Genomic DNA, 57,671 nt, shown 5'->3' with positions numbered 1-57,671 from the left:
CAACTGGACCGTGGTCAGCGCGCTGCTGCTGCTCGTGCCGGCCGTCCTGCTGGCGGTGGCCGTCGGCGACCCCGGCACCCCGTACTGGGCATTCCTGCTCATCGCCGCCACGGCCGGGCTCGGCGGCGGCAACTTCGCCTCCAGCATGGCCAACATCACCTACTTCTACCCCGAGCGCCGGCAGGGCTGGGCGCTCGGCCTGAACGCGGCGGGCGGCAACATCGGCGTCAGCTCCGTGCAACTGGCCATGCCGCTGGTGATCACCGGTTTCGGCCTGGCGGCGGCCGGGCTGTTCTGGGTGCCGTTCATCGTGGTCGCGGCGGTGGGCGCGTTCTTCTTCATGGACAACCTCACCTCGGCCAAGGCCGACCCGTGCGCGCAGCTGAAGATCGCGGGCAGGGCGCAGACCTGGATCATGTCGCTGCTCTACATCGGCACCTTCGGATCCTTCATCGGCTACACCACGGCCTTCCCGCTGCTCATCAAGAGCCAGTTCCCCGAGCACGCCTCCACCGTCTCGTGGGCCTTCCTCGGGGCGCTCGTCGGCTCGCTGATCAGGCCGCTCGGCGGGCTCCTGTCCGACCGCCTCGGCGGGTCGAAGGTGACGCTGGCGAACTTCGCCGCCATGGGGGGCGCGGTCGCGCTGGTCGGCGTCGGCGTCGGCGCCCACCACTTCGCGACCTTCTTCGCCGCCTACCTTCTGCTGGTGGCGCTCACGGGCGTCGGCAACGGCTCGACGTACCGGATGATCCCCGCGATCTTCATGGCGAGGGCGCTCAGGGACGTCCCGCCGGGCGACGAGAAGGCCCGCGCGGCGGCCGTGGCGGCGGGCAAGCGCGACAGCTCCGCCGCCATCGGGATCATCTCGGCCGTCGGCGCGTTCGGCGGCTTCTTCATCAACCGCGGTTTCGGCACCTCGATCGCCGCGACCGGCGGCGCGGGCGCGGCCCTGGTGGCGTTCGCCGGCTTCTACGCCGTCTGCGCGGGGCTGACCTGGTTCTGCTACCTGCGCCCGGCCGGCGCGCGGCCCGCCGCGGGGGTGGCCGAGGCCCGTGTCTGAGCCCCGGATTCCGGCCCGGCCGGGATGTAGCACAGAGGTAACAGGAGGGACCCAACGGTGAAACGGCTTGAAAGCACCATCGGATCCATGCCGATCTCACTTGCCCCGCAGGCGTCTGTGATGTCGCCCGCGCACGTGGGAGCGGCCACGCACTGCCCGTACTGCGCGCTGCAGTGCGGGATGTACGTCACGCGGGAGCCGGGGGCGGGCGACGGCACGGGAGTGGGCGCGGGAGTGGGCGCGGTGACCGTGGCGCCCCGGCAGGACGTCCCGGCCAACGAGGGCGCCCTGTGCCAGAAGGGCTGGACCGCCGCCGAACTGCTCACCGGCGGCGCGCGCCTCCTCACCCCGCTGGCCCGCGAGCGCCGCGACGGCCCCCTGGTGCCCGTGACCTGGGACGAAGCCCTGGACCGCGTCGCGGCCGGCGTCCGCGCCATCCAGGAGCGGCACGGCGCCGACGCGGTCGCGGTGTTCGGCGGCGGGGGCCTGACCAACGAGAAGGCCTACCAGCTCGGCAAGTTCGCCCGGGTCGCCCTGCGCACCAGCCAGATCGACTACAACGGCCGGTTCTGCATGTCCTCGGCCGCCGCCGCGGCGAACCGCGCGTTCGGCATGGACCGCGGCCTGCCGTTCCCGATCACCGACATCGCCGGCGCCGAGGCCGTGCTGCTCGCCGGCGGCAACCTCGCCGAGACCATGCCGCCGTTCATGCGGCACCTGCGCGGCGCCCTGATCGTGGCGGACCCGCGCGAGACCCGCACCGCGCGGCAGGCCGTGCTGCACCTGCGCCTCGCCCCCGGCACCGACCTGGCCCTGGCCCTCGGCCTGCTCCACATCGCGATCACCGAGGGGTACGCCGACGAGGAGTACATCGCCGCCCGCACCACCGGCTTCGAGGCGGTCCGGGCGTCGGTGGCGGCCTGGTGGCCAGAGCGGGCCGAACGCGTCACGGGGGTGCCCGTCGCGGACATGCGCGAGGCCGTCCGCCTGCTCGGCACCGCCCGCACGGCGATGATCCTCACCGCGCGCGGCGCCGAGCAGCACTCCAAGGGCGTCGACACCGTGACCGCGTTCATCGACCTCGCGCTCGCGCTCGGCCTGCCCGGCCGCGCGGGCTCGGGCTACGGCTGCGTCACCGGCCAGGGCAACGGCCAGGGCGGGCGCGAGCATGGGCAGAAGGCCGACCAGCTGCCCGGCTACCGCCGCATCGACGACCCGGCCGCCCGCGCGCACGTCGCGCGCGTGTGGGGCGTCGACCCCGCCGACCTCCCCGGCCCGGGCCGGTCGGCGTACGAGCTGCTGGACGCGCTCGGCACCCCCGGCGGCCCGAAGGGGCTGCTGGTGTTCGGATCCAACCCGGTCGTGTCGGCGCCGCGGTCCGGCCACGTCACCGGGCGGCTGGCCGCGCTGGACCTGCTCGTCGTCTCCGACATCGTGCTGTCGGAGACCGCCGCGATGGCCGACGTCGTGCTGCCCACGACCCAGTGGGCCGAGGAGCACGGCACGATGACCAACCTGGAGGGCAGGGTCCTGCTGCGCCGCCAGGCGCTCGCCCCGCCGGACGGGGTGCGCGGCGACCTCGCGATCCTCGCCGACCTGGCCGCGCGCCTCGGCCGTCCCGGCTTCTTCGGCGACCCGGGCGTGGTCTTCGACGAGCTGCGCCGCGCCAGCGCGGGAGGGATCGCCGACTACGCGGGCATCACCTACGAGCGCATCGCCGCCGAGACGGGCGTCTTCTGGCCCGCCCCCTCCGAGGACCACCCCGGCACGCCCCGCCCGTTCCTCGACCGGTTCCCCACGCCGGACGGGCGGGCGCGGTTCGTCCCGGTCGACCACCGGCCCCCCGCCGAGGAGGTCGACGACGACTACCCGTACTACCTGACCACCGGCCGCGTCCTCGCCCAGTACCAGAGCGGCGCGCAGACCCGGCGCGTGCGCGCGCTGAACGACGCCGCTCCCGAGCCGTACGCCGAGCTGCACCCCGGCCTGGCCGCCCGCCTGGGCGTCGCCGCCGGGGACACGGTACGGGTGGAGAGCCGCAGGGGCGCCACCGAGGTCGTGGCCCGGGTGAGCGCGGCGATCCGGCACGACACGATCTTCATGCCCTTCCACTGGGAGGGCGTCAACCGTCTCACCAACCCCATCCTGGACCCGGTCTCGCGCATGCCGGAGTTCAAGGTCTGCGCCGTGCGGGTGTACAAACCGGACGCCCCGGGCGGCTCCGCGGCCGAGCGGGGGCGGCGCCCGTGAGGCTCGTCGTCGTGGGGAACGGCATGGCGGGCTCGCGGCTCGCCTCCGAGGTCCGGGCCCGGGACCCCGAGAACAGGCACATCACGATCACGGTCATCGGCGCCGAGGCCCGCGGGCCCTACAACCGGGTGCTGCTGTCGAACGTGCTCGCCGGCACCGCGAGCCCCGAGCAGGTCCGCCTGCCCGCGCAGGCCGGGGACGGCGTGACCGTCCGGCTCGGCGTCACGGTCACCGCCATCGACCGCGAGGCCCGCGAGGTCCGCACGGCGGACGGGCGGCGCGAGCCCTACGACGTGCTGGCGCTCGCCACCGGCAGCGAGGCGGTCGTGCCGCCGATCCCCGGCGCGGGCCGGGCCATCGCGCTGCGCACCATGGACGACTGCGACAGGATCCTCGCCGCCGCCAGGACCGCGACCACCGCAGTGGTGGTCGGCGGCGGCCTGCTCGGCGTCGAGGCCGCCCGCGGCCTTTCCGGGCGCGGCCTGCGGGTCACCCTGCTGCATCACACCGGCCACCTGATGGACCGCCAGCTCGACGCCGGGGCGGGGGCGGTGCTCGGCGACGCGCTCGCCGGCCTCGGCGTCACGGTCAGGACCGGCGCGCGGGCCGCCGCGATCCGCGCCGGCGGCGTCGAGCTGTCCACCGGCGAGATCCTGCCCGCCGGCGTGGTCGTCCTGGCCTGCGGGGTGCGCCCGCTGACCGGGCTCGCCGAGGACGCCGGGCTGGAGGTCGGCCGGGGCGTCGTCGTGGACGACCGGCTGCGCACCTCCGACCCGGCCATCTACGCGATCGGCGAGTGCGCCCAGCACGACGGCACGGTGTACGGCCTGGTGGCGCCCGCCTGGGAGCAGGCCGCCGTGGTCGCCGACCTGATCACCGGGGCCTGCCCGTCCGCGCGCTACCGCGGGTCGCGGCTGGTCACCCGGCTCAAGGCCAGGAGCGTCGAGCTCGCGGCCATGGGCGAGACGCACCTGGCCGAGGACCCCGACAGCGCCGTGGAGGTCGTCACCTTTACCCACCGGGCCCGCGGCATCTACCGCAAGCTCGTCATCAGGGACGAACGCCTCGTCGGCGCGATCCTGCTCGGCGCGGCGCCCACCGTGGGGACGCTCACCCAGCTCTACGACCGGGGAGGCCCGCTTCCCGGCGACCCCGCGGGCCTGCTGTTCCCCGGCCTGGACGACGGCGCCGTGCCCGCCGACACGCCCGTGCGCATGCCGGACTCGGCGCGCGTGTGCGAATGCAACAACGTGACCAAGGGAAGGATCCGCGCCTGCTGGGAGGCGGGCGCGCGCGACCTGGCCGCCGTGACCGCCGCGACCAGGGCGACCACCGGCTGCGGGAGCTGCAAGGACGCGGTCGAAGGTCTCATCGGATGGCTGTGCGCGCAGGAAGAGGAGGTCCCGGCGTGAGAATCGTTGTGGCGGGATACGGGCCCACGGCCCACCGGCTCGTCGAGACGCTGGCGCGCGAGGGGTTCACCGGGACGATCACCGTGATCGGGGAGGAGCCGCGGCCCGCCTACGACCGGGTCGCCCTCACCTCGTACTTGAAGGGCACGAGCGCGGCCGAGCTGACCTTCCCGGCCCCCGGAGCCTCGGCGCGGGTGCTGCTGGGCGACCGCGTGATCTCCATCGACCGCGCCCGGCGCACGGTGACCACGCGGGACGGGCACGAGGAGCCGTACGACGCGCTGGTGCTCGCCACCGGCTCGGCGCCCTTCGTCCCCCCGGTGCCCGGCGCCGATCGCGCCTTCGTGTACCGCACCATCGAGGACCTGGACGCGATCCGCGCCGCCTCGTCCGGCGCGGCCACGGGCGTCGTGGTCGGCGGCGGCCTGCTCGGGCTGGAGGCGGCCGACGCGCTGCGCGGCCTCGGCCTGGCCACGCACGTCGTCGAGATGGGCGCCTGGCTCATGCCCCGCCAGGTCGACGAGGGCGGCGGCGCGGTGCTCCGGGGCCACGTCGAGCGGCTCGGCCTCACCGTGCACACCGGCACGGGCCTGGACCGGATCGAGGACGGCCGGGTGGTGCTCGCCGGCGGCACGGCCATCGACGCGGACGTCGTCGTGTTCTCCGCGGGCGTACGGCCGCGCGACGAGCTCGCCCGCCGGGCCGGGCTGCCGGTCGGCGAGCGCGGCGGCGTCGTTGTGGACGAGGGCATGCGCACCGCCGACCCCGCCGTCTACGCGGTGGGGGAGTGCGCCCTGGCAGGCGGCATGGTGTACGGCCTGATCGGGCCGTGCAACGCCATGGCCGAGGTCGCCGCCGACCGCATCCTCGGCGGCTCGGCCTCGTTCACCGGCGCCGAGGAGTCCACCAAGCTCAAGCTGCTCGGCGTGGACGTCGCCAGCTTCGGCCGGCTGTCGGGCGCGCTCGACGTGACCTACATGGACCCGGTCGGCGGCGTCTACAAGAAGCTGTTCGTCAGCGACGACGCCCGCACCCTGCTCGGCGGCATCTGCGTCGGCGACGCCGCGCCGTACACGCTGCTGCGGCCCCTGGTCGGCAGGGAGCTGACCGCCTCGCCGAGCGACCTGCTGTTCGCCAGCGCCGGCGGGCCCAGCGTGGACCTGCCGGACGACGCGCCGGTCTGCTCGTGCAACAACGTCTCGCGCGGCGAGGTCCGCGCGGCCATCGCCGAGCGCGGCGCGACCGACGTGCCCGCGCTCAAGAAGTGCACGCGGGCGGGCACGAGCTGCGGCAGTTGCGTCCCGGCGCTCGCGTCGATCCTCGCCGCCGAGGGCGTCGTCCAGGACAAGGCGCTGTGCGAGCACTTCTCCCACAGCAGGGCGGAGCTGTTCGACATCGTCCGCGTGCGCGGCATCACGACCTTCTCGCGGCTCATCGCCGAGCACGGCCGGGGGCGCGGCTGCGACATCTGCAAACCGGTCGTCGCCTCGATCCTCGCCTCGCTCGACGGCGGCCACGTGCTGGAGGGCGAGCGCGCCGCGCTGCAGGACACCAACGACCACTTCCTCGCCAACATCCAGAAGAACGGCACGTACTCGGTGGTGCCGCGCATCCCCGGCGGCGAGATCACCCCCGAGAAGCTCATCGTGATCGGCGAGGTCGCCCGCGACTTCGGCCTCTACACCAAGATCACCGGCGGGCAGCGGATCGACCTGTTCGGCGCGCGCGTCGAGGAGCTGCCCAAGATCTGGAAGCGGCTCGTCGACGCCGGGTTCGAGTCCGGCCACGCGTACGGCAAGGCCCTGCGCACGGTGAAGTCCTGCGTCGGGTCCGCCTGGTGCCGGTACGGCGTGCAGGACTCGGTCGGCATGGCCATCGCCCTGGAGCTGCGCTACCGCGGTCTGCGCTCGCCGCACAAGCTCAAGGCCGCCGTCTCCGGCTGCGCCCGCGAGTGCGCCGAGGCCCGCGGCAAGGACTTCGGCGTCATCGCGACCGAGTCCGGCTGGAACCTGTACGTCGGCGGCAACGGCGGCTTCACCCCCCGCCACGCCGAGCTGCTCGCGAGCGACCTGTCCGACGAGGAGCTGGTCCGCACGATCGACCGCTTCCTGATGTTCTACATCCGCACGGCCGACCGCCTGCAGCGCACGTCCGCCTGGATCGAGCGGATCGGCCTGGACCACCTGCGCGACGTCGTCGTCCGCGACTCGCTCGGCATCTGCGCCGACCTGGACGCGGCGATGGAACGGCACGTCGGCGGCTACTTCGACGAGTGGCGCGCCACCGTCGAGGACCCCGAGAAGCTGCGCAGGTTCGCCAGCTTCGTCAACGCCCCCGGCACCCCCGACCCCTCGATCGTCTTCGAGACCCGGCGCGACCAGATCTCGCCCGTCCTCGTGGAGGTGACCCGCCGATGACCCTGACCGGCCGGACGACGGACCCCGGCGACGACACCCGGACATGGGTGCCGATATGCGCCTACACCGACCTCATCCCCGAACGCGGCGCCGCCGCCCTGGTCGCGAGCGACCAGATCGCGGTGTTCCGCACCTTCGACGGCCGTGTCTACGCCGTCGGCAACCGCGACCCGTTCAGCCGCGCGTACGTCATGTCGCGCGGCATCGTCGGCACCCGGGGCGAGGAACCCGTGGTCGTCACACCCATGCACAAACAGGTCTTCTCCCTCGTCACCGGCGCATGCCTGGACGACCCGGAGACAGCGATACCGACATACCCCACCCGAGTCACCGACGGCACCCTGGAGGTGAGCGTGGAATGACAGCCGCGCTTCTGGACGATCCGCTGACCAGCCCCGAGACCGCGCCGGACGCGCTGGCGGGCTTCACCATCGGCGTGACCGCCACCCGCAGGCGCGAGGAGTTCGCCGCGCTCCTCGAACGCCGGGGCGCCCGCGTCGTCCGCGCCCCGGCGATCCGGCTCGTCCCGCTCGCCGAGGACGCCGGCCTGCTCGCGGCCACCCGCCAGTGCCTGGACGCGCCCGTCCACGACGTCGTGGTCACCACCGGCGTGGGCTTCCGCGGCTGGATGGCCGCCGCCGAGGGCTGGGGGCTGTGCACCGAGCTGGCCGCCCACCTGGCCTCCGCGCGCATCCTGCCCCGCGGGCCCAAGGCGCGCGGGGCCGTGCGCGCCGCCGGGCTGAGCGACCACTGGACCCCGGCCACCGAGTCCTGCGACGAGATCAAGCAGTACCTCCTCGCCCAGGACCTGCGCGGGCGCCGCATCGTCGTCCAGCTTCACGGCGAGCCGTTGATCGGCTTCATCGCCGCCCTGCGCGCCGCCGGGGCCACCGTCATCGAGGTCCCGGTCTACCGCTGGCTGCCCTACCGCGACCCCTCGCCGCTGCGCCGCCTGATCACCCAGGCGATCTCCGGCTCGGTGGACGCCGTCGCCTTCACCAGCGCCCCCGCCGTGCTCGCCATGCTCAACGCCGCGCGGGCCGAGCACCTGGAGGACTCGCTGATCGACGCCTTCCGCGGGTCGGTCGTGGCCGCCTGCGTGGGCCCGGTCACCGCCGCGCCGCTGGTGGCCAGGAACGTGCCGGTGATCCAGCCCGAACGCTCGCGGCTCGGCGCCCTCGCCCGCACCCTGGCACGGCACCTGCCCGAGCACGGCGTCACCCGGGTCACCGCCGGTTGCCACGAGCTGGAGATCCGCGGCCACGCCGTCGCCGTGGACGGCGACCTCAAGCCGCTGCCGCCCGCACCCATGGCCGTCCTCAAGCGCCTCGCCGAGCGGCCCGGGCACGTTGTCGCCCGCTCGGAGCTGCGGGTCGTGCTCCCCGGCGGCCCGGCACGGGAATCCGCCGAGCACGCCGTCGAGATGGCGGTCACCCGGCTGCGCCGCGCCCTCGGCCCGGCCGGCATCGTCGAGACCGTCGTCAAGCGCGGCTACCGCCTGGCCTGCGACCGGCTGGAGGTGCGGTGACCCCGCCGCCCGCGCTGGTGCTCGCGGCCCACGGCACGCGCAACGCCGAGGGCGAGGCCACGATCGCCGCCCTGGCCGCCCGCGTACGCCGGGCACGCCCCGGCCACCGCGTCGAGGCCGCCTACCTGGAGATCAGCTCGCCCCCGCTGGACGGGATCCTGGCCGGGCTGCCCGGACCGGCCGTCGTGGTCCCGCTGCTGCTCGCCGGCGGCTACCACGTCCACATCGACCTGCCCGCCGTCGTCGCCCGCGCCAAGCCCGGCGCGCTGGTCGCCGGCAGGCTCGGCCCCCACGCGCTCATCACGTCCGTGCTGGTGCGCCGCCTGGTCTCGGCGGGGCTGCGCTCCACCGACACGGTCGTCCTCGGCGCGGCCGGCTCCTCCGACCCCGGCGCCCTGGACGACGTCCGCGCCGCCGCCCGGCTGCTGTCGATGCGGCTGTCGCGGCCGGTCACCGCGGCGTTCGCCTCGGCGGGCCGCCCGGCCATCGGCGAGGCCCTGGACCGGCTGCGCTCGGGCCCGGCCCCCCGGGTGGCCCTGGCGTCCTACCTGCTCGCGCCCGGCCACTTCCAGGGCCGGCTGGAGGAGTCCGGGGCCGACCTGGTCTCCCGCCCGCTCGGCGCCGACGACGAACTGGCCGCCCTGGTGTGGCACCGCTTCGACGAGGCGACGGCCCGGTCGGCGTGGCAGGGGGCGGCGTGGCAGGGGGCGGCGTGGCGCGTGCCCGGCGCGGCCCGCGGGCTCAGGAGAGCGCCGGCGTCCGGGGGGTGATCGCCTCCAGCCGCAACTCGCGCACGATCTCGGCCGCGCAGTCGTCGCGGGACAGGCCCGCGCCGGCCCCGATGAACGTCTCGTAGTAGGCGTGCCGCAAACAGCCCGCCAGCAGCAACCGGGCGCTGGCCTCCGGCGTCACGTCGGGCGCGACCCGGCCGAGGCTCCGCTCCAGCGCGAGGTACTCGGCCAGCGGGGCGATCTCCGAGGCGGGGCCGAGATCGGTCTCGCGCAGCGCCTCGCGAAAGCGCACCGTGATCGACGGGGAGATGAACGCGGGCATCGCCGCGGACTGGACCTCGGCGTAGTAGTCGATGCCCGTGCGCGCCACCGGCAGCAGGTTGTCGTTGACCCGCCCCTTGCCGGCCTTGTGCATCAGCGCGTCGAGCGTGCGCAGCCAGACGGGCAGGCGGTCCTGCAGGAGGGCGAGGAACATGTCCACCGCCTGGGCGGGGGTCGCGCCGCGCATCTGCGGATACGCGTCGCCGTCCTCCGGGCGCGGCGCCTCGTCCCTGCCCTCCTGGTGCATGTACACGGCCATCTCGAGGACGCGTCGCCGCGTCTCCTGTGCTCTCTTGTGCGGATCTTGATATTGAGTCGTCGCCATGGGGATCCCAGGGTGCGCGGTCACATGTGTCGGTTCAGCACGCGGGTGGCGTGGTTCCGGGGGGTTCGCGGAGCGGTGTTCCTCTCCGTCGCCGAAGCGTGGCCGCGCGTGAGGGTGCCGCCCATACGTGCAGGTGCGGAACGGCGCAGCGGCCAATTATTACCCGTGATCCGCGAAGCGCGCGGCGAATATGCGAAACGTGGCTTTCCCGCGTGTCGCACGACGTGCCCGGGGTGCCGGCCGGACCGGCGCCCGTGACCTCAGGCGTCGCCGGCCGTCGCTAGCCGTCGCTGTCGTGGTCGCGCCGCCGCAGGTAGCGCTCGAACTCGGCGGCGATCGCGTCGCCGCTGGCCTCGGGAAGCTCGGCGGCGTCCTTGCGCTCCTCCAGCTCCCGGACGTACTCGGCGACCTCGGAGTCCTGCGCGGCCAGCTCGTCCACGCCGTGCTCCCACGCCCGCGCCTCGTCCGGCAGCTCGCCGAGCGGCATCGGGATGTCGAGCAGGTCCTCCATGCGGCTCAGCAGCGCGAGCGTGGCCTTCGGGTTCGGCGGCTGGGCGACGTAGTGCGGCACCGACGCCCACAGGGAGATCGTCTTGGTGCCCGCCGCGTTGAGGGAGTGCTGGAGCACGCCGACGATGCCCGTGGGCCCCTCGTAGCGCGTCAGCTCCAGGTTCAGGGAACGGGCCAGTCCCGGGTCGCTCACGCTGCCCATGACCGGCACCGGCCGGGTGTGCGGCGAGTCGTTCAGCAGGGCGCCCAGCAGCATCGCGGTCTCGACCCCGAGCTCCAGGCAGATGCCGACGATCTCGGAGCAGAACGTGCGCCAGCGCATGTTCGGCTCGATGCCGCGCAGCAGCACGACGTCGCGCTCGCTGCCCGGGGGCCGCGCGACCAGCAGGCGGGTGGTCGGCCACACGATCGAACGGCTGACGCCGTCGCGCATTTCGACCATCGGGCGGGTCACCTGGAAGTCGTAGTAGTCCTCCGGGTCGAGCTCGACGAGCAGGGTGGCCTTCCACTCCGCCTCCAGATGCGCCAGAGCGCCGCTCGACGCCTCGCCCGCGTCGTTCCAGCCCTCGAACGCGGCGATCAGCACCGGGTCGACGAGCTCGGGAAGTCCTTCGAGCTCGATCACACGCCGCCTCCTCCTGGCATGGCCAAGGGCGTTCACACGACGAAGCGCCCTCTCGACCGCCGGCGGCGGCCTTGTGCCTAACTAAGCCTATTCGTTGAGGGGCGGTCAGTGTCACCGAGAGGGGATAGCCGTGCGCGAGAGCGGTCCAACGGGACGGCCCCGTGCGATGTCGCTCCGTGTCGATTTCGGCCCGGCGGCTACGCTTGGGCCCATGAACCGTGAAGCCTCCTCGTTCAGGCGTCACCTGGGCGAGCGCGTCCTGGTGGCCGACGGCGCGATGGGCACGATGCTGCAATCGTACGACCCTTCGCTGGACGACTTCGACGGTCACGAAGGGTGCAACGAGGTCCTGAACGTCACCCGTCCCGACATCGTCCGGGCGGTGCACGAGGCGTACTTCGCGGTCGGCGTCGACTGCGTGGAGACCAACACCTTCGGCGCCAACCTGGCGGCTCTGGGGGAGTACGGCATCGGGGAGCGCGTCTTCGAGCTGTCCCGGGCGGGCGCCGCCCTGGCCCGCCAGGCGGCCGACCAGTGGTCGTCGGAGGATCGGCCGCGGTTCGTGCTGGGGTCGATGGGGCCGGGGACGAAGCTGCCGACTTTGGGTCATCTGCCGTACGGGGCATTGCGGGATGCCTATGAGCTGAACGCGGCGGGGTTGATCGCCGGTGGCGCCGATGCGTTGATCGTGGAGACGTGTCAGGACCTGTTGCAGGTGAAGGCGGCGGTGATCGGGGCACGTCGTGCGGTGGAGGCGGCGGGCCGTGATGTGCCGGTGATCGCGCAGGTGACGATCGAGACCAACGGCGCGATGTTGCTGGGGTCGGAGATCGGTGCGGCGCTGGCGGTGATCGAGCCGCTGGGTGTGGACGTGGTCGGGCTGAACTGCGCGACGGGTCCGGCGGAGATGAGTGAGCATCTGCGGTATCTGTCGCGGCATGCGCGGTTGCCGTTGTCGTGCATGCCCAACGCCGGTCTGCCCGAGCTCACCTCCGACGGCGCCCGCTACCCCCTGACCCCGCGGGAGCTCGCGGCGGCCCACGTGCAGTTCACCTCCGCGTACGGGCTGGGCCTGGTGGGCGGCTGCTGCGGCACCACCCCCGAGCACCTGCGCCAGGTCGTCGAGGCGGTGCGCGGGCAGGCCCCCGTCCCGCGGCGCCCGCGGCCCGAGCCCGGCGCGGCCTCGCTGTACCAGGCGGTCCCCTTCCGGCAGGACACCTCCTACCTGGCCATCGGTGAGCGGACCAACGCCAACGGCTCCAAGGCGTTCCGCGAGGCGATGCTGGCGCGGAACTGGGAGGAGTGCGTCGACATCGCCCGGGCGCAGGTGCGCGACGGGGCGCACATGCTGGACCTGTGCGTGGACTACGTCGGCCGTGACGGCGTGGCCGACATGAAGGAACTGGCCTTCCGGTTCGCCACCGCCTCCACCCTGCCGATCGTCCTGGACTCCACCGAGCCTGCCGTACTCCAGGCCGGTCTGGAAATGCTCGGCGGCCGCGCCGTGATCAACTCGGTGAACTACGAGGACGGCGACGGCCCGGACTCCCGCTTCACGAAGATCATGCGCCTGGTGAAGGAGCACGGCGCCGCGGTGGTGGCGCTGACCATCGACGAGGAGGGCCAGGCGCGCACGGCCGAGTGGAAAGTGCGCGTCGCCACGCGGTTGATCGAGGATCTGACGGTCAATTGGGGAATGGCCGTCGCTGACATCATCATCGATTGCCTCACCTTCCCGATCGCCACCGGCCAGGAGGAGACCCGCCGCGACGGCGTCGAGACCATCGAGGCCATCCGCGAGCTCAAGCGCCGCTACCCCGAGGTGCAGACGACCCTCGGCCTGTCCAACATCTCCTTCGGCCTCAACCCCGCGGCCCGCGTCGTCCTGAACTCGGTGTTCTTGAACGAGTGTGTGAACGCGGGGCTGGATTCGGCGATCGCGCACGCCTCGAAGATCGTGCCGATGGCGCGGATCCCCGATGATCAGCGGCAGGTCGCGCTGGACATGGTGTACGACCGGCGGCGGGAGGGCTATGACCCGCTGCAGCGGTTCATGCAGCTGTTCGAGGGGGTGGACGCCGGCGCGGTGCGGGCCGGGCGGGCGGCCGAGCTCGCGGCGATGCCGCTGGCCGAGCGGCTCAAGGCGCGCATCGTGGACGGCGAGCGCAAGGGCCTGGAAGCCGACCTGGACGTCGCTCTGGAGGAGCGGCCCGCGTTGGAGATCATCAACGAGGTGCTGCTGGAGGGCATGAAGACCGTCGGCGAGCTGTTCGGCTCGGGGCAGATGCAGTTGCCGTTCGTGTTGTCCTCGGCCGAGGTGATGAAGGCCGCGGTGGCCTACCTGGAACCGCACATGGACCGGGTGGAGGGCGAGACCAAGGGCCGTATCGTGCTGGCCACCGTCAAGGGGGACGTGCACGACATCGGCAAGAACCTGGTCGACATCATCTTGTCCAACAACGGCTACGAGGTCGTCAACCTGGGCATCAAACAGCCCGTTTCGGCGATCTTGGAGACGGCGGTGGAGAAGGACGCCGATGTGATCGGCATGTCCGGGCTGCTGGTCAAATCCACCGTGATCATGAAGGAGAACCTGCAGGAGATGAACGCCCGCGGCATCTCTCAGCGGTTCCCCGTCCTGCTCGGCGGCGCCGCCCTCACCCGGGCGTATGTGGAGCAGGACCTGGCCGAGACCTTCACCGGCGAGGTGCGCTACGCCCGCGACGCCTTCGAAGGGCTGCGGCTGATGGACGCGTTCATGGCGGTCAAACGCGGGGTGAAGGGTGCCCGGTTGCCGTCGTTGCGGGAGCGGCGGGTCAAGTCCGGTGCCACCCTGGCCCGCACCCCCGAGGCCGAGTTGCCGGCGCGTTCGGATGTGGCGGGCGACAATCCGGTCCCGGTGGCGCCGTTCGTGGGGGAGCGGGTGGTCAAGGGCATTCCGCTGGCCGATTACGCGGCGTTCTTGGACGAGCGGGCCACGTTCATGGGCCAGTGGGGGCTCAAGGCCGCCCGCGGCACCGGCGGGGCGTCGTATGAGGAGCTGGTGGAGACCGAGGGCCGGCCGCGGCTGCGGATGTGGCTGGAGCGGTTGCAGACCGAGAACCTGTTGCAGGCCGCGGTGGTCTACGGCTACTTCCCCTGCGTCTCCCACGGCGACGACCTGATCATCCTGGACGAGGCGGGCAAGGAGCGGACCCGGTTCTCCTTCCCCCGCCAGCGCCGCGACCGGCACCTGTGCCTGGCCGATTTCTTCCGTCCGGCCGGCTCAGGGGAGGTGGACGTGGTGGCCTTCCAGGTCGCCACCATGGGCTCGCGGATCTCCCAGGCCACCGCCGAGTTGTTCGCCAAGGACGCCTACCGTGACTACCTGGAGTTGCACGGGCTCTCGGTGCAGCTGACCGAGGCGCTGGCGGAGTACTGGCATGCCCGGGTCCGCTCCGAACTGGGCATCGGCGGGAACGAGAGCCTGGAGGACATGCTGAAGGTGAACGTCACCGGCTGCCGGTACTCCTTCGGCTATCCGGCGTGTCCGCATCTGGAGGATCAGCGGCAGGTGTTCGATTTGCTGGATCCGTCCCGGATCGGGGTGTCGCTGTCGGAGGAGTTCCAGTTGCATCCGGAGCAGGCGACCTCCGCGATGATCGTTCACCACCCCGAAGCCAAATACTTCAACGTCTGACGCCTGACGGCCAGACGGTACGGTCAGGGTGTCATTACGCACTTTCAGGGGGTTTTGAGTGGATGCGGTCTTCTTCGACATGGACGGGCTTCTCGTGGACACCGAGAAGCTCTGGTTCCAGGTCGAGTCGGATGTGATGAGACGTCTGGGGGCCGCGTGGTCGGACGCCGATCAGGAGAACCTGGTCGGCGGTTCCATGCCGGCGACGGTCGCGTACATGATCAAGGCCGGCGGCTCCGACCGGTCCCCCGCCGAGGTCGAGGCATGGCTGGTCGACGGTGTGCTCGCCCGGCTCGCCGACGGCTTCGAGACGATGCCCGGGGCCATGGAACTGCTGGGCGAGGTCCGCGCGACGGGCCTGCCCGTCGCCCTGGTCACCTCGTCCGCCCGGGTGATGGCCGACGCCATCCTCGACGGCATCGGCCGGCGCGACCACTTCGACGTCATCGTGACCGGCGACGACGTCCGGAACTACAAGCCCGACCCCGAGCCGTACCTCATGGCCGCGCGCCTGACGGGCGTGGACCCGGCGAAGTGCGTCGCCCTTGAGGACTCCCCGAACGGCGTCGCCGCCGCCACCGCCGCGGGCTGCGCGGTCGTGGCCGTCCCCAGCATCCTCCCCATCGCCCCGGCCCCGAGGCGTCTCGTGGCCGAGTCCCTCAAGCAGGTCGACGTCGCGGCCCTCCGCGCCCTCTCCATCTCCTGAACCCCTTCCCGGTGGCTCCGCGCCTTGGACGACGGTCCACCCTGAGGCGGGTCTCATGAGGATCATCCTCCCTTAGGGGACGTCCCCTCCTTGGGAAGGAGGGGACGGGCGCGTACCAGGTGCCAGGATGGAACGGAAAGCCATGACAAGGGGGCGAAGCCGTTATGTCGTTCGACCAGATCGCCTGGTTGCCGTTGTGCGGGGGCCTGACCGCCGTGGGCCTGGTGCTGAGCTTCCTGGCGTTCCGCAGGCGAGGCGCGGGCGCCGGGCTGCGCGCCGCCGCGTGGTCGCTGATCCCGGTCGCCGCCTACCTGACCGGAGCGCTGCCCGCACTCTGGACGATGGGCACCGCCGCCGTCGGCTTCGTCACCGGCCTGGTGTTCTCGCCGAAGGTCTGGGCGGGCGTCGCCGTGGCCGGCCTGGCCGCCCTGCTCTTCCTGGTCTCGGGCGTCCTGCGCGGCAGGACCCTCGGCGAGTCCCGCACCCGCCGCCGCGCCAAGCAGGACCCGGCCGCTCAGCCGTCCGCGGGGCCGTCGCCGACCCTCCCGTCCGTCACGGCCCCCACCCAGCCGAACCGCCCGCCACTCCCCAAGCGTCAGCCCACCACGGCCGCCGCTCCCGATGACGGCCTCGGCGACATCGAGGAGATCCTCAAGCGCCGCGGCATCAGCTAGCGACGAGCGTGAAGCACGCCCGGCGGTGAGGGGGACACATCGGTCGGGGCGTGGCCGGGCGAAGGTCGAGGTGGCCTCCGTGCGGTGGGCGGCGCCAGGGCCCTCCACCGCACGGATGTGGCGGTCGCGCGTCCGGCCACGGGCTCGCGTAGGGCTGACAGGCGCCGGTGGCGAGCGTCGCGCGCGGGCGGGGGCACGTACGGCATGCCCTCGTCCGGCGTCGACGCCTCAGGACATACCCGGATCTTCGCCCGCGCACCCGTGAGTATGGGGCCATCGCGGGAGCCGGTACGTTGATCATCGGGTTCCCCGGCACCGGTGCTCGCGTCCCGCGCGGCGGGGTCGCGGTGGGTAAGGAATTCGGCGGGTGATCAGGTCACATTGCCATAACGGCGTGGCGATGGCCGTGTGGCTTCCGAGGAACGCGTAGCGTCCTCGGTATGGTCGGCCACCCTCGACCGGGTCCCTGTTTCGCGGGGCGTCGCGCCCCGCGGGCGGCGGCCTCCGGGGGCCGCGAGCGCGTGCGCCACGGCGCATCCGCGCGGCGTGTCACGGATCCGAGACACAATGCGGACAGGCCCCGAACAATCGGTCCAAGATCGATACGAATGAATTTCGCATGAATCACAGTTGAGCCACATAGCGTGCGCAGGTACTGGTCAGTGCAGCTCAGCACGTAGATTCTGCGTCCGGGGCCGTATACGCGGTCTCCCATGCAACATGGGGCGATGCCCGCCCGCCACCTCCGGCCGGGCGGCGCGCCAGACGGACTACGTCGTCTGGGATCCAGGGGGCCGACACTTATGACCGCACCGCTCGACGTCTCGGGCTCGGAGCTCGAAGCCGCGCCGGAAGCCGTGCTGGACGGGCAGGCCAGGGCGATCCAGGGCAGGTCGCTCGGCCAGATCGCGTGGACGCGCCTCAAGCGCGACAAGGTCGCCCTCACCGGCGCCGGGGTCGTGATCTTCCTGATCCTCGTCGCGATCTTCGCTCCGCTGATCGTCGGCTTGATCGGCCATCCCCCCAACGAATTCAACCAGGACCTCATCAGCTCCGAGACGCTGGCCCCGAAGGACGGCACCGGCATCGGCTGGGACCACCTGTTCGGCGTCGAGCCGCTCAACGGGCGCGACATCTTCAGCCGCGTCGTGTACGGCGCCCGCATCTCGCTGCTGATCGCCTTCCTGGCGACGCTGCTGTCTGTGGTGATCGGGACGCTGCTCGGCGTCATGGCCGGGTACTTCGGCGGCTGGGTCGACTCGGTCATCAGCAAGACCATGGACGTCTTCCTGGCCTTCCCGATCCTGGTCTTCGCGATGGCGCTGTCCGGCATCGTGCAGCAGGGCAGCGACAGCGCGTTCGGCCTGACCGGCGACACGCTCAGCGTCACCCTGCTGATCTTCATCATCGGTTTCTTCAACTGGCCCTACATCGGGCGCATCATGCGCGGCCAGACGCTGTCGCTGCGCGAGCGGGAGTTCGTGGACGCGGCGCGAAGCCTGGGCGCGCGCGGGCCGTACATCATATTCCGCGAGATGCTGCCCAACCTGGTCGCGCCGATCCTGGTCTACGCGACCCTCCTCATCCCGACGAACATCCTCTTCGAGGCGGCGCTGTCGTTCCTCGGAGTCGGGGTGCGCCCGCCCACCGCGACCTGGGGTGGCATGTTGTCGGACGGGGTGCGGTTCTACACGATTCCGCACTTCATGTTCTTCCCCGGTATGGCGATCTTCATCACCGTGCTGGCCTTCAACCTGTTCGGTGACGGACTCCGCGACGCCCTCGACCCAAGGGCCCGATGAGCTCGATCCGGTTCCCCCGTTAGTTCCCTGGCCTCGACAACAAGGGGTTGTGTAGATGAAGAGAAAGACCACGCTGGGGGTGACCGCCCTGAGTGCGGTTCTCGCCCTGGGGCTGGCCGCCTGTGGCGGCGGCACCGCCACGTCGCCGAGCTCCTCCGGCTCGGCGCCGGCCTCGAGCGGAGGTGGCGACGCACCCAAGGCCGAGTTCAACGCGGCCCTGGACAAGGTGTTCAACCCTTCCGACAAGAAGGGCGGCATCCTGAAGTTCGCCAACGCGGGTGACTGGGACTCCCTGGACCCGGCGGACACGTACTACGGCTACTCGTGGAACTTCGTCCGGCTCTACGGCCGGTCCCTCGTGATGTTCAAGCCGGCGCCGGGCAAGGAGGGCAACCAGCTCATCCCCGACCTCGCCGAGAGCCTGGGCGTCCCGAGCGACGGGGCGAAGACCTGGACGTACAAGCTGAAGCAGGGGGTGAAGTTCGAGGACGGCACCCCGATCACGTCCAAGGACGTGAAGTACGGCGTGCTGCGGTCGCTGGACAAGGAGGTGTTCCCCGACGGGTACACCTACTTCAACGAAACCCTCGACCTGCCGAAGGACTACAAGGGCCCCTACAAGTCCAAGGGCGTCAACACCGACAGCGCGATCGAGACCCCGGACGACCAGACGATCGTCTTCCACCTGAAGCAGCCCTACAGCGGCTTCGACTACTTCGCCCAGCTCCCGGCGACGATCCCGGTGCCCGAGGCCAAGGACACTGGCGCCAAGTACCGCGAGCACGTGATCTCCTCCGGGCCGTACAAGTTCGACAAGAACGAGATCGGCAAGGGCTTCAACCTGGTCCGCAACGACAACTGGGACCCGGCGACCGACCCGAACCGCAAGGCGCTGCCCGAGGGCTACGAGGTCTCGACGAACGTCAACGCCGACGACATCGACAACCGGATCCTCGCCGGTGACCTGCACGTCGACATCGCGGGCACGGGCGCCCAGCCGGCGACCCTCGGCCGGGTGCTGACCGACCCGAACCTCAAGGCCGGCACCGACAACCCGACGCTGACCCGCCTCTGGTACACCTCGATCAACGGCAACGTGAAGCCGCTGGACAACATCGACTGCCGCAAGGCCGTCGAGTACGCCGCGGACAAGGTCGCCTACCAGACCGCCTACGGAGGCGAGTTCTCCGGCGGGCAGATCGCGACCAGCCTGATGCCGCCGCTGATCCCCGGCCACAAGGACATCAACCTGTACCCGGCCGGCCCGGACAACCACGGTGACGTCGCCAAGGCCAAGGAGCACCTGACGGCCTGCGGCCAGCCGAACGGCTTCTCGACCAACATCTCCTACCGGGCCGAGCGTCCCAAGGAGAAGGCGACCGCCGAGGCGCTGCAGCAGTCCCTGGCCAAGGTCGGCATCAAGCTGACGCTGAAGCCGTTCCCGCAGGCGGACTACTTCGCGCTGTACGCCGGCAAGCCCGGGTACGCCAAGTCCAACGGCATCGGCCTCGCCGTCAACGGCTGGGGCGCCGACTGGCCGGACGGATACGGCTTCCTCAGCCAGATGGCGGACAGCCGCGTGATCCGCGAGACCGGTGGCTCCTCCAACGTCAGCGTCCGCGACCCCGAGGTCGACAAGATGTTCGACCAGGCGGCGCAGGAGACCGACATCGCCAAGCGCGAGGCGATCTGGGGACAGATCGACCAGAAGGTCATGGAGGACGCCTTCATCCTTCCGGGACTGTGGGCGAAGAGCCTGCTGCTGCGCGGCAAGGGCGTGACGAACGTGTACATCAACGACGCGTTCAGCATGTACGACTACCTCAACATGGGCGTCCAGTAAGCGCCCCTGAGCACCCGTTCGATCCGATAGACACGTGAACGCGGCAGGGGGCCGGCCGACCGGCCGGCCCCCGGAGCCGGGGGGACTGTGGTCACATACATCATCCGGCGCCTGATCTGGGGTGTCTTCATGCTCGCCATCGTGAGCATGATCACCTTCGCCATCTTCTTCCTGGTGCCGCGCCTGGCGGGCGCCACCTCGGAGAGCCTCGCCACCCGCTACGTCGGGCGTACCGCCACCGCCGAGGACGTGAAGATCGCCACCGAGCGGCTGGGCTTCAACGATCCGCTGATCGTGCAGTACGGCCGGTTCGCCAAGGGCATCGTCGCGGGCGCCGACTACGACTACGGGCCCGGCGTCGAGCGCTGCCCCGCGCCGTGCTTCGGCTACTCCTTCCTCACCCGGCTCCCGGTCTGGCCGGACCTGCTCAACCGGTTGCCCGTCACGATGTCGCTGGCCTTCGGCGCCGCGATCATCTGGCTCATCACCGGCGTGGCGACCGGAGTGGTGTCGGCGCTGAGACGCGGCAGCGTCTTCGACCGCGCGGCCATGACCGTCGCGCTCGCGGGCGTGTCGCTCCCCATCTTCTTCACCGGCATCGTGTCGCTGGTGGCGTTCAGCTACGGGCGCCCGCTGGCGATCATGGCGCCGGGCGGCAGCTTCACCCCGTTCTTCGACAACCCCGCCCAGTGGGCCTACAACCTGATCCTGCCCTGGATCACCTTGGCCTTCCTGTACGCCGCCGGGTACGCCCGGCTCACGCGGTCGGGCATGCTGGAGACGATGAACGAGGACTACATCCGCACGGCTCGGGCGAAGGGCCTGGCCGAGCGCACCGTGGTCTTCAAGCACGGCCTGCGCGGTGCGCTGACCCCGATCGTCACCATCTTCGGTCTCGATGTCGGCCTGCTGATGGGCGGCGCGGTGCTGACGGAGAGCACGTTCTCGCTGCCCGGCATCGGCAAGTACGCCATCGACGCCATCGTCAGCCAGGACCTGCCGAAGGTCATGGGCGTCACGCTGGTCACCGCGTTCTTCGTCGTCGCGGCGAACCTGATCGTCGACATGCTGTACGCGGTGGTCGACCCGAGGGTGAGGCTGACGTGACCGGTGACCATCGGGCGGGCGGCCGCATCGGCGCCCGGGCGGCGAAGGAGGGTTCGTGAGCTTTCTCGAGCTGAACGACCTGCGCATTCATTTCCCCACGGACGACGGCCTTGTCAAGTCGGTCGACGGCCTGTCCTTCGAGCTGGCGCGCGGCAGGACGCTCGGCATCGTCGGCGAGTCCGGGTCCGGCAAGAGCGTCACCAGCCTGGGCATCCTCGGCCTGCACAAGGGTGGCCGGGCGAAGATCTCCGGCGAGATCTGGCTGGACGGCGAGGAGCTCGTCGCCGCCGGCGCCGAGCACGTGCGCACGCTGCGCGGCAAGAAGATGGCGATGATCTTTCAGGATCCGCTGTCCGCGATGCATCCGTACTACACGGTGGGCGCGCAGATCATCGAGGCGTACCGGATCCACAACAAGGTGAGCAAGGCGGTGGCGCGCAAGCATGCCGTCGACCTGCTCGGCCGGGTCGGCATCCCGCAGCCGGACAGGCGGGTGGACAGCTACCCGCACGAGTTCTCCGGCGGCATGCGCCAGCGCGCGATGATCGCCATGGCGCTGTCGTGCGACCCCGAGCTGCTCATCGCCGACGAGCCGACGACCGCGCTGGACGTGACCGTCCAGGCGCAGATCCTCGACCTCATGCGCGACCTGCAGCAGGAGTTCAACTCCGCGCTGATCATCATCACCCACGACCTCGGCGTGGTGGCCGAGCTCTCCGACGACATCCTGGTGATGTACGGCGGCAAGTGCATCGAGTACGGCACCGCCGAGGACATCTTCGAGCGGCCCGAGCACCCCTACACCTGGGGCCTGCTGGGCTCGATGCCCCGGCTCGACCGCGAGCGCACCGAGCGGCTGACCCCCATCAAGGGCACGCCCCCGTCCCTCATCAACGTGCCGTCCGGCTGCGCGTTCCACCCTCGCTGCGCGTACGAGCCCCGGACCGGCGGCAAGGGCAGGACCGAGGTGCCCGAGCTCCTCGAGACCGAGGGCGGTCACCTGGTGCGCTGCCACATGTCGCGCGAGGAACGCCGCGCCGTCTGGGAGCAAGAGATCAAGCCCACCCTGGAGTCCGTGTGAGCGAGCAGTCCGAGACCCTGCTGTCCGTCCAGGGACTGGAGAAGCACTTCCCGATCACCAAGGGTCTGATCAAGCGCCAGGTCGGTGCCGTCAAGGCGGTCGACGGGCTGGACTTCGAGGTCCGCACGGGCGAGACGCTCGGCCTGGTGGGGGAGTCGGGCTGCGGCAAGACGACCACCGGCCGCCTGATCACCCGGCTGCTGGAGCCCACGGGCGGGAAGATCCTCTTCGAGGGCCGCGACATCACCCACATGTCGCAGGGCGCGCTGCGCCCGCTGCGCCGCGACATGCAGATGATCTTCCAGGACCCGTACAGCTCGCTGAACCCGCGCCACACCGTCGGCGCCATCGTCGGCGCGCCGTTCCGGATCCAGGGCGTGAAGACCGAGCACGGCACGAAGAAGGCCGTCCAGGACATCCTGGAGCTGGTCGGGCTCAACCCCGAGCACTACAACCGCTACCCGCACGAGTTCTCCGGCGGGCAGCGGCAGCGCATCGGCATCGCCCGCACGCTGGCCCTCAAGCCCAAGCTCATCATCGCCGACGAGCCGGTGTCGGCGCTCGACGTGTCGATCCAGGCCCAGGTCGTCAACCTGCTGGAGGACCTGCAGAACGAGCTGGACCTGACCTACGTCGTCATCGCGCACGACCTGTCGGTGGTGCGGCACATCAGCGACCGCGTCGCCGTCATGTACCTCGGCAAGATCGTCGAGCTGGCCGAGAGCAAGAGCCTGTACGAGACGCCGATGCACCCGTACACGACCGCGCTGCTGTCGGCCGTGCCGGTGCCCGACGTCAAGCGCCGCGCCGGCCGCGAGCGCATCCGCCTCCAGGGCGACGTGCCGAGCCCGCTCAACCCGCCGCCGGCCTGCCGGTTCCACACCCGCTGCTGGAAGGCGCAGGAGATCTGCAAGACCATCGAGCCCCCGCTCGCCGAGATGGCCACCGGCCACCGCGTCGCCTGCCACTTCCCGGAGAACACGCCCAAGAACGCCGTCCAGGGCGACCCGGCCCCGCAGGCGCCCGCCTGAGCGCGCGCCCGTCCAGGGCCCCGGACGTGGCCTGAAGGGGCCGTTGCTCTAGGGCGGCTCTAGGGGATCGCGCCCGGGGTGATCAACCCCGTCTCGTAGGCCAGCACCACGGCCTGGACGCGGTCGCGCAGCGCCAGCTTGGTGAGGACGTTGCCGACATGGGTCTTCACGGTGGTCTCGCTGACCACCAGCTCGGCGGCGATCTCGGCGTTCGACATGCCGCGGGCGATCAGGCGCAGCACCTCCAGCTCGCGCTCGGTCAGGCGGCCGACGCGGGCCGGGGTGGCCTGCTGGTGGGCCGAGGGCAGGTGGGTGGCGAACTTGTCCAGCAGCCGCCGGGTCACGCTCGGCGCGACGATCGCGTCGCCGGCCGCGACCACGCGGATCGCCTGCACGAGCTCGTCGGGCGGGACGTCCTTCAGCAGGAAGCCGCTCGCGCCCGCGCGGAGCGCCTCGACGATGTACTCGTCCAGGTCGAACGTCGTGAGCACCAGGACGCGGGGCACGTGCGCGCCGGGGGCGGCGTCGCGGACGATGCGCCGCGTCGCGTCGATGCCGTCCACGCCGGGCATGCGGATGTCCATCAGCACGACGTCGGGCAGCAGCGCCCGGGACTGGTCCTGCGCGGTGGAGCCGTTGCCGGCCTCGCCCACCACCGTGATGTCGGGCTCGGCCTCCAGGATGAGCCGGAAGCCGGTGCGCAGAAGGGGCTGGTCGTCGACCAGCAGCACCCGGATCGTCATGTGTCAGTCCTTGAGGGGGAATCGGGCCCGTACCTCGAATCCGCCCCCCTGCCGTGGGCCGATCCGCAGAACTCCACCATAAAGGGCGACGCGCTCACGTATGCCGACCAGACCGTGCCCGGGACGGTCACCGGGGCCGCGGGTGAGCCCGCCCGTCCCGCCACGCCCGTCGTCCTCGACGTGCACGAGCAGTTCGTCCCGCTCGCGGCGCACGGTCACCCACGCCCGGGCGGCGGGCCCCGCGTGCCGCAGGCTGTTGGTGAGGGCCTCCTGGACCAGCCGGTAGGCGGCCAGGTCGATGCCGGGGGGAAGGACCGCCTGCTCGCCCTCGATCCAGAGCTGGGCGCGCAGTCCGGCCTCGCGCATCTGGTCCACCAGCACCGGCAGGTCCGCCATGCCGGGCTGCGGGGCCAGCTCGCCGCTCTCGCCGTCGGTGCGCAGCACGCCGACGATGCCGCGCATCTCGCGCATCGCCGTCCTGCCCATCTCCTCGATGGCCACCAGCGCGTCCCTGGCGGCCTCGGGGCGGGTCTCCAGCACCTTGCGCGCGGCGGCCGCCTGGACGGTCATCACGCTCACGTGGTGGGCGACGACGTCGTGCAGCTCGCGGGCGATGCGCGAGCGCTCCTCGGCGCGTGCGGCGCGGGTGTCGGCCTCCCGGGCGCGTTCCAGCCGCTCGGCGCGGTCGACCAGTTCGGCGGTGTAGGCGCGGCGCAGCCGTACCGAACGGCCCACCAGCCAGACCGCCAGGGCCACCACGAGGACGAACACGTGCTCGCCGAGGCCCCCGGGTTCCCAGGCCATCAGCACGCCGGCGGCGTAGGAGGCCGACAGGATGGCGGCCGCGACCAGGCTCAGGGCCAGCCCGCGGTAGGCGGCGACGGTGTAGAGCAGGACCAGGGCGGCCAGGCCCGTCAGCCCGCCGTCGTACCCCATCACCATGAGGGCGAGCTGGGGCGCCTCCGCCGCGCAGAGCAGGACGAACGGCCAGCGCCTGCGGAACGCCACCAGAACGCAGGCCGCCAGGATGAGCGCGCCGCCGAGGAGGTCCGGATCGCGGAGCGGCAGGCCGGGCAGCGGCACGTCCGGCGGCTGAGGAATGGGGAGCATGGTCGTCACGAACGAGGCCACCGCCAGGACGAGGGCGAGAACCGAGTCGACGACCAGGGGGTGGGTTCTCAGCCAGGCTCGCGGACTGCCGGGGGTGGTGCGCACCCTCTCAATTTAGGACGACTTCTTCGCTCGCCACCCTGCTGAGGAGGGATATCGCCCTCATCCCCGGGAAGGACCCGCGGCGCCGGCGTGACCTGCGCCACGCCGGGCTCACAGCTCGTCGGTCGCCGAGCGGCGCGAGCCGCGGACCGCGTCGCCCGGGCGGCGGTCGGGCACAGGAGGAGGGGTGCCGCCCCATTCCGGGCACAGGGCCTGGTAGTCGCACCAGTCGCACAGGCGGCTGCGGCGGGCGCGCCACTCGCGGGTGGTGAGCGAGCGCTCGATCGCCTCCCACAGGGCCTGCACCTTGCGCTCGGTCGCGCGCAGGTCGGCCTCGTCGGGGGCGTACCGCAGGACCTCGCCGTTGCCGAGGTACATCAGCTGCAGCACGCGGGGGACCGTGCCGTGCAGCCGCCACAGCACCAGCGCGTAGAACTTCATCTGGAACAGCGCCTTGGCCTCGAAGTCGGGCCCCGGGGCGTTGCCGGTCTTGTAGTCGACCACGCGCAGCTCGCCGGTCGGCGCGACGTCGAGCCGGTCGATGTAGCCGCGCAGCATCAGCCCGCTGTCCAGCACCGCCTCGACGTACAGCTCGCGCCGGGCGGGCTCCAGCAGGCGCGGGTCCTCCAGCGCGAAGTAGCGCTCCAGCATCTGCCGCGCCTGGGCGAGCCACCGCCCGCGCTCGGCGTCGTCCTCGAACAGGGCGGAGTATTCGGGCACCTGGCCGAGCAGCTTGTCCCACTGCGGGTCGAGCAGGGACTGCGCCGCGGCGACGGTGCGCTCGGCCGCCGGCAGGTCGTACAGCCGCTCCAGCACGGCGTGCACCAGAGTGCCGCGGACGGCGGCGGGCGAGGGCCGCTCGGGAAGCTGGTCGATCACCCGGAAGCGGTAGAGCAGCGGACATGTCATGAAGTCGCCCGCGCGTGAGGGGGAGAGGCTTCCGGTGATCGCGGGCGGCTCCGTGATGCTCATGAACGGAACTGTAAGTCAGCGCACCGACACTTCGCCCCAGGGGTGCGGCACGTGATCGGCCTATCGCCCGCCGCGGGCGCGTAGCATCGAGGCACAAGGAGGGAAGACGACAATCATGAGCACCCAGACCCCGCAACGGCCCGAGTCGCCGGGGCTGCGCATGGGACGCCCCTTCGGCATCCCCGTGTACGTCTCGCCGACGTGGCTGATCGTCGCGGCGTTCATCACCTACACGTTCCAGCCCTACGTGTCCGATGGGCTCCCCGGCAGGGGCACGGTCGTCACTTACCTCGTCGCCTTCGTGTTCGCCGTCTTCCTGTACGTCTCGGTGCTGCTCCACGAGCTGGCGCACTGCGTGGTGGCCCGCCACTTCGGGCTGCCCGTGCGCCGCATCACGCTCTACCTGCTCGGCGGCGTCTCCGAGATCGAGCGGGAGCCGGAGACGCCCAAGAGGGAGTTCCTGGTCGCCTTCGCCGGCCCGCTGGTCTCGCTCGGGCTGGCCGGCATCGGCTGGGTGGTGAACCTCTTCATCCCCCAGGAGACCATCCCCCATGTCCTGGCCTACCAGCTGTGGCTGTCCAACCTGATGGTCGGCGTGTTCAACCTGCTTCCCGGCCTTCCCCTGGACGGCGGCCGCATGCTCCGCGCCGGTGTGTGGAAGATCACCCGCAACTCGGGCTCCGGCACCATGGCGGCCGCCTGGTTCGGCCGCGGCCTCGCGGTCGTGCTGGTCGTCGTGCCGCTGCTGCCGTCGTTGATGACCGGCCAGCAACCCACGTGGGGGCTGGTGCTGTGGTCGGTGCTGCTGGCGTCCTTCATCTGGATCGGCGCCAGCCAGTCGCTGCGCGTCGCCAAGGTGCGCGCCCGCATGCCGCAGGTCCAGGCCCGCGCGCTGGCGCGGCGCGCGATCCCGGTGACGGCCGAGGTCCCGCTGGCCGAGGCGATGCGCAGGGCGCAGCAGGCCGAGGCGGGCGCCATGGTCGTCGTCGACCACGAGGGGCATCCGATCGCCATCGTCAACGAGTCGGCGGTGGCGGCCACGCCCGAGCAGCGGCGGCCGTGGGTGACCGTCGGCTCGCTGGCGCGCAGCCTCGATCCCTCGCTGGTGCTCCCCGCCGACCTGTCCGGCGAGTCCCTGATCGACGCCATGCGCGGTTCCCCCTCGGGCGAATACCTGCTGGTCGAGCGCGGCGGCGAGGTGTTCGGCGTGCTGGTCACCGCCGACGTGAACCGCCTGTTCACGGGGGTCTGACCGTCCGTTGTCAGGCATTGTCGGGCACGGCCGGGCTCGCGGCTCCGCCGCCCACGCGGCTTTCCGTGCAGAGGGCGCCGAGCGTGCCCGAAGTGTATGATTCGCCCGCGCCGGTGCAGGTAGGACATCCGCGGTGGTTTTTGCTACGGTCCGATGCCATTGGAAGCGTTTCCGGCCTCGTCCCGCCCACCGACCGCCCTCCGGCCCCGGTGCGCGATCGTCCGGATATGTGTTTGGCTGGTGGCGGGTGGGGCCGGCGCGGGCGTCGTCCGTCCGGTCGTGTGGCCTGGGGAGGAGAGTTCTGTGACGGAGCAAGGCGTGGGGGTGGTACGCCCGCTCCCCGGCGACGGGCTGATCGCCCACATGGGCGGCCTGTTGCTGGTGTGCGACGCGGCCGACGCCGTGGCCGACGACCTGGTGGCGGCGGTGCGCGAGACCGCGGCCGCCGGAGGTGACGGCCGGGTGCTCGCCCGGCGCGCCGCCCAGGTCCTGGCGCGGACGATGACGGCCGAGCCGATCGCCTGCGCCGTCGCGGGCCGCGCGGGCGGCGGCATCGCGGTCCTGGTCTGCGGGGACGCCCAGGCGTCCATCACCGGGCCGGGCACCGACGTGCACCTGGACGGCAAGAACGCCCTTACCTGGACCGACCGCCTGGTCACCACCCCGGTGACCTCGGTGGAGCTGCGCCTGCCCGGCGCCGGGCGGCCGCTGCGGCAGACCCGGCTGGACTCAGGGGTGATCCCCGGCGGCGGCGTCGTCTCCGACCTCGGCGAGGACGCCGGCCCGCAGGCCGTCCCCTCCCGGCCGGCCGAGTCCTCGAGTCCCGCGCCGCTGGGCGAGCCGTCGTATCCGGCCCCGGTGGGCACCGGCCCGTCCCCGGCGGTCCCCGACCCTGTGCCTTCCTACGACCCTGTGCCTTCCTACGAGCCCGCGCCGTCCTACGACCCGGCGCCGTCCTACGAGCCGTCCTTCGGTTCCGAGCCGGCGGGCGTCCCGTTCGGCCTGGGCCACGGCCCGGCCGAGGTCCCGCCGCCCGTCACGGCCGCGCTGCCGGTGAACGTCCCGCCGCCTCCCTCCGACCTGGCCGGGCCGCCCCCGCGCGAGTACGAGCAGCCGCCCGCGCCGCTGACCGACCCGGAGTCGCCCCGCGCGGGCTCGGCGGGTCCCGGCCCGGCGGAGCAGGAGTACGACCCGTTCCTGCTGTCCCCCGATCCCGGCGACCACGGCGGGACGCCCGGGTCGATGCTGGAGCCCACCGAGATGGGCCCGGCGCCCGAGCCGCTGAGCCGGCCGATGGTCTACGGCGTCGACTGCCAGAACGACCACTTCAACGACCCGCGGGTCCCCTACTGCGCGGTGTGCGGCGTCGCCCTCGTGCAGCGCAACCTCGTGCCCTACAAGGGCGAGCGCCCGCCGCTCGGGGTGCTCCTGCTCGACGACGGCGTGGCCCTCACGCTCGACGCCGACTACCTGCTCGGGCGCGACCCCGACCGCGCGCCCGAGGTCACCTCCGGCGAGGCCCGCCCGGCGCGGGTGACCAGCCCGGACGGCTCGGTCTCGCGCCGCCACCTGCGGGTGCGGCTCGACGGCTGGGACGTCAACCTGCTGGACCTGGGGTCGGTCAACGGCACGCAGGTCCAGCCGCCCGGCGACCCGAACTTCTACGACATCCCGCCGAACGAGCCGGTGCCGATCCTGCCCGGCACCACCGTGCGCATCGGGGTCTCGCGCACGATGCGCTACGAATCCCACCGCCAGGCCTGACCTGTTCGGGGCGCGGCGTGTTCTGGAGGAGGAGGGAGGAAGGGGTGAGGAACGAGCCCCTTCCGAGTGACGACGGAAGAACATCGCCTGAAGTGCGCCCCGAACACGCCGTGCCGGAGGCGCGGCCATAGGCGAAGTCCGGGAAGGGCCGCGCCCGGTCCTACCGTCCGTCCTCGCGGCCCCGCGGGGCGGGGGCGGTGGTGACACTCCGGCGGGCGCTCTCGCGGGCGCTGAGCGCGGCACGGCCGATCACGCCGATGAGCTCCTCCTCGCTCAGCACGCGCGGCTCGCCGATCATCTTGGCCTGGACGTAGACGGCGCACAGCCACTCCAGCAGGCGCGCCCCCTCCAGGGCCTGCGTCAGGTCGCCGCCGAGCGCCACGGCCCCGTGGTTCTGCATGAGGGCGGCCTGCCGGCCCGTCAGCGCCTCGCGGACGTGCGCGGCCAGCTCCGGGGTGCCGTAGGTCGCGTACGGGGCCACGCGGACGGCGCCGCCGAGCAGCAGCGCGTTGTAGTGGATCGGCGGCAGTTCGGTCATCGTCGTGGAGACGACCACGGCGTACCGCGAATGGGTGTGCACGACGGCCGCGGTGCCGGTGCTCTCGTAGATCGCCAGGTGCATGGGCACCTCGGAGGACGGGGCGCGCGAGCCCTCCACCATCTCGCCCGACAGGTCCAGGACCGGGCAGTCGGCGGGGGTCAGCTCGTCCAGGGCGACCCCGCCGGGGGTGACCGCGACCAGGTCGCCGGCGCGCACGCTGACGTTGCCGGACGTGCCGAGCACCAGCCCGTCCCGGACCATGCGGCGGCCGGTCTCGCACAGCCGCTCGCGCTCCTCGGCCAGCCTCATGCCCTCTCCGTCTCCGTCTCCGTCCCCGTCGCGGTCCCGGCCTCCGGGGGGACGGGCGTGGCGAGGCGGTCCAGCTCGGCCGTCATCAGCCGCCGGAGCGTCTCGGGGGAGACGCGGTCGGGGTACAGTAGCCGGTGGGCGCTGAGCCCGTCGACCAGCGCGAGCAGCCGCTCGGCGACGTCGTCCAGGTCCTCGCCCACGGCGATCTCGCCGGCCGCCGCGGCGGCGTCGAGCAGGGCGCGCACCAGGTGGCGCAGCTCGGCGGCCTCTTCGCGCTGGACCTCCAGCAGCGTCCCCCCGGCCAGGCTCCGGCCCCAGAAGCCGACCTCCAGGGCGGTCTCGCGGGCGCGCTCCTCGTCCAGGGGCAGGTTGTCCAGCAGCAGCTCGCGCAGGGCCGACAGCCCGGTGCGCCCGGCCAGCTTGTCCTTCAGCCGCCGCACGATGTGGCGGTGGGAGGCGCGCAGCGCCGACAGCAGGATGTCGTCCTTGTCGGCGAAGTAGTGGGTGAGTACGCCGTTGGAGTAGCCGGCCTCCTTGGCGATGGCACGGGTGGTGGCCGCTTCGATGCCCTCGCGCAGGATGACCCTGCGGGCGGCGTCCACCACCTCCTCGCGGCGCCCCTCGTGATCGACGATCTTCGGCATCCCTGGTCCCCTCGGTGGAAGGCTTGACATTGTAGTCGGACGCCCGTCTATTATCCGGCAATCCCGGAACACCGCGGAAGGAACCGCCATGACCGTCCTCACGCTCGGGGTCCACATCGTCGACGTGCTCGCGAGGCCGGTGGAGTCCATCCCCCAGGGGCAGGACACCCACCTGCTGGAGGAGATCCGCCTCACCGCCGCCGGCGCCGCCGCGGGGGTGGCCGTCGACCTCGCCAAGCTCGGCGTGCCGGTCGCCTCGGCCGGAGCGGTCGGCGGCGACGAGCTCGGCGACTTCCTGCTCATGATCATGGCGCGGCACGGCGTCGACGTGAGCGGTGTGGCGCGCAAGCCGGGGGAGCGGACGGCGGCGTCGATCCTGCCGATCCGCCCGGACGGAGGCCGTCCCTCGTTCCACGTGCCCGGCGCCAACCTCGGCCTGTCCCTCGCCGACCTGAATCCCGACCTGGTCACCGGGGCCCGCCTGGTGCACCTTGGCGGCATGGACGCGACCTGGGGCCTGCACGACCCGGCCTTCCTGGAACTGCTCGGGGCCGCGCGCGCGGGCGGCACGGTGGTCACGATGGACCTGCTGTCCAACATGGCCGACCTCATGCCCGCCACCCGGGCCTTCCTGCCGTACGTCGACCACTTCCTGCCGAACGAGGAGCAGGCGCTGATGATCAGCGGGGCGTCCGGCGTGGAGGAGGCCGCCCGGCGGCTGCTGGAGGAGGGGCCTTCGGCCGTGCTGATCACCCTCGGCGCCGAGGGCAGCCTGGTCGCCACCGCCGCGGGCACGGTCCGCGTCCCCGCGCTGGACGTGCCCGTCGTCGACACCACCGGCTGCGGCGACGCCTACTGCGCCGGGTTCATCGCCGGGCTGCTCGACGGACGGGACGTCGTCGCGGCGGCCCGTTTCGGTACGGCCGTCGCCGCCCGGGTTGCCGGAGGGCTCGGGTCCGACGCGGGGCTGGACGGCCTGACGATCAAGGACCTCGACGCCGCCGAGACCCCCACAAGAGGCCCCGCGGAGGGCCGCGCCCCCGAGTCCGCCCAGGCCGCCCACGGCATCGAAGGGATCTAGAGCACATGGCAGACACCACCCCCGGACGCGACGCGTCCCTGCGCGAGCGGGCCGCCAAGGTCGTCCCCGGCGGCATGTACGGCCACCTCAACGCCGCGATCTTCACCCCCGCGTATCCGCAGTTCTTCGTCCGGGGCGAGGGCTGCCGCCAGTGGGATGCCGACGGGCGCGAGTACGTCGACCTGATGTGCAGCTGGGGCCCGGTGATCCTCGGCCACCGCCACCAGGCGGTCGAGGCCGCCGCGGCGGCACAGCGGGCCTCGGGGGACTGCCTCAACGGGCCCGGCCCGATCATGGTGGAGCTCGCCGAGCTGATGGTGGACACCATCCCGTCGGCCGACTGGGTCATGTTCTCCAAGAACGGCACCGACGCCACCACCCAGGCGCTCATGGTCGTCCGCGCCGCCACCGGACGCGCCAAGGTGCTCGTCGCCCACGGCGCCTACCACGGGGCCGACCCCTGGTGCACCCCGAGCACGGCGGGCACCACCCCGAACGAGCGCGCCGACCTCGTCGAGTACCCCTACAACGACCTCGCGGGCGCGGAGGCCGCCGCCGCGTCGGCGGACGGCGACGTCGCCGCGATCATCGTGACCCCGTTCAAGCACGACTCCTTCGAGGACCAGGAGCCGGTGGACCCGGCGTTCGCCCGCGGCCTGCGCACGCTCGCCGACCGGATCGGCGCCGCGCTGGTGATCGACGACGTCCGCGCGGGGTTCCGGCTGGACCTGCGCGGCTCGTGGGAGCCGCTCGGCGTCCGCCCCGACCTGACGGCGTGGAGCAAGGCCATGGCCAACGGGTACGCCATCGCCGCCGTCACCGGGACCGACGCCCTCCGCGGTCCCGCCCAGACCCTGTACTCCACGGGCTCGTTCTGGTTCTCGGCCGTGGCGATGGCCGCAGCCAAGGCGACCATCGAGACCCTCCGCGACATCGACGGCGTCGCCCTGATGGAGCGCGCGGGCACCCGCCTGCGCGAGGGCCTCGCCGCGCAGGCCGCCGCGCACGGGTTCACCGTCCGCCAGACCGGCCCCGCGCAGATCCCGTGGCTGTCCTTCGAGGGCGACGCGACGCTGGAGAAGGGCATGTTCTGGGCGGACGCGTGCCTCGCCGAGGGCGTGTACCTGCACCCGTGGCACAACTGGTTCATGTCCGCGGCGCACACCGACGCCGACATCGACCGGGCGCTCGCGGGCACCGACGCCGCGTTCGCCAGGCTGCGCGCCAAGTTCGGCGCCGGCTGACGGCACTCCGAGAGGTCCGCGCCGCCCGGGAGGTCAGCCCCGCAGGCGGACCCACTGGATGTCGTCGTGGCGGGTGCCGTCGACGGCCGGCAGCAGCGCTCTGATCACGGCCTCCCGGGTGAACCCGGCGCGCTCCAGCACGCGCTGGGAGGCCGTGTTGACCGCCGCCGTGCCCGCCACCAGCCGGTACAGCGGCGTGGCCTCGTACGCCCACCCGGCCAGCAGGTTCACCGCCCGGGTCATGAACCCCCGGCCGCGGAACCGGCTGTGCAGGCTGTAGCCGATCATGGCCTGGCCGAGCGGCGGGACGATGTTCATGAGCTGGATGTGCCCGGCGAACGCGCCCGTCGCGGCGTCCCTGACGCTCATCTCGGCGCGTTCGCCCGACAGCCACCACGTGCCGGTGTACCGGCAGCGGCGGACCGTCTCCTCGCGGTCGGGGACCTGCGGGGGCACCATGTAGATGTAGGAGTCCGGCTCGCTCGCCATCTCCTGGTAGGAGTCCACGTCGTCCAGGGTCAGTGGCTCCAGCCGCACCATGCCGTCGCTCAGCGACCCGCCGGGCAGGCCGGGCAGGTAGGAGCGCTGCGGCTCGCCGGGGTCGCGGGCCAGGCGGGCGAAGGCCACCATGTCGGCATGGCCGCCCCCGCGCCGCGGGCCGGCGTCCCGCAGGACGCCCTCGCGCCGGTGGCCCGCCGCCATCGCCACGCGCTGGCTCGGCAGGTTCTCGACGTCGGCCAGGATCTCCACGCGGTGCGCACCCTGGGCGAACACCCACTCGGTCACCGCCCGGACCGCCGCCGAGGCCACGCCCCGGCCGCGCGCCCAGGGGGCGAGGTGGTACCCGACCTCGAACACACCCCGGGTGTCGGGCGGCTTCACCTCTATGTCGCCCAGCCATCCGCCCCCCGCGGCGTCGGCGATCGCGAAGGTGGCGCCGCCCGCGCTCCAGATGGCGGCCGCCCCCTCGGTGATGTACCGAAGCGCGTCGTCGAGGGTGTACGGAAAGGGAAGCGCGGGGAGCAACCGCGCGGTCTCGGGGTCGGCGCAGGCGCGGGCGATGGTTTCCGCATCGCCCTCAATGGGCGGGCGTAGTACGATCGGCCCTGCGTGGATGGTGTCGCGGGGGAGCATGTTCCAGTGCTACCAGCATCGGGACGCCGAGGGCGAACGCTTATCGCACCGGCCCCGGCCACCCCAGAAGGCTCGCCGTCCATCACCGGTGGGTCGCGCGCGAGTATAGCCTAGCGGGCATGGGTTTTCGCAGGCACGGGCCGTTCCGGCCCGGTGATCAGGTACAGCTCACCGATCCCAAGGACAAGCGCCACACGGTGACGCTCCGTGAGGGCGCGCAGTTCCATACGCACAAGGGATCGATCCCGCACGACGACCTGATCGGCCTGCCCGAGGGCTCGGTCGTCCGCTCCTCCGGGGGGACGTCCTACCTGGCCTTCCGCCACCTGCTGCAGGACTACACGGTGTCCATGCCGCGCGGCGCGGCCGTCGTCTACCCCAAGGACTGCGCGCAGATCGTCGCCATGGCCGACATCTTCCCCGGGGCGCGGGTCGTGGAGGCCGGGGTCGGGTCCGGCGCGCTCACGTGCTTCCTGCTGCGGGCGGTCGGCGAGTCGGGCACGGTCACCTCCTACGAACGGCGCCAGGATTTCGCGGACGTCGCGCGCAAGAACGTCGAGAAGTTCTACGGCGGCCCCATGCAGGGGTGGCGGCTGGTGGTGGGCGATCTGGTGGCGTCCCTGGACGAGACGGACGTCGACCGGGTGATCCTCGACATGCTGGCTCCGTGGGAGTGCGTGGACGCCGCGGCCAAGGCATTGACCCCAGGGGGTGTGATCTGCTGTTATGTCGCGACCACGACTCAGTTGTCGCGAACGGTGGAAAGCCTCCGTGATCACGGAAGTTTCACCGAGCCGCATTCGTGGGAAACCTTGGTCCGCGACTGGCATGTCGAAGGGCTCGCCGTGCGACCCGGTCACCGCATGGTCGGCCACACGGGGTTCCTCGTCATCGCCCGTCGCATGGCGGACGGCGTCACGCCCCCGCCGAGACGCCGGCGTCCTGCCAAGGGCGCTTATGGGGAGGATTCGGCCATATGACCTCTGGAATCCACGTGTGGCGTTTCGGTAAACAATCATGCTCAGTGGCATGGGCGGGGAACAGATCCGCCTCCGTAGCTGCTTACTAGCAATGAGCCGCTAATAGGGCCCTAAACGCTGAACACTGGATGTAATGACACGAACACTCCCCGGCCAGGTTACGGATGCCCCCGAGATAGGTAGGGTCTTGAGTAGTCGCCCTCGACTGGGAAGGAGGTGACTGTGGCAGCTCGCGAGGACGCTGAGGCTCGAGCCGCCCAGCGCGAACGGGAGGTCGCTGACCTCACAACTCAGGTCTCCTTCCTCCAGGAGGAGATCACCGCGTTGCGCCGGAAGCTGGCCGAGTCCCCCCGGCAAGCCAGGGTCCTGGAGGAACGGCTTCATGAGGTGCAGGCCAATCTGGCCGCCGTCACCGGTCAGAACGAGAGGCTGGTGGCCACCCTCAAGGAGGCCAGAGACCAGATCGTCGCCCTGAAGGAAGAGGTCGACCGGCTGGCGCAGCCGCCGTCCGGTTTCGGCGTGTTCCTGGAAGCCCGCGACGACGGCACCGTGGAGGTGTTCACCGGCGGCCGCAAGCTCCGCGTGAACGTCAGCCCCGCGGTCGACGCCGAGTCGCTCAGGCGCGGTCAGGAGGTCATGCTCAACGAGGCGCTCAACGTGGTCGAGGCGCTCGGCTACGAGACCGTCGGCGAGATCGTGATGCTCAAGGAGCTCCTGGAGGACGGCCAGCGCGCGCTGGTCATCTCGCACGCCGACGAGGAGCGCGTGGTCCGCCTCGCCGAGTCCCTGCTCGACCAGCCGATCCGGGCGGGCGACTCGTTGCTGCTCGAACCGCGCTCCGGCTACGTCTACGAGCGCATCCCCAAGTCCGAGGTCGAGGAACTGGTGCTGGAGGAGGTCCCCGACATCTCCTACAAGGAGATCGGCGGCCTCTCACGGCAGATCGAGCAGATCAGGGACGCCATCGAGCTGCCCTACCTGCACGCCGACCTGTTCCGCGAGCACCACCTGCGCCCGCCGAAGGGCGTGCTGCTGTACGGCCCCCCCGGCTGCGGCAAGACCCTCATCGCCAAGGCGGTCGCCAACTCCCTGGCCAAGCAGGTCGCCGAGAAGACCGGGCAGTCCGGCAAGAGCTTCTTCCTCAACATCAAGGGCCCCGAGCTTCTCAACAAGTACGTCGGCGAGACCGAGCGGCACATCCGCCTGGTCTTCCAGCGGGCGCGCGAGAAGGCCTCCGAGGGCACGCCGGTGATCGTGTTCTTCGACGAGATGGACTCGATCTTCCGCACCCGGGGCTCGGGCGTCTCCTCCGACGTCGAGAACACCATCGTCCCCCAGCTGCTGTCGGAGATCGACGGCGTCGAGGGCCTGGAGAACGTCATCGTCATCGGCGCCTCCAACCGCGAGGACATGATCGACCCGGCGATCCTGCGGCCCGGCCGCCTGGACGTCAAGATCAAGATCGAGCGGCCGGACGCCGAGGCGGCCAAGGACATCTTCTCGAAGTACATCACCGCCGGGCTGCCCCTCCACGGCGATGACGTGACCGAGCACGGCGGCTCCCGTGAGGCCACCGTCGCGGGCATGATCCAGCGGGTCGTCGAGCGCATGTACACCGAGAGCGAGGAGAACCGCTTCCTCGAGGTGACGTACGCCAACGGCGACAAGGAGGTCCTGTACTTCAAGGACTTCAACTCCGGCGCGATGATCCAGAACATCGTCGACCGGGGCAAGAAGATGGCCATCAAGGCGTTCCTGGAGACCGGGCAGAAGGGCCTTCGCATCGCGCACCTGCTCGCCGCGTGCGTGGACGAGTTCAGCGAGAACGAGGACCTTCCCAACACGACCAACCCCGACGACTGGGCCCGCATCTCCGGGAAGAAGGGCGAGCGGATCGTCTACATCCGCACCCTCGTCTCCGGCAAGCAGGGCACGGAGGCCGGGCGGTCCATCGACACGGTCGCCAACACCGGCCAGTACCTCTGATCTGGTTGACAACCGGCATGCGACGGCGTGGTTCCTCAAGGGGCCGCGCCGTCGCCGTTTCCCCGAGGGGCGCGCGGGCGGCGGACCGGAGGGTCCCGCCGGCCGCGCGACGGTCTAGGCTCGTGATTACGGGCCACGCGACGGCGGTGGTCCGGGTGCGAGAGAGCACAGATGAAGGGCTGGGAGCGTGACGGTACGGCGGGTGATGGGCATCGAGACCGAGTACGGAATCTCCGTACCCGGGCAGCCGGGCGCGAACGCGATGGTGACCTCCTCACAGGTGGTCAACGCCTACCTGGCGGCCTCGGCCGCGCGGGCGCGCCGCGCCAGATGGGACTTCGAGGAGGAGAATCCACTTCGTGACGCCCGAGGCTTCGATCTGGCCCGAGAGATCGCCGACCCAACGCAGCTCACCGACGAGGATCTCGGGCTGGCCAACGTCATCCTGACCAACGGGGCGCGGCTGTACGTCGACCACGCCCACCCCGAGTACTCCACGCCCGAGTGCACCAACCCGCGCGCCGCGGTCATCTGGGACAAGGCGGGCGAGCGGGTCATGCACGACGCCGCGGTCCGCGCCTCGGCCATGCCGGGGAACGCTCCCATCCAGTTGTACAAGAACAACACCGACAACAAGGGCGCGTCCTACGGCTGCCACGAGAACTACCTCATGCGCCGGGCCACTCCCTTCGCGGACATCGTCCGCCACCTGACGCCGTTCTTCGTGTCGCGCCAGGTCGTCTGCGGCGCCGGCCGGGTCGGCATCGGGCAGGACTCCCGGGGCGAGGGCTTCCAGATCAGCCAGCGGGCCGACTTCTTCGAGGTCGAGGTAGGCCTGGAGACGACGCTCAAGCGGCCGATCATCAACACGCGGGACGAGCCGCACGCCGACCCCGAGAAGTACCGCCGCCTGCATGTCATCATCGGCGACGCCAACATGTCGGAGATCTCCACTTACCTCAAGCTGGGGTCCACCGCGCTGGTGCTCGCCATGATCGAGGACGGCTTCCTCACCGGCGACCTGTCGGTCGAGAGCCCCGTGGCGGCGCTGCGGGCGGTGTCCCACGATCCGACGTGCAAGTACGAGATCGCGCTGCGCGACGGCCGCAAGATGACCGCCGTGCAGCTCCAGATGGAGTACCTCGAGCAGGCCCGCAAGTACGTCGAGGACCGCTTCGGCTCCGCCGTGGACGACATGACCAAGGACGTCCTCAACCGGTGGGAGTCGGTGCTCACCCGCCTCGCCGAGGATCCGATGCAGCTCTCCCGGGAGCTCGACTGGGTGGCCAAGCTGGAGCTGCTGGAGGGCTACCGCACCCGCGACGGGCTGGCCTGGGCCCACCCGCGCCTCCAGCTCGTCGACCTGCAGTACTCCGACATCCGTCCCGACCGCGGCCTGTACAACCGGCTGGTGGCCCGCGACCGCATGCAGCGCCTGGTGACCGAGGAGGACGTCCAGCGGGCGATCGAGCTGCCGCCGAACGACACCCGCGCCTACTTCCGCGGCCGGTGCCTGCGGCAGTACAGCGAGTCGGTGGCCGCCGCGTCCTGGGACTCGGTGATCTTCGACATCCCCGGGCGCGAGTCGCTCCAGCGCGTGCCGACCTTGGAGCCGCTGCGCGGCACCAAGGCGCACGTCGGCGAGCTGCTCGACCGCTGCCGCACCGCCGCCGAGCTGGTGAGCGCCCTCACGGGCGAGAAGTAGGGTCCGGGGGCCCGCTCAGGGCCCCCGCGATCGTTTCCGTCCCGGCGCGTGTGATCTACATCGTAAAGGCACCGGGCGGGAACAGGCCGCTGCCGGTCAGGCGCATCGGCGGGACGGCGATGCCCTCCTTGCGCAGGATCTCCGAGAGCAGCAGGGCGGCCTGGTCGCTGGTGAGCCGCTCCACGGGGTCGGCGTGCAGCAGCCCTTCCAGCAGCCCGCGGAGCGCTCCGGCGCGCCGCGAGGGCCGTGCCTCCTCGGGGGAGCGGTCGGCCAGGATGTCCCCGCCCGTGGCCGGTGGGTGGCCCTCCACCGAGAAGTACAGCGTCGCCCCGAACGACCACAGGTCGGCCGCCTGGGTCGCCGGATGCCCGAGCAGCCGCTCGGGGGCGATGTAGCCGGGCGAGCCGACGATCGGCATGGGGTTGGTGTGGGTCGACGGCTCTCCCTGGAGCACGGCGATTCCGAAGTCGCTGAGCACCACGCGCTCGCCGGTGAGCAGGACGTTGCCGGGCTTGATGTCCCGGTGGAGCACGCCGGCGGCGTGGGCGTGCCGCAGGCCGCTCAGCAGGTGGAAGCCGATCCACGCCGTCCAGTGCACGGGCAGCCGGCCGAGGTGCCACGCGGTGGCCTGCAGGGTCAGCGCCTCGACCAGCTCCATGACGATCCAGAGCCGGCCGTCCTCCTCCAGCAGGTCGTGGACGGTGACGATCGCGGGGTGGCTGAGCCGCGCCGCCGACCGCGCCTCGCGCAGCGCGTGGCGGCGGGCCGTCCGGACGTCGAACTCCTCGTCGTGTCGGCCGGGCCGCAACTCCTTGATCGCGACGTCGCGCGCGAGCCGGCGGTCGTGCGCCCGCCAGACGATCCCCATTCCCCCTTGGCCCAGCGGCGAGATCAGCCGGTATCGATCTCCGAGCAGCTGCGCGTGGTCCGCTCTCATGTCACCCGTTCACAGTCCGCTTCCTGCCCTGCCCCCACAGCCGCTCTATTTTTCCGTCTCTAACGGCATATCTATGGGCGGATCACCGGAGAATGCCCAAAGGGTCAGGTAACGATCTGGTCTACACGAGCCCGACGCCCAAGGTGAGCGCGGCCGCCGCCAGGGAGACGCCGCCGAGGCCGGTGAGCCAGATCAGCTTGTTCGGCCGCGTGTCTGCCGGCCTGACCACCGACAGGAAGAACCCGAGGGGCATGAGGATCGGCGCGGCGACGAACAGCACGCGCACGAGCGTCCTGAGCCCGTCGCTCAGGTCGGCCTGGTCGACGTAGAGCATCGCCAGGAGCGCGAACATCACCAGGACGCCCGCGTGGGCGTGCCCCGCCCGCCACAGGCCCCGGCGCACCGGGTTGTCCAGGTAGCCGGGCGTGCGCCGCCCGATGAAGGAGAGCAGGCTCGCGCCGCCGATCGTCACGGTGGGGACGGTGATCAGCAGGATGCCCGCGGTCCTCATGGAGGCGGGGGACATGGTGGGCGGGGCGGGCAGGGCGGACGACAACTGGACGGCCTCGGCTATTACGGACGCCGCGAAAGCTGCGGGCATGACTTCCTCCTCATTGGACAGCGACCCTATCTAATCATTGGATAGGGCTACTGTCCAGTGAGGGCGAAATCAGTCCATTTCAGTTGATTTGCCATGGCCCGTACCGGGGAGGTTGTCTGTCAGAACGGCCTCCTCCAGCCGGTCTCGCGTAGATCGCAGGATGATCCGCGCGAATTGTCGTCCGGTTCGGGGAAGATATGAGTCAGATGCGTCCCCCAAGCGGAGGTACCACATGGCGACGAAGGACACCGGCGGTCAGAAGCACACCAGTCGGCAGGAGTCCGAGGTCGAGGAGACCGAGGCACAGGCGTCTTCGGACGTCCAGGAGCGTCAGGAGAAGCTCACCGACGACGTCGACGCGATCCTCGACGAGATCGACGAGGTCCTCGAGGAGAACGCCGAAGAGTTCGTCCGCAGCTACGTGCAGAAGGGCGGCCAGTAGGCGGCCGGTCCACGTCGGGTACGCGGTCGGCACATGGCGAGCGGCCGGCACCGCACTCGGCGAACCGCTCCGCCCCGATGACGCGCGCGGGTCGGCGTACCCGGCCGGCGCGACCCAGGGGCGGAGCGGCAGGTGCCCGCGCCCGGCGGCGAGCCGTGGCGGGGCCTTGACGCATGAGCGGTGAATCGTGACCCACTGAAGTGACCCACTGAGGTACTGACAGAACCGGCGGCCGAACATGTCCGGCCGGACCCGGGTGGCTTGGAGCGCCCGCTCCGCACCGAGCCCGGAGCCTGGCGGACATGCCCCTATGTACCCCTGAATTCAGGGCCGCCACGACCCCGCCTGCGCGCGCCCGTCACCACAGGCGGCGCCCCGCGGCCACCCCCCACGGCCGCCCCCTGCGGCCCTCGCGGCGACCGCCTCCCGTCCGGAAGGACGGTCCTCCGCGGGCGCGCGCCCGGGGCCGGTCCTCCGCGCTGCGGATCGCCGGCGGACGTGGACCGTCTTCGTCCAGGACGGGTGTTCACGCCCGGTTCACGAGGGGCCTCCCCGATACTGGAGGCGTGGGTGTCGGCATGTCACGACAACCCGACAATCACACGCCCTGCCTGCGGGGTAAAGATTATTTTTGTGGAAGATGAGGCTTGATGGGCGAAAGCGGTTCGCGCTGAGCTGATCGTGGGAAGTGCAACCACCACAGCACCACGAGTAGGGTCGGCGTAGAAGCCTGAAGGTCCTTTGGAGGGAGTCGCGTGGCAGCACAGCCGGGCTGGATGAGCAACCTGTTCCTGGACACTGGGTCGACATCGTTCACCGAGTTCGTCGGGTCGTACGCTCCAGGGCTGCTCCCGGGGCGGCTTGAGGCGGCGGCCGGTGGTGGCGGTGGCGGCGTGGGCGATCGCATCCCGCACGCGACCACCATCGTGGCGGCCACGTTCGCGGGCGGCGTGGTGGTGGCCGGCGACCGGCGGGCCACCGCGGGCAACTACATCTCCCAGAAGGACATCGAGAAGGTCTTCCGCACCGACGACCACTCGTGCATGGGCATCGCGGGCACGGCGAGCATGGGCATCGAGCTGGCCCGGCTCTACTGCGTCGAGCTGGAGCACTACGAGAAGCGCGAGAGTCGCACGCTGTCGGTCGAGGGCAAGGCGAACCGGCTCGCCACCATGATCCGCGGCAACCTGCCGATGGCGATGCAGGGCATGGCGGTGGTGCCGCTGTTCGCCGCCTACGACGAAGACCGCGACGGCGGCCGCATCTTCAGCTACGACGTCGGCGGCGGCCCGTACGAGCAGCAGAGGTACGCCTCCATCGGCTCGGGCTCGCTGTTCGCGCGCGGCGCGCTGAAGAAGCTGTACCGCGAGGGCGGCACGGCCGACGAGACCATCCTCGCGTGCGTCCACGCCCTGTACGACGCCGCCGACGACGACTCGGCGACCGGCGGCCCCGACGTCACCCGCAAGATCTGGCCGCTGGTGGCCGTGATCGACGCCGACGGCTTCCGGCGCCTGCCGGACGAGGAGGTCGAGGGGTACGTCCGTCAGGTCCTCGACGCCCGCTTGGCCGACCCCGACGGTCCCACCGCCCCGCTGCGCTAGTCACAACCCACGGCCACGAGAGGATCACCACCGGTGTCCATGCCCTTTGGATATGTGTCCCCAGAACAGGAGATGCGGGACAAGGCCGATTTCGCGCGGAAGGGCATCGCGCGCGGCCGCAGCGTCGTGGTGCTGCAGTACGAGAACGGCATTCTGTTCGTCGCCCCCAACGCGTCCCGGGCGCTGCACAAGATCAGCGAGATCTACGACCGCATCGGCTTCGCCGCGGTCGGCAAGTACAACGAGTTCGAGGCGCTGCGCCTCGGCGGCATCCGCTACGCCGACATCAACGGCTACACCTACGACCGCGGCGACGTCACCGCCCGGGGGCTGGCGAACCTGTACGCCCAGTCGCTCGGCATGGTGTTCACCGAGTCGCGCAAGCCGTACGAGGTCGAGCTCGTCGTGGCGGAGGTCGGCGAAACCCCGGATGGCGACCAGATCTACCGCCTGACGTTCGACGGCTCGGTCACCGACGAGCACGGCTTCGTGGTCATGGGCGGCGTCGCCGACGCCGTGGCGGCCCGCCTGAAGGACCGCTTCCGCGAGGGCCTGCCGCTGACCGAGGCGCTGGACGCCGCCCTGTCGGCGCTGACCGAGCCGGGCGGCGAGCGCCCGCCGGTCTCCCAGCTCGAGGTCGCCGTGCTCGACCGCTCGCGCGACCACCGCAAGTTCCAGCGGCTGACGGGCCCGCGCCTGGAGCGGCTCCTCGGCGGCGCGCCCGCCGACGGCACCCCGCCGGCCGAGACGCCGAAGGCGGAGGGGGCCGACGACGGTCCCGCGACCGCCCCGGAGGGGGACATCGACACCGGGTCCGGTGGGTGACGCCGCCCTGACGGCCCACCCGTCCGGATTCGGCCGGCGCCGATCCTGACCGAAATTCGTCCCGGTCCCCGCCGCGAGAGGGGGTCGGGACGCGGTGTTTCCGGGGCGACGTTTCGGGAAGCGCGCGTTCTCGGTCGTCGATGCCCAGACCGCGACGGCCGCGCGGACCGAGGCCCTGCGTCACCGTCGAGTACCCGGACGGCACCACCGAGGAGCACGCCCGCAGGCGCCACCCGCACGCGCTCCGGGGCGGGGCCCTCGGTCAACGGGACGGAGATCTATGCGCCCGAGGGGAGATCCAGTGCAGCCCGGTGGTGCTGGCACGGGGTCCTCACCCCGAAACCCCGGAAAGATCCCTCCCTTCCCGGGCTCGGAGAACATAGTGTGATGTGATGGATCGTCGCATCTTCGGCTTGGAGAACGAGTACGGCGTCACCTGCACGTTCAGGGGCCAGCGCAGGCTGTCCCCGGACGAGGTGGCGCGGTATCTCTTCCGCAGAGTCGTGTCCTGGGGCCGATCGAGCAACGTGTTCCTCCGAAACGGCGCCCGCCTCTACCTCGACGTCGGCAGCCATCCCGAGTACGCCACCCCCGAATGTGACAACGTCGTCGAACTCGTCACCCACGACAAGGCCGGCGAGCGCATCCTCGAGGGCCTGCTCGTGGACGCCGAGAAGCGGCTTCGCGAGGAGGGCATCGCGGGGGACATCTACCTCTTCAAGAACAACACCGACTCGGCCGGCAACTCCTACGGTTGCCACGAGAACTATTTGGTGGGCCGGCACGGCGAGTTCGGCCGCCTTGCCGACGTCCTGATCCCCTTCCTGGTGACCCGGCAGATCATCTGCGGCGCGGGCAAGGTGCTCCAGACGCCGCGCGGCGCGGTGTACTGCGTCTCGCAGCGCGCCGAGCACATCTGGGAGGGGGTGTCGAGCGCGACCACCCGGTCCCGCCCGATCATCAACACCCGGGACGAGCCCCACGCCGACGCCGAGCGCTTCCGCCGGCTGCACGTCATCGTCGGCGACTCCAACATGAGCGAGACCACCATGCTGCTCAAGGTCGGCGCCACCGACCTGGTGCTGCGCATGGTCGAGGCCGGCACGGTCATGCGCGACCTCAGCCTGGAGAACCCCATCCGGGCGATCCGCGAGGTCTCCCACGACATGACCGGCCGCAGGCGCGTGCGCCTGGCCAACGGCCGCGAGGCGTCCTCGCTGGAGATCCAGCAGGAGTACCTGTCCAAGGCCCGCGACTTCGTCGAGCGGCGGGGCGGCGACGCGACCACGCGCAGGGTGCTGGAGCTGTGGGAGCGCACGCTGCGCGCCGTCGAGACCGGCGACCTGGACCTGGTGTCGCGCGAGATCGACTGGGTCACCAAGTACCAGCTCATCGAGCGCTACCGCAACAAGTACGACCTGCCGCTGTCCTCGCCCAGGGTGGCCCAGCTCGACCTCGCCTACCACGACGTGCACCGCAAGCGGGGGCTGTTCTACCTGCTGCAGCGGCGCGGAGCCGTGGAGCGGGTGGCCTCGGACCTGAAGATCTTCGAGGCCAAGTCGGTGCCGCCGCAGACCACGCGGGCGCGGCTGCGCGGCGAGTTCATCCGCAAGGCGCAGGAGAAGCGCCGCGACTTCACCGTCGACTGGGTGCACCTCAAGCTGAACGACCAGGCCCAGCGCACGGTCCTGTGCAAGGACCCGTTCCGCAGCGTGGACGAGAGGGTCGACAAGCTGATCGCCGGCATGTGAGCCGCACTGCGCCTCTCCCGCTCCGGCCCGCCCTCGCCCCGGCGTCGGCGGGCCGGCGGGGCCGGACGTGAAACTTTCACCCGGACGAAGGCTCGCGGGGCCTGTGCGCGTCCGCCGTTCCCGGCTTTACCCGGGCGTTCCCTGTGGCTGCCTCGCGTATGTCCTGCGTGTGTCCCGAGCGGCCGATGTGTCTCCGCGAGAAGGGTTTACGAAGGTAAGGTCACGCTTCGGCAAGATCGGGCCGTGTGATCCTCATGGTCGTGGCCGTCGGGTAGTGTTACGCGAACGTGACGCCTCTCCGAGGGATACCCATGCGCCGACTGGCCCTTCTCGCCGCCCTTCCGCTGCTGTTCGCCGCCGCCTGCGGCAACGGCGGCGACGTCACCGCCAAGACAGGGGGCTCGTCCGGCGCGTCCTCGGGCGTCAAGGTCGCCGGTGAGTTCGGGAAGAAACCGCAGGTCACCTTCCCCTCGGGCAAGCCGCCCGCGACGTCCTCGTCCCAGACGATCACCGCCGGCCAGGGCGCGCAGCTCAAGGACGGTGACGCGGTCGTCGCCAACCTCACCGCCTACAGCTGGGACGGCAAGACCAACGCCCAGTCCGGCTCCACCTACGACGAGGGCGCGCCGCAGCTCATCACCGTCGACAGCAAGCTGCCCTCGGTGGTGCACAAGGCGTTCCAGGACAGCAAGCCCGGCGGCCGCTTCCTCGCCGTCGTCGCCAAGGACAGCCTGACCGCCGAGCAGATGGAGCAGGCCAAGTCGCAGGGCGCCGACACCTCGATCGCCAGCGTCTACATCGTGGACGTGATGGGCGTCCCCACCGCCAAGGCCGCCCAGGGCACCGCCACCGACCCGGGGGTCAAGGGCGTCACCCTTCAGAACCCCGGCGGCGACCAGGCTCCCAAGCTGACCACCAAGACCGACGCCGCCGCGCCCAAGGAACTCGTCAGCAAGACGGTGATCAAGGGCACCGGGCCGGTGGTCAAGTCGGGGCAGACGATCCTCGTCCACTACACCGGCAAGATCTGGGGCACCGACACCGAGTTCGACAGCAGCTGGGGCCGCGGTCAGCCGATCATGTTCCCGATCGGCGTCGGCAAGGTCATCAAGGGCTGGGACCAGAGCCTGGTCGGCGTCCCGGTGGGCAGCCGCATGCTCGTCACCATCCCGCCGGACCTCGGCTACGGCAAGGCCGGCCAGGGCGACAAGATCAAGGGCACCGACACCCTGGTCTTCGTCGTGGACGTGCTGGGAGCTTACTGACCCCCAGGGGCGCCCGCGCCCGTCCAGCGCGGGGGCGCATCCCCTTCAGTTCGATCAGGCGAGCAGGGAGGCGGTGTGGCGGCCGGCGGCGGCCGAGGCCAGGAAGCCCGCGAGGTCCTCGTCCAGGCCGCGGCCCATCGTGGACAGCTTCACCGGGCTTCGCCGGAGCGCCTCCTCCAGGCCGTCGACCGGCACGCGGACCAGCTCGTGGCGGCCGGCCAGCACGGCGGCCTGCTCGCTCACCCGGTCGCCGAACACGCCCGGAAGCTCCGGCACCACCACCTGCGCGGGCGCCAGCGCCACCCGGCCGTAGGCGGTCAGGGAGTGGTGGGAGACGCCGATGTGGCGTTCGCGCAGGTCGCCCTCGCTCACCCGCAGCGCCGCCACCGGGCGCCCGCCGAGGACGGCCGCCGCGTTGACGGCCTCGCCCGCCGAGACGCCCGAGAAGCCCCAGCGTGTGCCGGTGCCGAGGTTGCCCGGCCCCTGGGTGACGACGGCCACGTCGGCGCCGAGGACGTGCCGGGCCGCGAGCAGGCCGGTGTGGACGGTCACCGTCTCGACGTCCCCGCCGAAGGACTGGCCGGTCGTGACCACGCCGCACAGCCACCCGGCCTCGCGCAGTCGCGCGGCGGACATGGAGAACCAGCCCGGCAGCGCGCCGCCGTCCAGCATCACGTAGGCCACCTTCGGCGCCCCCGCCGGCGGAGAGGCGCCCTCGCCCCCCGGGGGCCGCGAACCGTACAGCCCGCACAGGACGGCGGGCAGGGCCGAGTGCAGGTCGGCCACGACCACCGGCATGCCGTCCACGGAGTCCGCGTCGCGCAGAACGTCGTGGAACGGGGAGTCCTGTTCGTCGGCGCCGAGCACCGTCGCCTGCAGCGGGGTGTACCGTGCCTTGACCAGGTGGCCCGGTCCTTGCGGATCTTCGGGCAAACGATCCGGTACGGCCACTACCATGGCATAGCCTCCAGTACCGAGGCCCATGGCGAGCGCGGTCGTGTTGAGCACCACCGTGTCGCCCGGCTCCGGGCGGCCCACCAGCCGCGGGTAGGCCAGCGCCCGGCATTCCCCCTCGGGAAGGCTCACCTGAAGTTCGATCGCCCCCGGCCACTCGCGCCGGACCGACAGTACCTCGCCCTTGCGCCACCTGATCACCCGGCAAGGGTAGCGTCACCATGAGAAGGGAGGCCCGATGTCCCGGCGGAAGACCGAGCGGCTGCTGAACCTCGTCATCTGCCTGCTCGCCACCCGGCGCCCGCTCAGCGCGGAGCAGATCCGCCATGCCGTGCCCGGTTACGACGCCGGCAACGACGAGGCCTTCCAGCGCATGTTCGAACGCGACAAGACCGAGTTGCGCGAGATCGGCATCCCCGTCCAGGTGCACAAGGACCCCTGGGAGGACGAGCCCGGGTACCGCATCGAGCGCGAGGCGTACGAGCTGCCCGAGATCACGCTGGAGGCCGACGAGGCCGCCGTGCTCGGCCTGGCCGCCCAGGTCTGGCAGCGGGCGACCCTCGCCGGGGCCGCGAGCGGCGCGCTGCTCAAGCTCAGGGCCGGGGGAGTGCAGACCGACGAGTCCGCGGCCGGGCCGCTGGAGCTGCGCGTGGACACGCGCGACCCCGCCTTCCCGGGCCTGTGGGAGGCCGTGCGCGACCGTCGGGTCGTCCGGTTCGACTACCGCGCCGCCGGCAGCGAGGTCCTGCTCACCCGTACCGTCGAGCCCTGGGGTGTGGTCAGCCGCCGCGGCCGCTGGTACCTCGTCGGCCACGACCGCGAGCGCCGCGCTCCGCGCGTGTTCCGGCTCAGCAGGATCAGCGGCCCGGTCACGCCGGTCGGGCGCCCGGGCGCGGTCACGGTGCCGGACGACGTGGACATCCGCTCCATGGTCGGCCACCGCGACAGCCTGGTTCCCGAACGGGAGGCCACCGTCCGCGTCCGCGCGGGCACCTGCCAGTGGCTGCGGCAGACGGGCACCGTGCGGCCCGGCGACGACGGCTGGGACGTCGTGACGCTCGACTTCGCCGACCCCGAGTGGATCGCCGGGTCGATCGTCGGCTTCGCGTCCGACGTCGAGGTCCTCGACCCCCCGGACCTCCGGGAGGCGGTCATCCGCAGGCTGAAGGGAGCGCTGGCGTGAGCAGCGCCGACCGGCTGCCGAGGCTCCTGGCCCTGGTGCCCTACCTCATGTCCCACCCGGGCGCGCAGGTCCCGGAGGTCGCCAAGCTGTTCGGCCTGACCGAGAAGCAGCTCATCGACGACCTGCAGCTCGTCTGGATGTGCGGGCTGCCCGGACACACCCCCGGCGACCTCATCGACGTCTCCTGGGACGGCGGCGAGATCCTCATCGACAACGCCGAGACCATCGCCCGTCCGCTGCGCCTCGGCGTCGACGAGGCCAGCGCGCTGCTGGTCGCGCTGCGCATGCTCGCCGAGCTGCCCGAGTTCGAGGACAGCGAGGCGCTGGCCCGCGTGGTCGCCAAGCTGGAGGGCGCGGCGGGGGAGGGCGCGGCGGCGGTCAGCAGCCAGGTCGCCTTCGAGCTGGACGCCGCCCCCGACGCCATGACCACGGCCACCGACGCCCTGCGCCGGCGGCGCCGGCTGTCCCTGCGCTACTACGTGCCGGGACGCGACGAGATCACGCCCCGTGAGGTCGACCCGACCCGGCTGGTGGTGGTCGACGGGCGCTCCTACCTGGAGGGCTGGTGCTACCGCGCCGACGGCATGCGGCTGTTCCGGCTCGACCGCATGATCGGCGTCGAGGTGCTGGACGTCCCCGCCGAGCCGCCCGCCGAGGCCGAGCCGATCGACGTCACCGACGGGGTGTTCCGGCCCTCGCCGACCGACGAGCTGGTGGAGCTTGAACTGACCCCGGCCGGGCGCTGGGTCGCCGAGTACTACCCGTGCGAGGAGGTCACCGAGCTGGGGGAGGGACGGCTGCGGGTGACGCTGCGCGCCCGAGACCAGGGGCTGGTCGTGCGGCTGGCGCTGCGCCTCGGCGACGGCGGCCGGGTGATCGCGCCGGAGCCGCTGGCGCGGCGGGTGCGTGAGGAGGCGTCGGCGGCGCTGAAGCTGTACGAGTCGGCCCGCTGACGACCGTCCCGGTCCCGCGATGTGATCGAACCCCGATATTTCACCCCGGCCTTGGGTATAAAGTGCGACCTCATGATGTGGATCTACGTCACGGTCGGCCTGGCCGTCGCCGGACTGGTCCCGCTCGGGGTCCTGACGGCCCGCGTGCTGGTGGCCGTACGGGGTCTGACACGTGAAATCGAGCGGACGGCCGGCCGTCTTGAGACCGTCCGGGCCGCCTCCGGGGCCTCCGCGGGCGCATTGAAAAGCCAGGAGGGGTGAAGTAACCATCCCGCAGAGCGTACGATCGACCTGAGATTGCACGTCGCTCTGCTGTAAGGATGTGACATGGGTGGATTGGGTGCGCCCGAGCTGATCATCATCGGGCTGGTCCTGGTGCTGCTCTTCGGCGCCAAGAAGCTTCCCGACACCGCGCGCGCGCTGGGCCAGTCGCTGCGGTTGTTCAAGAAGGAGACCACCAAGCTCCACGAGGAGGACGACGCCAGGGCGGCCACCGCGCAGGCCTCGGCGCAGCCCATCGTGGTCCAGCCGCAGCCCCTCCAGCCCCCGGCGCCGTCCGTCGAGGAGCGGCTGCGCCTGCTGGAGGAGGAGAACGCCAAGCTGCGCACCGTCTCCGGGGCGCGCGCCGGCGAGGCGACCGTCAGCGGCACCTCCGCCGCCCAGGGCCCCAAGGACCAGGGCTCCGTCTGAGCGCGGGCCCCGCACGACCCGCATGACCTGACCGCCCGCGAAGACAGGGACGCCGGATGGCACTGCTGAAACGGTCGAGCCCGGCCGACAACGGCCAGGCTGCCGCCCCCGAATCCGAGGGGCGCATGTCGCTCATGGATCACCTCCGTGAGCTGCGCAACCGTCTGGTCAAGGCCATGCTCGGCCTGATCGTCGGCACCGTGATCGGCTTCGTCTTCTTCGACCGGTTGTGGACGTTCATGACCGGTCCGTACTGCCGCCTGCCCGCCGCGCACAAGCTCAACAACGAGTGCACGCTGGTGATCCAGGGCGTCTTCGAAGGCTTCATGGTGAACCTTCAGGTCGCCCTGATGTTCGGCGCCGTGGTGGCCGCGCCGATCTGGCTGTACCAGGTCTGGGCCTTCGTCACCCCGGGGCTCTACCGCAACGAGCGCCGGTACTCGATCACGTTCCTGGCGCTGGCGGTCCCGCTGTTCGTGGCTGGCGCGGCGCTGGCGTACTTCACGATGGACAAGGGCCTGGCCCTGCTGCTGGGCTTCGCCCCCGGCAACGTGATCCCGCTCATCAGCATGGACCAGTACGTCGGGTTCATGATGGCGATGCTGGTCATCTTCGGGCTCTCGTTCGAGCTGCCATTGCTGATGGTGTTCCTCAACCTCATCGGCGTGCTGCCGTTCAAGGTGGTCAGCAAGCACCAGCGCATGGTGATCTTCCTGATGTTCGTGTTCGCCGCCGTGGCGACGCCCAGTCAGGACCCGATCACCATGCTGGCGCTGGCCGTGCCGATGGTCGGCATGTTCCTGATCGCGGAGATCTTCATGTACTTCCACGATCGCAAGAAGGAACAGCTCGAAGCCCAGCGCCAGCGCGAGCTGGCCGAGGAACTGGACGGCCCCGTCGCCGGCCCGCCCCTGGACTAGCTGAACCGACCACGCCGCCGCACGCCTCGCCGTGCGGCGGCTTCGCCATGCCCAGGCGGGGTCTGCGCGCCGCGCCGCCACGGCGCGGCCATGGGCCGAGGGGCGCTCACCCTTCGGCGATCAACTTGCGGTAGACGTCGTAGGCGGGCTTGGGCTGGTAGCCGCTGGTGGTCAGCCCGAGTTGGGCGGTCGGTTCGGCACGGGCGGAGTCGGCGTCACGCAGACCGAACAGCTCGTAGTGAGTGACGTTGTAGCGTGTGGCGGCGGCGGCCACCGTACGGATCATGATGTCGAGCCGGGCGGCCTGGTCTTCGGGCGTGCGGTCGGGCCCGGTGGGGGTGCCGTTCTCGGCGACGTGAATGGGCACGTCCGGGCCGAGGTGGGCGCGGGGCATGCTGTGCTCGCGCAGGTGGCGCAGTGCGTGCTCGGTGAGCCCGGCCAGGGCGGGTTCGGGTACGGGAGAGAAGGCGTCCGGATAGAGCCCCAGGCCCATGTAGTCGACGTGGGCCGCGAAGTCCGCAGGAGTGAGCGCCTCCAGGTGCGCCCAGAATTCCTCGTCGCCGCCGAGGAATTCGGGCGGTTCGGCGACGGAGAAGCCGAGGCGGACGTCACGGTGGCCCGCTGCGTCGAGCAGGCGCCGGGCGTGGCACGTCCCGGAGGTGAGGGCGTCGAGGACTCCGGGGGAACTGCCGTCGATCCAGGGCAGCTTGAAGTTGGGCTCCAGGGTGATCTGCAGGAAGCGCGCGATAGCCCCGTATCGGCGAATGGCCTGCTCGATGAAGGCCAGCCACCCGTCGAGGTCGCACTCGGCGGGCAGATAGCACAGGACCAAGTCGAGCCTGCGGTTCCCTGTGCTGTACCACTGGTCGGGCATGGTCAGCGCGCGCATCCGCCGCATGGGCGCCAGGACCTGCGCCTTTTCGGGGTCTGCGGGCGTTCCCAGGAAGTGCATGTATTCGCGGACGACGAAGGGCCGTCCGCCGCTCAGCCCGCCGACCAGGTCGTCGATGGCCGCGGGGTCGTCCGGCGGGCCCGCCGTGGCGGCGACCTGGTTGGCCGCGTAGATGCCGTAGGTCAATCCGCTCATGTCTGTCCCTTTGCCGGCCATGCCAGCTCGCCAAGGTCGATGCGTGCGATCAGCGCGTGGATCCATTCCGCTTCGGCGCGTAGTTGGTACAGGACGAAGTCGACCTCGATCATGGTGATCTCCGGCAAGCCGGGGTCGCTCGCCTGCTCCAGCTCCGCGATCCGCTCCTCCAGCGACTCCTGTCGCCCGCGCAGTAGCTGCGGGGCTTCGGCCCGGTCCAGCGCGCCGAGATAGGCCATGGCGTCCACGAACGCCGAGGTGGTCACCTTGGCCTCGCGGATCTGCCGCCGCACCCGTTCCTTGAAGATGTCCCAGCCTTGATCGGTCAGGGCGTAGACGGTACGCGACGGGCGGTTGCCCATCTGCTCGACTCCGGTCGGGGCCACCCATCCGGCTACCGCCATCGACCGTACGAGCGTGTAGACGGAGCCGCTTTTGGCGTGCAGGTACGGATAGCGCTCGTTAAGTGCAACCGCCAGCGCGTATTGGTGCATCGGCTGCTCCACCAGAAGGCCGAGCAGCCGCAGGGTCAGTGGATTGTCCACCGCGGTCAAGGGCATGCCCGAATACTATCATTCGTATACGGGTATATGCCTTGTCGGTCCCGGTCAGCAATGGGGACAGCCCGTATACCTACGCACCGACAAACGCCAGTTCATCTACCAGGGCACCAGCTACGTCGCATCGATCAGGATCTGGCTCCGCACCCCGAACTCCATGATCTAGGGACACGCCCTAGATCAGCCGGTCTGGTGCGGATATGTTCCGGTAATGGCCGGTGAGCTCGTAGTCCTCGTGAACCCCGCGGCCCGTGGCGGCCGCACCCTGCGCCTGCTCGACCCGGTCGTGCGCCGGCTGCGCGAGGGCGGCCGGCCGGTGTCGGTCATCGTGGGCGCCTCGGCCGACGACGCGCTCGAACGCGCGTGCACCGCCGTCGCCGAACAGCCGGAGGCGCTGGTCGCGTTCGGCGGCGACGGGCTCGTGCACCTGGCGCTCCAGGCCGTCGCCGGCAGCGACGTCCCGCTCGGCGTCATCCCGGCGGGCACGGGCAACGACATCGCCGCCGCCCTCGGCATCCCCCACAAGGACCCGCTGGCGGCGGCCGGTGTCGTCGCCGCGGGCAGGGCGCGGGTGGTCGACGCGGCCAGGACCGGCGGCGGCGAGTGGTTCGCCGGGGTGATGGCCTGCGGCTTCGACTCCAAGGTCAACGAGCGGGCCAACCGGCTCACCCGCCCGCCCGGCGCGGCCAAGTACCTGCTGGCGATGCTCCAGGAACTGCGGTCCTTCGCGCCCGTCCCCTTCACGCTCACCCTGGACGGCGAGACCGCCGAACGCGAGGCCATGCTGGTGGCCGTCGCCAACACCGGCTCCTACGGCGCGGGCATGCGGGTGTGCCCCCAGGCCGTCCCCGACGACGGCCTGCTCGACGTGCTCGTGGTCGGCCCGATGCGCACGGCGGCGTTCCTGCGGGTCTTCCCCCGCGTCTACCGGGGCACCCACCTCGGCCACCCCGCCATCACGACCCACCGTGCCCGGCAGGTAACGGTCCAGGCCCCGGACGTCGTCGCCTACGCCGACGGCGAGCGCCTCGGCCCCCTCCCACTCGCCTGCGAGATCGTCCCCGGCGCCCTGCGCGTCCTCGCCCCGGCCCCCTGACGCCCCGTCCGGCGGCCGGTCCCGCGTGGCTCCGGACCGGCAGGACCGGCCGGACGGCCTGAGGCGGTCGCCTCACGTCGCGAGGTCTTCACGTCGTGTTTCCCGGCCGGTACGGCGGCCGGGCGCGTTCTCGCGCGGCGAGGATGCTGGTCACCCGGCTTTCCACGATGTAAGCGGCGCGTTTCGACGATGCCCGGTAATTCCTGTCGGCATCAACTGACATTTCGTCATATCCGCTATCTTGCGACCCTCCTTGCGGCTCATCTGGCCTTTCCATCCCCTGACCAGACGCCCGAAGAGAGGAACCCCGTGAGAACTTCGCGGTATCGGCTCACGACCGTGAGCCTGCTGTCATGCGCGGTCGTCGCCTCGGCGGCGCTGTTCGCCACGCCCGCGGCGGCGGCCCCCACCACCATCCACGCGATCCAAGGCACCACGCGCAAGGCGGCGCTACAGAATGTGACCGTCACCGGCATCGTCACGGCGATCCGCTCCACCGGGTCGAGCAAGGGCTTCTGGATCCAGGACCCCGCCCCCGACGCAGACCCCCGCACCAGCGAGGGCATCTTCGTCTACACCGGATCGTCGACGCCCGCCACCGCGGTCGGCAACAAGCTCAGCGTGACCGGCATGGTCAGCGAGTACTACCCCGGCGGTTCCTCGGCCGGAGGTCAGTCGCTCACCGAGCTGACCCAGCCGTCGTGGTCGACGAGCTCCACCGGAAACCCCCTGCCGGCGCCGGTCGTCCTCACCGACGCGCTGATCCCGGCCGCCTACGCCCCCTCGGGCAACCTCGAGACCCTCGCCCTCAACCCGTCCGCCTACGCGCTCGATCTGTTCGAGTCGCTGGAAGGCATGCGGGTGCAGATCGACGACGCGCGCGTGGTAGGCGCGACCAACGCGTACAACGAGATGTTCGTCACCGCCAAACCGGCGCAGAACCCCACCCCGCGCGGCGGTACCGTCTACGGCTCCTACAGCTCGCAGAACTCCGGCCGCGTCAAGGTGATGTCCCTGCTGTCCTCGCCGTTCCCGCAGGCCAACGTCGGCGACGTCCTCACCGGGCCCACCATCGGCCCCCTGGACTACGACCAGTTCGGCGGGTACCTGATCGCCGCCACCACCCTGGGCGCCCGCCGGAACGGCGGTCTCGCCGCCGAGGTCACCACCCCGCAGGCCGCCGACCAGCTCGCGATCGCCACGTACAACGTGGAGAACCTCGACCCGGGCGACCCGCAGGCCAAGTTCGACCGCCTCGCCGCCGGGATCGTCGCGAATCTCCGCTCGCCGGACATCCTCGCCGTCGAGGAGATCCAGGACAACAACGGCCCCGTCAACGATTCCGTCGTCGCCGCCGACAAGACCTACGCCAAGCTCATCAACGCGATCACCGCGGCGGGCGGCCCGGCGTACGCCTTCCGGCAGATCAACCCCACGAATGGCGCCGATGGCGGCGAGCCCGGCGGCAACATCCGCGTCGGCTTCCTGTTCAACCCCGCCAGGGTCTCCTTCACCGACCGGCCCGGCGGCACCGCCACCGCCGCGGTCTCGGTGGTCGCGAACGGCGGCGCGGCGCAGCTGTCGTTCTCCCCGGGGCGGATCGACCCCCGTAACACCAACTGGTCGGCGACTCGCAAGCCTCTGGCCGGCGAGTTCGTGTTCCAGGGCAAGACGGTCGTCGTGATCGCCAACCACTTCAGCTCCAAGGGCGGCGACCAGTCGCTTCACGCCCGCACCCAGCCGCCGTCGCGGGGGTCGGAGACCAAGCGCGGCCAGCAGGCCTCGATCGTCAACACGTTCGTCAAGCAGATCTTCGCCGTGCAGCCGACGGCGAGGGTCGTGGTCCTGGGCGACATCAACGACTTCGAGTTCTCCGCCACCATGTCCAACCTGCTCACCGGCACCACGATGACCGACCTGATCACCACCCTGCCGTCCGGCGAGCGCTACAGCTACGTGTACGAGGGCAACTCGCAGGTCCTCGACCACATCGTCACCAGCGCGGCCCTCGCCGACCGCGACTACGACGTGGTCCACGTCAACGCCGAGTACGCCGACCGCGCCAGCGACCACGACCCCCAGGTCGTCCGCGTCCGCCCCTAACCCCCTCCAGGCCCGGGCCCGCGCATCCTTCGCACGGGCCCGGCCCCGCGGGACCCTGAGAACCTTCAACAAAAGGGACCTTGGAATAGGCGGCCATGACCCCGACGTCTACCGCAGGCAGGTTCGAGCGGTCGGGATCACCCCGGTCATTGCCCGGCCTGCCGCCTCGTGAGGAGGCTGTCCATCCACAGCGGACGATGAAGGGGATGATGGAGGGCCGGTGCGGGTCGTGGCGACCGAACAGCACCTCGGACACACCAGTGCACCCACCCTGCGCGATCTCGGCGAGGCGCTCGGCACCCGATCGCTGCCCGAGTGCTGCGCAACACGATGGCGCAGATCGCGCTTCGCCGCCCAAACGCCCGAAGCAAGGCCTTGGGCGACACGTTTGCGAGCTCCTCAGCATGGACGAGCCTCGCAAACGGTTCGCCGCGATGATGGTCAGGGCATTCATTACGACCTCGGTGAGAGACATCCGCTGCTCGGACTCCATATGCCTGATCTCGACCTGGTCACCGCCGACGGCCCGCTGCCGGTATTCACTCCGCTGCACGATGCCCGCCCGATGCTACTCAACCTCGATGAGCCCGCCCGGCCTCGACATCACTCCATGGCGGATCGGGTTCAGTTGATCGACGACGAATACGTTGGTATCTGGGAGCTTCCGGTACTTGGCGTGGTCACCGCTCCCACTGCCGTGTTGACTTTGGCCCGACGGATATGTGGCCTGGGTGGGAGACCGAACCCACCTGGGGCTCCATGACGCGCTGACCACCTGGTTCGGACCACCCACTGCGGCGTAGCTCGTTCTGTCAACAGTTCTTAGCCGATACGCCTGGTCGGTTCAGGTGTTCTGTTATCGTCTCAACCGACTCGCGGGAACTGGCTGCATCTTGCGAGCGAATCGCGTACTTTAAACGTGCGACGCAGTGCCCGGCGTAGTGAATTCGATGTCGCACACGCCGACCACCCCGGTCCCCATTGCCTTAATATTGCTCAATATAAGCCCTGCTGGACGTCGCCCGGTCATTGGATATTCCATGACATTCTGCTCCTGCCGTAATGGTCGTCGAGTTGTACATCGCACTTAATCGTGAGGGGATAGGGCCACGGTCGGCGACCCGACCGCCGATATCTGCGAGTTGACCTCGCCCGCTCATGTCAAGCTCGAGGACGTGCTCCGCACATGGGATGGACGGGTGGTCACCGCCTGCGTGTTGTTCCGTTGCGATCTGTGATGTGATTCATCTCACTGTTGTTGGCGTCTCATCTCTCACGTAAATTTCGACTGTTCTTCAAGGTGGTCTGTTCAGGGTCGAGTAAATACCGCGACGTTCGCTCGTCAGGCGAGGGCTGTGGTCTTTTTCGGCATGGCTACAGGGATGAGCTCATGCGGCGTTCGTGGTTGCCTCGGCGACGGTCAGTTGCGACTATGTTCACCGCCGCGTTCGCGGTGTTCATTTCGGGAGTCGGCGTTCCCGATGGCCTGACTTCCCTTGCCACTGCCCAAACGGTTCCCCCGTCCGGCGCGTGGGCGGACTCGTCCCATGTGGACACTCCCGTGCAGCGCACGGGGTCCGCGGCCGGGTTGCCGCAACTGGTGCCGACCGAGGCGACAAAGGCGGATGTAAAAGGTGCCAAGATCGTCGCGCCCGCGAAGCGGCCGAAGGGTGCTTTGCCGTTGGAGGTGCGGCGGGAGGTTTCCAAGGAGCCTGCCAAGGGCGGGTTGAAGCCGCCGGCATCGAAGGCTCCGGCGTTGCCGCGCACCGCGTCCACGGCCGCCGCCGGTGACTGCTATCACGCGGCATGGGGGCCGGGCATCCCTTACTCGACCGGGCAGATCGTCTCCTACTTCAACTCCACTCAGGGGATGACCGAGGCGCATGATTTCGAGGCGACGAGAAATCCTCAGGGGCTGCCGCCGCTGACCACGACGGCGTGGAAGGATCTGGGTCCGTGTTATGTGGAGCCGACGGGGCCGCCGCCGGTCCCTCCCAGCTTCGTGTGGTTTTCCCCCGGTAGTGGCACGCT

The 57,671-nt window shown here is 71.1% G+C and carries 50 protein-coding genes (1 of these 50 running past the window's edge); 37 read left to right on the top strand and 13 right to left on the bottom strand.

Annotated elements, in window-relative coordinates; genetic code table 11:
- The 7 genes from AB0M95_RS28465 to AB0M95_RS28435 form a co-directional block, all read left to right on the top strand.
- Positions 1–1,060 carry the 3' portion of an MFS transporter gene (locus tag AB0M95_RS28465; protein WP_363770831.1) on the top strand. It extends 299 nt beyond the left edge of the window, so 1,060 of the gene's 1,359 nt are visible here — the last part of the coding sequence; its start codon lies beyond the left edge, outside the window; its stop codon occupies positions 1,058–1,060.
- 87 nt (positions 1,061–1,147) lie between these two features.
- Positions 1,148–3,310, top strand: coding sequence for a molybdopterin oxidoreductase family protein (locus AB0M95_RS28460; RefSeq protein WP_363770828.1), 2,163 nt, complete (start codon positions 1,148–1,150; stop codon positions 3,308–3,310).
- On the top strand, positions 3,307–4,722 hold the full coding sequence (locus tag AB0M95_RS28455) for an FAD-dependent oxidoreductase (RefSeq protein ID WP_363770825.1): 1,416 nt from the start codon (positions 3,307–3,309) through the stop codon (positions 4,720–4,722). Before AB0M95_RS28460 ends, AB0M95_RS28455 begins: the two co-directional genes overlap by 4 nt.
- Positions 4,719–7,139, top strand: coding sequence for a nitrite reductase large subunit NirB (nirB, locus tag AB0M95_RS28450; protein ID WP_363770822.1), 2,421 nt, complete (start codon positions 4,719–4,721; stop codon positions 7,137–7,139). The genes AB0M95_RS28455 and nirB overlap by 4 nt, the downstream gene beginning before the upstream one ends.
- Entirely contained in the window at positions 7,136–7,501 is a 366-nt protein-coding gene (gene nirD / locus AB0M95_RS28445) for a nitrite reductase small subunit NirD (protein ID WP_363770819.1), read from the top strand. Before nirB ends, nirD begins: the two co-directional genes overlap by 4 nt.
- Entirely contained in the window at positions 7,498–8,667 is a 1,170-nt protein-coding gene (locus AB0M95_RS28440) for a uroporphyrinogen-III synthase (protein ID WP_363770816.1), read from the top strand. Before nirD ends, AB0M95_RS28440 begins: the two co-directional genes overlap by 4 nt.
- Entirely contained in the window at positions 8,664–9,437 is a 774-nt protein-coding gene (locus AB0M95_RS28435; protein ID WP_363770813.1) for a CbiX/SirB N-terminal domain-containing protein, read from the top strand. The genes AB0M95_RS28440 and AB0M95_RS28435 overlap by 4 nt, the downstream gene beginning before the upstream one ends.
- On the opposite strand, the gene AB0M95_RS28430 is transcribed toward AB0M95_RS28435, so the two are convergent.
- Both AB0M95_RS28430 and AB0M95_RS28425 read right to left on the bottom strand, forming a co-directional pair.
- Complete coding sequence (locus AB0M95_RS28430) at positions 9,409–9,978, bottom strand: hypothetical protein (protein WP_363770810.1); 570 nt, start codon at positions 9,976–9,978, stop codon at positions 9,409–9,411. The two genes, AB0M95_RS28435 and AB0M95_RS28430, sit on opposite strands and share 29 nt — an antisense overlap.
- Before the next feature lie 346 nt (positions 9,979–10,324).
- Positions 10,325–11,179 carry a PAC2 family protein gene (locus AB0M95_RS28425; RefSeq protein ID WP_363770807.1) on the bottom strand — a complete coding sequence of 285 codons (855 nt, stop codon included), beginning with the start codon at positions 11,177–11,179 and terminating at the stop codon, positions 10,325–10,327.
- 211 nt (positions 11,180–11,390) lie between these two features.
- Between AB0M95_RS28425 and metH the strand changes: the two genes are divergently transcribed.
- From metH to AB0M95_RS28385, 8 genes are all read left to right on the top strand, one after another.
- Entirely contained in the window at positions 11,391–14,858 is a 3,468-nt protein-coding gene (gene metH / locus AB0M95_RS28420) for a methionine synthase (RefSeq protein WP_363770804.1), read from the top strand.
- A gap of 58 nt (positions 14,859–14,916) precedes the next feature.
- Positions 14,917–15,564: an HAD family phosphatase gene (locus AB0M95_RS28415; protein ID WP_358521648.1), complete on the top strand. Its 648-nt coding sequence runs from the start codon at positions 14,917–14,919 to the stop codon at positions 15,562–15,564.
- 164 nt (positions 15,565–15,728) lie between these two features.
- Positions 15,729–16,238 carry a cellulose synthase gene (locus AB0M95_RS28410; RefSeq protein ID WP_363770801.1) on the top strand — a complete coding sequence of 170 codons (510 nt, stop codon included), beginning with the start codon at positions 15,729–15,731 and terminating at the stop codon, positions 16,236–16,238.
- An 803-nt stretch (positions 16,239–17,041) separates the two neighbouring features.
- The gene (locus AB0M95_RS28405) at positions 17,042–18,040 is read left to right on the top strand and encodes an ABC transporter permease (RefSeq protein WP_363770798.1); all 999 of its coding nucleotides are present in this window, start codon (positions 17,042–17,044) and stop codon (positions 18,038–18,040) included.
- A gap of 55 nt (positions 18,041–18,095) precedes the next feature.
- Positions 18,096–19,883, top strand: a complete 1,788-nt coding sequence (locus AB0M95_RS28400; RefSeq protein WP_363770795.1) for an ABC transporter substrate-binding protein — start codon at positions 18,096–18,098, stop codon at positions 19,881–19,883.
- Positions 19,884–19,970: 87 nt separating this feature from the next.
- Positions 19,971–20,990, top strand: coding sequence for an ABC transporter permease (locus AB0M95_RS28395; protein WP_363770792.1), 1,020 nt, complete (start codon positions 19,971–19,973; stop codon positions 20,988–20,990).
- 55 nt (positions 20,991–21,045) lie between these two features.
- Positions 21,046–22,071 (top strand): ABC transporter ATP-binding protein, encoded by a 1,026-nt coding sequence (locus AB0M95_RS28390; RefSeq protein WP_363770789.1) that lies wholly within the window; start codon positions 21,046–21,048, stop codon positions 22,069–22,071.
- A complete protein-coding gene (locus AB0M95_RS28385) occupies positions 22,068–23,102 on the top strand; it encodes a dipeptide ABC transporter ATP-binding protein (RefSeq protein ID WP_363770786.1) in 1,035 nt (344 codons plus the stop codon). Before AB0M95_RS28390 ends, AB0M95_RS28385 begins: the two co-directional genes overlap by 4 nt.
- 59 nt (positions 23,103–23,161) lie before the next feature.
- Here AB0M95_RS28385 and AB0M95_RS28380 read toward each other — a convergent pair whose 3' ends face one another.
- The 3 genes from AB0M95_RS28380 to AB0M95_RS28370 form a co-directional block, all read right to left on the bottom strand.
- The gene (locus AB0M95_RS28380; protein WP_363770783.1) at positions 23,162–23,845 is read right to left on the bottom strand and encodes a response regulator transcription factor; all 684 of its coding nucleotides are present in this window, start codon (positions 23,843–23,845) and stop codon (positions 23,162–23,164) included.
- A 3-nt stretch (positions 23,846–23,848) separates the two neighbouring features.
- Positions 23,849–25,060, bottom strand: coding sequence for a sensor histidine kinase (locus AB0M95_RS28375; RefSeq protein WP_363770780.1), 1,212 nt, complete (start codon positions 25,058–25,060; stop codon positions 23,849–23,851).
- A 108-nt stretch (positions 25,061–25,168) separates the two neighbouring features.
- The gene (locus AB0M95_RS28370) at positions 25,169–26,029 is read right to left on the bottom strand and encodes a PD-(D/E)XK nuclease family protein (RefSeq protein ID WP_363770777.1); all 861 of its coding nucleotides are present in this window, start codon (positions 26,027–26,029) and stop codon (positions 25,169–25,171) included.
- Positions 26,030–26,144: 115 nt separating this feature from the next.
- Between AB0M95_RS28370 and AB0M95_RS28365 the strand changes: the two genes are divergently transcribed.
- Complete coding sequence (locus tag AB0M95_RS28365; RefSeq protein ID WP_363770774.1) at positions 26,145–27,281, top strand: site-2 protease family protein; 1,137 nt, start codon at positions 26,145–26,147, stop codon at positions 27,279–27,281.
- Positions 27,282–27,584: 303 nt separating this feature from the next.
- Complete coding sequence (locus AB0M95_RS28360; RefSeq protein WP_363770771.1) at positions 27,585–29,045, top strand: FHA domain-containing protein; 1,461 nt, start codon at positions 27,585–27,587, stop codon at positions 29,043–29,045.
- Positions 29,046–29,205: 160 nt separating this feature from the next.
- On the opposite strand, the gene AB0M95_RS28355 is transcribed toward AB0M95_RS28360, so the two are convergent.
- Positions 29,206–29,895, bottom strand: a complete 690-nt coding sequence (locus AB0M95_RS28355; RefSeq protein ID WP_363770768.1) for a class II aldolase/adducin family protein — start codon at positions 29,893–29,895, stop codon at positions 29,206–29,208.
- A complete protein-coding gene (locus tag AB0M95_RS28350) occupies positions 29,892–30,539 on the bottom strand; it encodes a TetR/AcrR family transcriptional regulator (protein WP_363770765.1) in 648 nt (215 codons plus the stop codon). The genes AB0M95_RS28355 and AB0M95_RS28350 overlap by 4 nt, the downstream gene beginning before the upstream one ends.
- 88 nt (positions 30,540–30,627) lie before the next feature.
- On the opposite strand from AB0M95_RS28350, the gene AB0M95_RS28345 reads away from it, so the two are divergent.
- Both AB0M95_RS28345 and AB0M95_RS28340 read left to right on the top strand, forming a co-directional pair.
- Complete coding sequence (locus AB0M95_RS28345; RefSeq protein WP_363770762.1) at positions 30,628–31,620, top strand: sugar kinase; 993 nt, start codon at positions 30,628–30,630, stop codon at positions 31,618–31,620.
- A gap of 5 nt (positions 31,621–31,625) precedes the next feature.
- Positions 31,626–32,864 carry an aminotransferase class III-fold pyridoxal phosphate-dependent enzyme gene (locus AB0M95_RS28340; protein WP_363770759.1) on the top strand — a complete coding sequence of 413 codons (1,239 nt, stop codon included), beginning with the start codon at positions 31,626–31,628 and terminating at the stop codon, positions 32,862–32,864.
- 33 nt (positions 32,865–32,897) lie between these two features.
- Here AB0M95_RS28340 and AB0M95_RS28335 read toward each other — a convergent pair whose 3' ends face one another.
- Entirely contained in the window at positions 32,898–33,998 is a 1,101-nt protein-coding gene (locus AB0M95_RS28335; protein ID WP_363770756.1) for a GNAT family N-acetyltransferase, read from the bottom strand.
- 119 nt (positions 33,999–34,117) lie between these two features.
- Here AB0M95_RS28335 and AB0M95_RS28330 point away from each other — a divergent pair, with 119 nt between their 5' ends.
- The 3 genes from AB0M95_RS28330 (at position 34,118) to dop (ending at position 38,669) form a co-directional block, all read left to right on the top strand.
- Positions 34,118–34,978: a tRNA (adenine-N1)-methyltransferase gene (locus AB0M95_RS28330; RefSeq protein WP_363770753.1), complete on the top strand. Its 861-nt coding sequence runs from the start codon at positions 34,118–34,120 to the stop codon at positions 34,976–34,978.
- A 222-nt stretch (positions 34,979–35,200) separates the two neighbouring features.
- The gene (gene arc, locus AB0M95_RS28325; protein ID WP_358521602.1) at positions 35,201–36,964 is read left to right on the top strand and encodes a proteasome ATPase; all 1,764 of its coding nucleotides are present in this window, start codon (positions 35,201–35,203) and stop codon (positions 36,962–36,964) included.
- 187 nt (positions 36,965–37,151) lie between these two features.
- Positions 37,152–38,669 carry a depupylase/deamidase Dop gene (dop, locus tag AB0M95_RS28320; protein WP_363770749.1) on the top strand — a complete coding sequence of 506 codons (1,518 nt, stop codon included), beginning with the start codon at positions 37,152–37,154 and terminating at the stop codon, positions 38,667–38,669.
- A gap of 55 nt (positions 38,670–38,724) precedes the next feature.
- On the opposite strand, the gene AB0M95_RS28315 is transcribed toward dop, so the two are convergent.
- A complete protein-coding gene (locus tag AB0M95_RS28315) occupies positions 38,725–39,606 on the bottom strand; it encodes a serine/threonine-protein kinase (RefSeq protein ID WP_363770746.1) in 882 nt (293 codons plus the stop codon).
- Between the two features lie 121 nt (positions 39,607–39,727).
- Positions 39,728–40,207, bottom strand: a complete 480-nt coding sequence (locus AB0M95_RS28310) for a hypothetical protein (protein WP_363770743.1) — start codon at positions 40,205–40,207, stop codon at positions 39,728–39,730.
- Between the two features lie 232 nt (positions 40,208–40,439).
- Between AB0M95_RS28310 and AB0M95_RS28305 the strand changes: the two genes are divergently transcribed.
- From AB0M95_RS28305 to AB0M95_RS28285, 5 genes are all read left to right on the top strand, one after another.
- A complete protein-coding gene (locus tag AB0M95_RS28305) occupies positions 40,440–40,649 on the top strand; it encodes a ubiquitin-like protein Pup (protein ID WP_358521594.1) in 210 nt (69 codons plus the stop codon).
- A gap of 776 nt (positions 40,650–41,425) precedes the next feature.
- Complete coding sequence (gene prcB / locus AB0M95_RS28300) at positions 41,426–42,253, top strand: proteasome subunit beta (protein ID WP_363770888.1); 828 nt, start codon at positions 41,426–41,428, stop codon at positions 42,251–42,253.
- A gap of 39 nt (positions 42,254–42,292) precedes the next feature.
- Positions 42,293–43,078, top strand: coding sequence for a proteasome subunit alpha (gene prcA / locus AB0M95_RS28295; protein WP_363770885.1), 786 nt, complete (start codon positions 42,293–42,295; stop codon positions 43,076–43,078).
- 392 nt (positions 43,079–43,470) lie between these two features.
- Entirely contained in the window at positions 43,471–44,829 is a 1,359-nt protein-coding gene (gene pafA / locus AB0M95_RS28290; protein WP_358521592.1) for a Pup--protein ligase, read from the top strand.
- Positions 44,830–45,140: 311 nt separating this feature from the next.
- Positions 45,141–46,094 carry an FKBP-type peptidyl-prolyl cis-trans isomerase gene (locus AB0M95_RS28285; protein ID WP_363770740.1) on the top strand — a complete coding sequence of 318 codons (954 nt, stop codon included), beginning with the start codon at positions 45,141–45,143 and terminating at the stop codon, positions 46,092–46,094.
- 54 nt (positions 46,095–46,148) lie between these two features.
- On the opposite strand, the gene AB0M95_RS28280 is transcribed toward AB0M95_RS28285, so the two are convergent.
- Positions 46,149–47,249: a DUF3866 family protein gene (locus AB0M95_RS28280; protein WP_363770737.1), complete on the bottom strand. Its 1,101-nt coding sequence runs from the start codon at positions 47,247–47,249 to the stop codon at positions 46,149–46,151.
- A 37-nt stretch (positions 47,250–47,286) separates the two neighbouring features.
- Here AB0M95_RS28280 and AB0M95_RS28275 point away from each other — a divergent pair, with 37 nt between their 5' ends.
- The 5 genes from AB0M95_RS28275 to tatC all read left to right on the top strand — a co-directional run bounded on the left by AB0M95_RS28275 (position 47,287) and on the right by tatC (position 50,794).
- Entirely contained in the window at positions 47,287–48,231 is a 945-nt protein-coding gene (locus tag AB0M95_RS28275; RefSeq protein ID WP_363770734.1) for a WYL domain-containing protein, read from the top strand.
- Positions 48,228–49,184, top strand: coding sequence for a WYL domain-containing protein (locus AB0M95_RS28270; protein ID WP_363770731.1), 957 nt, complete (start codon positions 48,228–48,230; stop codon positions 49,182–49,184). The genes AB0M95_RS28275 and AB0M95_RS28270 overlap by 4 nt, the downstream gene beginning before the upstream one ends.
- A 72-nt stretch (positions 49,185–49,256) precedes the next feature.
- On the top strand, positions 49,257–49,445 hold the full coding sequence (locus AB0M95_RS28265) for a hypothetical protein (protein ID WP_363770728.1): 189 nt from the start codon (positions 49,257–49,259) through the stop codon (positions 49,443–49,445).
- 66 nt (positions 49,446–49,511) lie between these two features.
- Positions 49,512–49,874 (top strand): Sec-independent protein translocase subunit TatA, encoded by a 363-nt coding sequence (gene tatA / locus AB0M95_RS28260; RefSeq protein WP_363770725.1) that lies wholly within the window; start codon positions 49,512–49,514, stop codon positions 49,872–49,874.
- A gap of 56 nt (positions 49,875–49,930) precedes the next feature.
- Positions 49,931–50,794 (top strand): twin-arginine translocase subunit TatC, encoded by an 864-nt coding sequence (gene tatC / locus AB0M95_RS28255; protein ID WP_363770723.1) that lies wholly within the window; start codon positions 49,931–49,933, stop codon positions 50,792–50,794.
- Between the two features lie 106 nt (positions 50,795–50,900).
- On the opposite strand, the gene AB0M95_RS28250 is transcribed toward tatC, so the two are convergent.
- Both AB0M95_RS28250 and AB0M95_RS28245 read right to left on the bottom strand, forming a co-directional pair.
- On the bottom strand, positions 50,901–51,881 hold the full coding sequence (locus AB0M95_RS28250) for a hypothetical protein (RefSeq protein WP_363770720.1): 981 nt from the start codon (positions 51,879–51,881) through the stop codon (positions 50,901–50,903).
- Positions 51,878–52,441: a PadR family transcriptional regulator gene (locus tag AB0M95_RS28245; protein ID WP_363770717.1), complete on the bottom strand. Its 564-nt coding sequence runs from the start codon at positions 52,439–52,441 to the stop codon at positions 51,878–51,880. Before AB0M95_RS28245 ends, AB0M95_RS28250 begins: the two co-directional genes overlap by 4 nt.
- A gap of 211 nt (positions 52,442–52,652) precedes the next feature.
- Between AB0M95_RS28245 and AB0M95_RS28240 the strand changes: the two genes are divergently transcribed.
- The 5 genes from AB0M95_RS28240 to AB0M95_RS28220 form a co-directional block, all read left to right on the top strand.
- On the top strand, positions 52,653–53,537 hold the full coding sequence (locus AB0M95_RS28240; RefSeq protein WP_363770714.1) for a YegS/Rv2252/BmrU family lipid kinase: 885 nt from the start codon (positions 52,653–52,655) through the stop codon (positions 53,535–53,537).
- 339 nt (positions 53,538–53,876) lie between these two features.
- Complete coding sequence (locus AB0M95_RS28235) at positions 53,877–55,640, top strand: endonuclease/exonuclease/phosphatase family protein (protein ID WP_363770711.1); 1,764 nt, start codon at positions 53,877–53,879, stop codon at positions 55,638–55,640.
- Between the two features lie 229 nt (positions 55,641–55,869).
- Positions 55,870–56,403 (top strand): hypothetical protein, encoded by a 534-nt coding sequence (locus AB0M95_RS28230; protein WP_363770708.1) that lies wholly within the window; start codon positions 55,870–55,872, stop codon positions 56,401–56,403.
- Positions 56,372–56,443: a hypothetical protein gene (locus AB0M95_RS28225; protein WP_363770882.1), complete on the top strand. Its 72-nt coding sequence runs from the start codon at positions 56,372–56,374 to the stop codon at positions 56,441–56,443. The genes AB0M95_RS28230 and AB0M95_RS28225 overlap by 32 nt, the downstream gene beginning before the upstream one ends.
- A 629-nt stretch (positions 56,444–57,072) precedes the next feature.
- The coding region (locus tag AB0M95_RS28220) for a hypothetical protein (RefSeq protein ID WP_363770705.1) at positions 57,073–57,671 on the top strand (599 nt) is incomplete at its 3' end.

It is taken from the genome of Sphaerisporangium sp. NPDC051017, assembly GCF_040683095.1.
Classification (GTDB): Bacteria; Actinomycetota; Actinomycetes; order Streptosporangiales; family Streptosporangiaceae; genus Sphaerisporangium.
Note: the sequence above shows the minus strand (reverse complement) of the source record. Positions and strands in the feature narration are given on the sequence as shown.

What these genes read in the sequence shown, in the direction of transcription:
- AB0M95_RS28460 (WP_363770828.1), top strand. Translation starts at nt 1,148, where the DNA reads ATGCCGATCTCACTTGCCCCGCAGGCGTCTGTGATGTCGCCCGCGCAC.
- nirD (WP_363770819.1), top strand. Translation starts at nt 7,136, where the DNA reads ATGACCCTGACCGGCCGGACGACGGACCCCGGCGACGACACCCGGACA.
- AB0M95_RS28440 (WP_363770816.1), top strand. Translation starts at nt 7,498, where the DNA reads ATGACAGCCGCGCTTCTGGACGATCCGCTGACCAGCCCCGAGACCGCG.
- AB0M95_RS28430 (WP_363770810.1), bottom strand. Translation starts at nt 9,978, where the DNA reads ATGGCCGTGTACATGCACCAGGAGGGCAGGGACGAGGCGCCGCGCCCG.
- metH (WP_363770804.1), top strand. Translation starts at nt 11,391, where the DNA reads ATGAACCGTGAAGCCTCCTCGTTCAGGCGTCACCTGGGCGAGCGCGTC.
- AB0M95_RS28410 (WP_363770801.1), top strand. Translation starts at nt 15,729, where the DNA reads ATGTCGTTCGACCAGATCGCCTGGTTGCCGTTGTGCGGGGGCCTGACC.
- AB0M95_RS28405 (WP_363770798.1), top strand. Translation starts at nt 17,042, where the DNA reads ATGACCGCACCGCTCGACGTCTCGGGCTCGGAGCTCGAAGCCGCGCCG.
- AB0M95_RS28400 (WP_363770795.1), top strand. Translation starts at nt 18,096, where the DNA reads ATGAAGAGAAAGACCACGCTGGGGGTGACCGCCCTGAGTGCGGTTCTC.
- AB0M95_RS28380 (WP_363770783.1), bottom strand. Translation starts at nt 23,845, where the DNA reads ATGACGATCCGGGTGCTGCTGGTCGACGACCAGCCCCTTCTGCGCACC.
- AB0M95_RS28370 (WP_363770777.1), bottom strand. Translation starts at nt 26,029, where the DNA reads ATGAGCATCACGGAGCCGCCCGCGATCACCGGAAGCCTCTCCCCCTCA.
- AB0M95_RS28365 (WP_363770774.1), top strand. Translation starts at nt 26,145, where the DNA reads ATGAGCACCCAGACCCCGCAACGGCCCGAGTCGCCGGGGCTGCGCATG.
- AB0M95_RS28355 (WP_363770768.1), bottom strand. Translation starts at nt 29,895, where the DNA reads ATGAGGCTGGCCGAGGAGCGCGAGCGGCTGTGCGAGACCGGCCGCCGC.
- AB0M95_RS28350 (WP_363770765.1), bottom strand. Translation starts at nt 30,539, where the DNA reads ATGCCGAAGATCGTCGATCACGAGGGGCGCCGCGAGGAGGTGGTGGAC.
- AB0M95_RS28345 (WP_363770762.1), top strand. Translation starts at nt 30,628, where the DNA reads ATGACCGTCCTCACGCTCGGGGTCCACATCGTCGACGTGCTCGCGAGG.
- AB0M95_RS28340 (WP_363770759.1), top strand. Translation starts at nt 31,626, where the DNA reads ATGGCAGACACCACCCCCGGACGCGACGCGTCCCTGCGCGAGCGGGCC.
- AB0M95_RS28335 (WP_363770756.1), bottom strand. Translation starts at nt 33,998, where the DNA reads ATGCTCCCCCGCGACACCATCCACGCAGGGCCGATCGTACTACGCCCG.
- AB0M95_RS28330 (WP_363770753.1), top strand. Translation starts at nt 34,118, where the DNA reads ATGGGTTTTCGCAGGCACGGGCCGTTCCGGCCCGGTGATCAGGTACAG.
- AB0M95_RS28315 (WP_363770746.1), bottom strand. Translation starts at nt 39,606, where the DNA reads ATGAGAGCGGACCACGCGCAGCTGCTCGGAGATCGATACCGGCTGATC.
- AB0M95_RS28310 (WP_363770743.1), bottom strand. Translation starts at nt 40,207, where the DNA reads ATGCCCGCAGCTTTCGCGGCGTCCGTAATAGCCGAGGCCGTCCAGTTG.
- AB0M95_RS28305 (WP_358521594.1), top strand. Translation starts at nt 40,440, where the DNA reads ATGGCGACGAAGGACACCGGCGGTCAGAAGCACACCAGTCGGCAGGAG.
- prcB (WP_363770888.1), top strand. Translation starts at nt 41,426, where the DNA reads ATGAGCAACCTGTTCCTGGACACTGGGTCGACATCGTTCACCGAGTTC.
- prcA (WP_363770885.1), top strand. Translation starts at nt 42,293, where the DNA reads ATGCCCTTTGGATATGTGTCCCCAGAACAGGAGATGCGGGACAAGGCC.
- pafA (WP_358521592.1), top strand. Translation starts at nt 43,471, where the DNA reads ATGGATCGTCGCATCTTCGGCTTGGAGAACGAGTACGGCGTCACCTGC.
- AB0M95_RS28285 (WP_363770740.1), top strand. Translation starts at nt 45,141, where the DNA reads ATGCGCCGACTGGCCCTTCTCGCCGCCCTTCCGCTGCTGTTCGCCGCC.
- AB0M95_RS28275 (WP_363770734.1), top strand. Translation starts at nt 47,287, where the DNA reads ATGTCCCGGCGGAAGACCGAGCGGCTGCTGAACCTCGTCATCTGCCTG.
- AB0M95_RS28265 (WP_363770728.1), top strand. Translation starts at nt 49,257, where the DNA reads ATGATGTGGATCTACGTCACGGTCGGCCTGGCCGTCGCCGGACTGGTC.
- tatA (WP_363770725.1), top strand. Translation starts at nt 49,512, where the DNA reads ATGGGTGGATTGGGTGCGCCCGAGCTGATCATCATCGGGCTGGTCCTG.
- tatC (WP_363770723.1), top strand. Translation starts at nt 49,931, where the DNA reads ATGGCACTGCTGAAACGGTCGAGCCCGGCCGACAACGGCCAGGCTGCC.
- AB0M95_RS28250 (WP_363770720.1), bottom strand. Translation starts at nt 51,881, where the DNA reads ATGAGCGGATTGACCTACGGCATCTACGCGGCCAACCAGGTCGCCGCC.
- AB0M95_RS28245 (WP_363770717.1), bottom strand. Translation starts at nt 52,441, where the DNA reads ATGCCCTTGACCGCGGTGGACAATCCACTGACCCTGCGGCTGCTCGGC.
- AB0M95_RS28240 (WP_363770714.1), top strand. Translation starts at nt 52,653, where the DNA reads ATGGCCGGTGAGCTCGTAGTCCTCGTGAACCCCGCGGCCCGTGGCGGC.